Source organism: Sulfurimonas sp. NWX79 (assembly GCF_039667035.1).
In the GTDB taxonomy this organism is placed as follows: Bacteria; Campylobacterota; Campylobacteria; order Campylobacterales; family Sulfurimonadaceae; genus Sulfurimonas; species Sulfurimonas indica.
Genome location: NZ_JALCZL010000005.1, coordinates 57,215 through 106,678, shown reverse-complemented (window position 1 = coordinate 106,678; position 49,464 = coordinate 57,215). Strand labels below are relative to the sequence as shown.

Annotated in this window: 52 protein-coding genes (1 of these 52 running past the window's edge); 27 read left to right on the top strand and 25 right to left on the bottom strand. The window is 37.3% G+C overall.

Going from position 1 to position 49,464, the window contains the following annotated elements:
• The 3 genes from MNY27_RS03885 to MNY27_RS03875 form a co-directional block, all read left to right on the top strand.
• Nucleotides 1–510: surface lipoprotein assembly modifier (locus tag MNY27_RS03885; RefSeq protein ID WP_346391894.1), on the top strand; the 510-nt coding region annotated here is incomplete at its 5' end.
• Between the two features lie 58 nt (nucleotides 511–568).
• Complete coding sequence (locus MNY27_RS03880) at nucleotides 569–1,537, top strand: 6-phosphofructokinase (RefSeq protein WP_346391893.1); 969 nt, start codon at nucleotides 569–571, stop codon at nucleotides 1,535–1,537.
• Complete coding sequence (locus MNY27_RS03875) at nucleotides 1,530–1,841, top strand: NGG1p interacting factor NIF3 (RefSeq protein ID WP_152184011.1); 312 nt, start codon at nucleotides 1,530–1,532, stop codon at nucleotides 1,839–1,841. Before MNY27_RS03880 ends, MNY27_RS03875 begins: the two co-directional genes overlap by 8 nt.
• On the opposite strand, the gene MNY27_RS03870 is transcribed toward MNY27_RS03875, so the two are convergent.
• The 5 genes from MNY27_RS03870 to MNY27_RS03850 form a co-directional block, all read right to left on the bottom strand.
• Nucleotides 1,838–2,425 carry a DUF302 domain-containing protein gene (locus MNY27_RS03870; RefSeq protein WP_346391892.1) on the bottom strand — a complete coding sequence of 196 codons (588 nt, stop codon included), beginning with the start codon at nucleotides 2,423–2,425 and terminating at the stop codon, nucleotides 1,838–1,840. The genes MNY27_RS03875 and MNY27_RS03870 overlap by 4 nt on opposite strands.
• Before the next feature lie 183 nt (nucleotides 2,426–2,608).
• A complete protein-coding gene (purL, locus tag MNY27_RS03865; protein WP_346391891.1) occupies nucleotides 2,609–4,822 on the bottom strand; it encodes a phosphoribosylformylglycinamidine synthase subunit PurL in 2,214 nt (737 codons plus the stop codon).
• A 68-nt stretch (nucleotides 4,823–4,890) separates the two neighbouring features.
• Complete coding sequence (locus MNY27_RS03860; RefSeq protein WP_188109460.1) at nucleotides 4,891–5,337, bottom strand: DsrE family protein; 447 nt, start codon at nucleotides 5,335–5,337, stop codon at nucleotides 4,891–4,893.
• An 18-nt stretch (nucleotides 5,338–5,355) separates the two neighbouring features.
• The gene (greA, locus tag MNY27_RS03855) at nucleotides 5,356–5,868 is read right to left on the bottom strand and encodes a transcription elongation factor GreA (protein WP_188109463.1); all 513 of its coding nucleotides are present in this window, start codon (nucleotides 5,866–5,868) and stop codon (nucleotides 5,356–5,358) included.
• 20 nt (nucleotides 5,869–5,888) lie between these two features.
• Nucleotides 5,889–6,215, bottom strand: a complete 327-nt coding sequence (locus MNY27_RS03850; RefSeq protein WP_152184007.1) for a hypothetical protein — start codon at nucleotides 6,213–6,215, stop codon at nucleotides 5,889–5,891.
• A 148-nt stretch (nucleotides 6,216–6,363) separates the two neighbouring features.
• Here MNY27_RS03850 and MNY27_RS03845 point away from each other — a divergent pair, with 148 nt between their 5' ends.
• The 7 genes from MNY27_RS03845 (at nucleotide 6,364) to MNY27_RS03815 (ending at nucleotide 13,932) form a co-directional block, all read left to right on the top strand.
• Complete coding sequence (locus tag MNY27_RS03845; protein ID WP_152184006.1) at nucleotides 6,364–7,164, top strand: HDOD domain-containing protein; 801 nt, start codon at nucleotides 6,364–6,366, stop codon at nucleotides 7,162–7,164.
• 43 nt (nucleotides 7,165–7,207) lie between these two features.
• A complete protein-coding gene (locus tag MNY27_RS03840) occupies nucleotides 7,208–9,112 on the top strand; it encodes a ribonuclease R family protein (RefSeq protein ID WP_152184020.1) in 1,905 nt (634 codons plus the stop codon).
• Nucleotides 9,105–10,073, top strand: coding sequence for a DNA polymerase III subunit delta (gene holA / locus MNY27_RS03835; protein ID WP_152184005.1), 969 nt, complete (start codon nucleotides 9,105–9,107; stop codon nucleotides 10,071–10,073). The genes MNY27_RS03840 and holA overlap by 8 nt, the downstream gene beginning before the upstream one ends.
• 61 nt (nucleotides 10,074–10,134) lie before the next feature.
• Nucleotides 10,135–10,536, top strand: a complete 402-nt coding sequence (locus MNY27_RS03830) for a Fur family transcriptional regulator (protein WP_152184004.1) — start codon at nucleotides 10,135–10,137, stop codon at nucleotides 10,534–10,536.
• 78 nt (nucleotides 10,537–10,614) lie between these two features.
• Entirely contained in the window at nucleotides 10,615–11,541 is a 927-nt protein-coding gene (locus MNY27_RS03825) for a ribose-phosphate pyrophosphokinase (protein ID WP_152184003.1), read from the top strand.
• A gap of 13 nt (nucleotides 11,542–11,554) precedes the next feature.
• A complete protein-coding gene (gene lepA, locus MNY27_RS03820) occupies nucleotides 11,555–13,345 on the top strand; it encodes a translation elongation factor 4 (protein WP_152184002.1) in 1,791 nt (596 codons plus the stop codon).
• An 8-nt stretch (nucleotides 13,346–13,353) separates the two neighbouring features.
• Entirely contained in the window at nucleotides 13,354–13,932 is a 579-nt protein-coding gene (locus MNY27_RS03815) for a phosphoribosyltransferase family protein (protein WP_152184001.1), read from the top strand.
• A gap of 3 nt (nucleotides 13,933–13,935) precedes the next feature.
• On the opposite strand, the gene MNY27_RS03810 is transcribed toward MNY27_RS03815, so the two are convergent.
• A complete protein-coding gene (locus MNY27_RS03810) occupies nucleotides 13,936–15,957 on the bottom strand; it encodes a hypothetical protein (RefSeq protein WP_152184000.1) in 2,022 nt (673 codons plus the stop codon).
• A gap of 191 nt (nucleotides 15,958–16,148) precedes the next feature.
• Here MNY27_RS03810 and grpE point away from each other — a divergent pair, with 191 nt between their 5' ends.
• Both grpE and dnaK read left to right on the top strand, forming a co-directional pair.
• Nucleotides 16,149–16,694, top strand: a complete 546-nt coding sequence (grpE, locus tag MNY27_RS03805) for a nucleotide exchange factor GrpE (RefSeq protein ID WP_152183999.1) — start codon at nucleotides 16,149–16,151, stop codon at nucleotides 16,692–16,694.
• A 283-nt stretch (nucleotides 16,695–16,977) separates the two neighbouring features.
• Nucleotides 16,978–18,864, top strand: coding sequence for a molecular chaperone DnaK (gene dnaK / locus MNY27_RS03800; RefSeq protein WP_152183998.1), 1,887 nt, complete (start codon nucleotides 16,978–16,980; stop codon nucleotides 18,862–18,864).
• 68 nt (nucleotides 18,865–18,932) lie between these two features.
• Here the strand turns inward: dnaK and MNY27_RS03795 are convergent, their stop codons facing one another.
• Nucleotides 18,933–19,505, bottom strand: coding sequence for a nitrous oxide reductase accessory protein NosL (locus MNY27_RS03795; RefSeq protein WP_152183997.1), 573 nt, complete (start codon nucleotides 19,503–19,505; stop codon nucleotides 18,933–18,935).
• A 103-nt stretch (nucleotides 19,506–19,608) separates the two neighbouring features.
• On the opposite strand from MNY27_RS03795, the gene MNY27_RS03790 reads away from it, so the two are divergent.
• From MNY27_RS03790 to MNY27_RS03770, 5 genes are read left to right on the top strand one after another with little or no spacing between them, the layout of a single operon-like run.
• The gene (locus MNY27_RS03790; protein ID WP_152183996.1) at nucleotides 19,609–20,115 is read left to right on the top strand and encodes a protein disulfide oxidoreductase; all 507 of its coding nucleotides are present in this window, start codon (nucleotides 19,609–19,611) and stop codon (nucleotides 20,113–20,115) included.
• Between the two features lie 4 nt (nucleotides 20,116–20,119).
• Nucleotides 20,120–21,031, top strand: coding sequence for a VWA domain-containing protein (locus MNY27_RS03785; protein ID WP_152183995.1), 912 nt, complete (start codon nucleotides 20,120–20,122; stop codon nucleotides 21,029–21,031).
• Nucleotides 21,028–22,602 (top strand): VWA domain-containing protein, encoded by a 1,575-nt coding sequence (locus MNY27_RS03780; protein WP_152183994.1) that lies wholly within the window; start codon nucleotides 21,028–21,030, stop codon nucleotides 22,600–22,602. The genes MNY27_RS03785 and MNY27_RS03780 overlap by 4 nt, the downstream gene beginning before the upstream one ends.
• Nucleotides 22,583–23,728, top strand: a complete 1,146-nt coding sequence (locus MNY27_RS03775; protein ID WP_188109459.1) for a BatD family protein — start codon at nucleotides 22,583–22,585, stop codon at nucleotides 23,726–23,728. Before MNY27_RS03780 ends, MNY27_RS03775 begins: the two co-directional genes overlap by 20 nt.
• On the top strand, nucleotides 23,728–24,081 hold the full coding sequence (locus MNY27_RS03770; protein ID WP_152183992.1) for a c-type cytochrome: 354 nt from the start codon (nucleotides 23,728–23,730) through the stop codon (nucleotides 24,079–24,081). Before MNY27_RS03775 ends, MNY27_RS03770 begins: the two co-directional genes overlap by 1 nt.
• Here MNY27_RS03770 and MNY27_RS03765 read toward each other — a convergent pair.
• From MNY27_RS03765 to MNY27_RS03720, 10 genes are all read right to left on the bottom strand, one after another.
• Nucleotides 24,078–24,539 carry a hypothetical protein gene (locus MNY27_RS03765; protein ID WP_152183991.1) on the bottom strand — a complete coding sequence of 154 codons (462 nt, stop codon included), beginning with the start codon at nucleotides 24,537–24,539 and terminating at the stop codon, nucleotides 24,078–24,080. The two genes, MNY27_RS03770 and MNY27_RS03765, sit on opposite strands and share 4 nt — an antisense overlap.
• Nucleotides 24,539–25,204: a molecular chaperone TorD family protein gene (locus MNY27_RS03760; RefSeq protein ID WP_188109458.1), complete on the bottom strand. Its 666-nt coding sequence runs from the start codon at nucleotides 25,202–25,204 to the stop codon at nucleotides 24,539–24,541. Before MNY27_RS03760 ends, MNY27_RS03765 begins: the two co-directional genes overlap by 1 nt.
• Before the next feature lie 80 nt (nucleotides 25,205–25,284).
• Nucleotides 25,285–28,572: a molybdopterin-dependent oxidoreductase gene (locus tag MNY27_RS03755; RefSeq protein WP_152183990.1), complete on the bottom strand. Its 3,288-nt coding sequence runs from the start codon at nucleotides 28,570–28,572 to the stop codon at nucleotides 25,285–25,287.
• 13 nt (nucleotides 28,573–28,585) lie between these two features.
• Nucleotides 28,586–29,488: an NrfD/PsrC family molybdoenzyme membrane anchor subunit gene (gene nrfD, locus MNY27_RS03750; protein WP_152183989.1), complete on the bottom strand. Its 903-nt coding sequence runs from the start codon at nucleotides 29,486–29,488 to the stop codon at nucleotides 28,586–28,588.
• The gene (locus MNY27_RS03745) at nucleotides 29,488–30,123 is read right to left on the bottom strand and encodes a 4Fe-4S dicluster domain-containing protein (RefSeq protein WP_152183988.1); all 636 of its coding nucleotides are present in this window, start codon (nucleotides 30,121–30,123) and stop codon (nucleotides 29,488–29,490) included. Before MNY27_RS03745 ends, nrfD begins: the two co-directional genes overlap by 1 nt.
• Before the next feature lie 256 nt (nucleotides 30,124–30,379).
• The gene (gene hisD / locus MNY27_RS03740; protein ID WP_152183987.1) at nucleotides 30,380–31,669 is read right to left on the bottom strand and encodes a histidinol dehydrogenase; all 1,290 of its coding nucleotides are present in this window, start codon (nucleotides 31,667–31,669) and stop codon (nucleotides 30,380–30,382) included.
• The gene (locus MNY27_RS03735; protein ID WP_152183986.1) at nucleotides 31,669–32,100 is read right to left on the bottom strand and encodes a DUF255 domain-containing protein; all 432 of its coding nucleotides are present in this window, start codon (nucleotides 32,098–32,100) and stop codon (nucleotides 31,669–31,671) included. Before MNY27_RS03735 ends, hisD begins: the two co-directional genes overlap by 1 nt.
• Nucleotides 32,093–32,608, bottom strand: coding sequence for a shikimate kinase (locus MNY27_RS03730; RefSeq protein ID WP_152183985.1), 516 nt, complete (start codon nucleotides 32,606–32,608; stop codon nucleotides 32,093–32,095). Before MNY27_RS03730 ends, MNY27_RS03735 begins: the two co-directional genes overlap by 8 nt.
• A 10-nt stretch (nucleotides 32,609–32,618) precedes the next feature.
• Nucleotides 32,619–33,908, bottom strand: coding sequence for a hypothetical protein (locus MNY27_RS03725; RefSeq protein ID WP_152183984.1), 1,290 nt, complete (start codon nucleotides 33,906–33,908; stop codon nucleotides 32,619–32,621).
• A gap of 9 nt (nucleotides 33,909–33,917) precedes the next feature.
• Nucleotides 33,918–34,358: a hemerythrin domain-containing protein gene (locus tag MNY27_RS03720; RefSeq protein WP_152183983.1), complete on the bottom strand. Its 441-nt coding sequence runs from the start codon at nucleotides 34,356–34,358 to the stop codon at nucleotides 33,918–33,920.
• A gap of 136 nt (nucleotides 34,359–34,494) precedes the next feature.
• On the opposite strand from MNY27_RS03720, the gene MNY27_RS03715 reads away from it, so the two are divergent.
• The 8 genes from MNY27_RS03715 (at nucleotide 34,495) to crcB (ending at nucleotide 40,465) form a co-directional block, all read left to right on the top strand.
• On the top strand, nucleotides 34,495–35,337 hold the full coding sequence (locus tag MNY27_RS03715) for a DUF6166 domain-containing protein (RefSeq protein WP_152183982.1): 843 nt from the start codon (nucleotides 34,495–34,497) through the stop codon (nucleotides 35,335–35,337).
• Nucleotides 35,338–35,416: 79 nt separating this feature from the next.
• Entirely contained in the window at nucleotides 35,417–36,736 is a 1,320-nt protein-coding gene (locus MNY27_RS03710; protein WP_152183981.1) for a S41 family peptidase, read from the top strand.
• Between the two features lie 7 nt (nucleotides 36,737–36,743).
• A complete protein-coding gene (purC, locus tag MNY27_RS03705) occupies nucleotides 36,744–37,457 on the top strand; it encodes a phosphoribosylaminoimidazolesuccinocarboxamide synthase (RefSeq protein ID WP_152183980.1) in 714 nt (237 codons plus the stop codon).
• Between the two features lie 17 nt (nucleotides 37,458–37,474).
• Nucleotides 37,475–37,714: a phosphoribosylformylglycinamidine synthase subunit PurS gene (gene purS, locus MNY27_RS03700; RefSeq protein WP_188109457.1), complete on the top strand. Its 240-nt coding sequence runs from the start codon at nucleotides 37,475–37,477 to the stop codon at nucleotides 37,712–37,714.
• Nucleotides 37,714–38,388 (top strand): phosphoribosylformylglycinamidine synthase I, encoded by a 675-nt coding sequence (gene purQ / locus MNY27_RS03695; protein ID WP_152183978.1) that lies wholly within the window; start codon nucleotides 37,714–37,716, stop codon nucleotides 38,386–38,388. The genes purS and purQ overlap by 1 nt, the downstream gene beginning before the upstream one ends.
• Nucleotides 38,385–39,431 (top strand): hypothetical protein, encoded by a 1,047-nt coding sequence (locus MNY27_RS03690; protein ID WP_152183977.1) that lies wholly within the window; start codon nucleotides 38,385–38,387, stop codon nucleotides 39,429–39,431. Before purQ ends, MNY27_RS03690 begins: the two co-directional genes overlap by 4 nt.
• Entirely contained in the window at nucleotides 39,409–40,107 is a 699-nt protein-coding gene (locus MNY27_RS03685; protein ID WP_152183976.1) for a lysophospholipid acyltransferase family protein, read from the top strand. The genes MNY27_RS03690 and MNY27_RS03685 overlap by 23 nt, the downstream gene beginning before the upstream one ends.
• Nucleotides 40,076–40,465 (top strand): fluoride efflux transporter CrcB, encoded by a 390-nt coding sequence (gene crcB, locus MNY27_RS03680; RefSeq protein WP_152184018.1) that lies wholly within the window; start codon nucleotides 40,076–40,078, stop codon nucleotides 40,463–40,465. Before MNY27_RS03685 ends, crcB begins: the two co-directional genes overlap by 32 nt.
• Here crcB and MNY27_RS03675 read toward each other — a convergent pair.
• The 6 genes from MNY27_RS03675 to ovoA all read right to left on the bottom strand — a co-directional run bounded on the left by MNY27_RS03675 (nucleotide 40,455) and on the right by ovoA (nucleotide 45,848).
• A complete protein-coding gene (locus MNY27_RS03675; protein ID WP_152183975.1) occupies nucleotides 40,455–41,024 on the bottom strand; it encodes an ATP-binding cassette domain-containing protein in 570 nt (189 codons plus the stop codon). The genes crcB and MNY27_RS03675 overlap by 11 nt on opposite strands.
• Nucleotides 41,025–41,726: a dUTP diphosphatase gene (locus tag MNY27_RS03670; protein WP_152183974.1), complete on the bottom strand. Its 702-nt coding sequence runs from the start codon at nucleotides 41,724–41,726 to the stop codon at nucleotides 41,025–41,027.
• Between the two features lie 211 nt (nucleotides 41,727–41,937).
• Entirely contained in the window at nucleotides 41,938–42,363 is a 426-nt protein-coding gene (locus MNY27_RS03665; protein WP_152183972.1) for a pyridoxamine 5'-phosphate oxidase family protein, read from the bottom strand.
• Nucleotides 42,363–42,584, bottom strand: a complete 222-nt coding sequence (locus tag MNY27_RS03660; protein WP_152183971.1) for a hypothetical protein — start codon at nucleotides 42,582–42,584, stop codon at nucleotides 42,363–42,365. The genes MNY27_RS03665 and MNY27_RS03660 overlap by 1 nt, the downstream gene beginning before the upstream one ends.
• Complete coding sequence (locus MNY27_RS03655) at nucleotides 42,571–43,752, bottom strand: PatB family C-S lyase (protein ID WP_246153827.1); 1,182 nt, start codon at nucleotides 43,750–43,752, stop codon at nucleotides 42,571–42,573. Before MNY27_RS03655 ends, MNY27_RS03660 begins: the two co-directional genes overlap by 14 nt.
• Nucleotides 43,752–45,848, bottom strand: coding sequence for a 5-histidylcysteine sulfoxide synthase (gene ovoA, locus MNY27_RS03650; protein ID WP_346391890.1), 2,097 nt, complete (start codon nucleotides 45,846–45,848; stop codon nucleotides 43,752–43,754). The genes MNY27_RS03655 and ovoA overlap by 1 nt, the downstream gene beginning before the upstream one ends.
• Before the next feature lie 161 nt (nucleotides 45,849–46,009).
• Here ovoA and pgeF point away from each other — a divergent pair, with 161 nt between their 5' ends.
• Together pgeF and MNY27_RS03640 are read left to right on the top strand one after the other, a co-directional pair.
• Entirely contained in the window at nucleotides 46,010–46,735 is a 726-nt protein-coding gene (gene pgeF, locus MNY27_RS03645; RefSeq protein ID WP_152183968.1) for a peptidoglycan editing factor PgeF, read from the top strand.
• Nucleotides 46,736–46,791: 56 nt separating this feature from the next.
• The gene (locus MNY27_RS03640) at nucleotides 46,792–47,241 is read left to right on the top strand and encodes a hemerythrin domain-containing protein (RefSeq protein ID WP_152183967.1); all 450 of its coding nucleotides are present in this window, start codon (nucleotides 46,792–46,794) and stop codon (nucleotides 47,239–47,241) included.
• A 69-nt stretch (nucleotides 47,242–47,310) separates the two neighbouring features.
• On the opposite strand, the gene dxs is transcribed toward MNY27_RS03640, so the two are convergent.
• Together dxs and fliH are read right to left on the bottom strand one after the other, a co-directional pair.
• A complete protein-coding gene (gene dxs, locus MNY27_RS03635; RefSeq protein WP_152184017.1) occupies nucleotides 47,311–49,131 on the bottom strand; it encodes a 1-deoxy-D-xylulose-5-phosphate synthase in 1,821 nt (606 codons plus the stop codon).
• A 1-nt stretch (nucleotide 49,132) separates the two neighbouring features.
• Nucleotides 49,133–49,464: the final stretch of a flagellar assembly protein FliH gene (gene fliH, locus MNY27_RS03630; RefSeq protein ID WP_152183966.1), read on the bottom strand. Its footprint extends 454 nt past the window's final position; the window shows 332 of its 786 coding nt (coding positions 455–786); the start codon falls outside the window, past its right edge; its stop codon occupies nucleotides 49,133–49,135.

The following is a 49,464-nucleotide window of genomic DNA, read 5'->3' as shown; positions in this document are numbered from 1 at the left end:
ACCAATATAGGTATCGCACCACAGATCAGCTATCAATACAATGAACGAACTGCATTCTATGCATCATTGAGTCTGCATAATAGAAAATATTATAAAGCACCAGATAGGAAAAGTAATGGTTTTATGTTTACACCATCAATAAGATACTTTCTAGATCAATCAAGTTATCTCTCTTCAAGTATTTATGCTGGAGAGGAAAATTCAAGAACAGAAATTTATGGAAATCATTCTCGTGGTTTTAATATAGCTTACTATAAAGCTTTCAATAAAAATATAAATGCTTATCTCTCCTTTAATGGTAGTAATACTGATTATAAAGGCATTGAAACTGCCTATAACCAAAGTCGCAATGATATTTCAAGAACATTAAGCGGAACTCTATCATATTTTATCAAACCGATGAACAGTGCCCTCTCATTAAAGCTTTCAAGAACAAACAACAGTTCCAATATTGCTATGTATACCTATAAAAGAAATCAGATAGGACTTGATATTTCAACAAACTTTTAATAGAATAGTCCCATAAAACTGTATCATTTATGATATAAATTTTTTTGGGATTAATAAAATGAAAAAGATAGCAATTTTATGTTCAGGCGGTGATGTTTCAGGAATGAATCCTGCTTTAAAACATTTTGTTGAGTACAGTATTCAAAAAGGTTTAACCCCTTACTTTATCTACAAAGGTTTTGAGGGACTTATTGATAACAAAATCAAAGAAGCCTCCTACTGTGATGTAGCTGGTATCATTAACAAAGGCGGTACCAAGATAGGCTCATCACGCAGCCAAAGATTTATGCAACAAGAGTATAGGAAGCAAGCCAAAGCCAATCTTGAAAAACATGGAATTACTATGCTTGTTGTTCTTGGAGGAGATGGTTCATTTCGGGGTATGGAGGTTTTTTACAAAGAACATGGTGTGGCATTTTGTGGTATTCCTTCTACGATTGATAATGACATAGCCGGTACATCTTACTGTTTAGGAGTTGATACAGCTTTAAATATCATACGTAATGCTCTTGATGCCATTCGCGATACTGCTTCTTCATTCAGTCGTGCCTTTGTCATCGAGACAATGGGAAGAGAGTGTGGTTATCTAGCACTTGTATCTGCTCTGACTTCAGGTGCTGAGCTTTGTTTAATCCCAGAAGTTCCTTATGATTTGAAAAGTTATGAAAAAAACTTTAAAGAGCAGATGAAAAATGGAAGAAATTACTTTATTGCTATCGTCTCAGAAGGCATCGCACAAGAGTCAAAAGAGATTGCAGCGTGGTTTGAAAAAAGTGTTGGCATGGAGGCAAGAGTCACAGTACTTGGGCATATTCAGCGTGGTGGCAATCCGACAGTGTATGACAGACTAATGGCTTACAAATTCGTATCTCACGCAATAGATGGACTTTTACAGGATAAAGATGATGCAGTCATCTGTTTTAATGATGGGGGATTTTCATATAAAAGTATCAATAAAGTAGCTTTTGAGAAGTATGAACTCGATTATGAGCTTCTTAACTATTTAAAGGATATGCAAAATGTATAAACTCAGTTATTATGTACCCAAAGAAGCTAAAGAGAAGACAAAAAATGCTCTTTTTGAGATTGGTGCGGGGAAGTTTAACAATTATGAGAACTGCTCTTTTGAGAGTTTGGGCAGAGGACAGTTTAAACCTATTGGCGAGGCAAATCCATATATCGGTGCAAAAGACAGAATTGAATATGTTACAGAGTATAAAATAGAGATGATTTGTTCTGATACGTTGATAAAAAAAGCTGTAGAGATATTAAAAAAAGCACACCCCTATGAAGAGGTGGCTTATGAGGTAATCAAACTAGAAGATATCTAGAAATCACCTTTTGCTGCACGCTCAGGAATCCCTTCCATTGCTACTTTAACTTTCTCAGCAGCTTCTAGCATTTTTGGCGGTAATGGGTATCCACCATATATTGCAAGAGTCATATCCATACTGATAAGATAAGCATCACCATTTCCATATTGAACATACATGATTCTACATGGCATAAAACCACCATAGTATCTTGAATAGTTCAAGAATATTTTAGCTGTTGTCAGATTACATAAAGACCAAATTCTTGCTTCTTTAACTTCATCTGGTTTTGCATCTTCTTTCGTATACATTTTTACATAACCAGTAAGACGCATATTGTACTCTTCTGTAAGTGCCTCGATTGATTCTTTTACATCATCTCCACTTATACCTTCATCAACTTTCCACTCTTTCATCATAGCACGAGCAGGATCACCATACTCAACAACTTTTGTAAACATAGCATCGTATGCATCCATTGCACGATCATCTAGTTTATGCTGACCAGTTACTGCTGTCCAACCCATATGCATTGTAGAACATCCACTTGCAAAAAATGCAAAACTGACTGCTAATAATGCAGTTAATAAACTTCTTCTCATTTAATTTCCTTTATCTAAATTCTGTGAGATTATACAATGATTAATATAAAAGTAAATTGATTTTTCAAATTATATTTTTACATAGAAAATATAATTAATTATTATAAGTAAAGAGGCATTGTGCGTGAGGTGATTAGAAATCACCTTTTTTTGTGCACATTTTGAAATTCTGATTATCGTTTTTTATAGATCTTGTTCTATCACACGTTTGAATGTATTGAAGTAGTTATCTTGTAATGTTTCCATGCTCATAGTAACATTATTTATTTTCACTGTATCACCACCAACAACACCTATCTTTTCACATGCCAAACCATCCAGCATTGCTTCAAAAGCTTCAGCATTTTCAGGTTTAACTTCCACTATTGCACGGCTTTGGGATTCAGCGAAAATATCTCTCTCATCTTCTACACTCATACTCACGTCACATCCAAGTCCACTTGTGGCTGCCATCTTAGCAAGTGCGATTGCCACACCACCACTACTTGCATCTTTAGCACACTCTAGAAGATGCTTCTTATTTGCTTCAATGACCAGATCCCAAAGAGCAAGCTCTTTTGCATAATCTATCTCAGGAAGTTTTCCTGCAACAACACCACAAATCTCTTTCATATATAAAGAGCCACCAAACTCACTTTTGCTCTCTCCTACAAGATAGAGCTGATTACCTGCCTCTTGAAATGTTGACATTAGGACATTGTTTTGGTCATCATTAACCCCAACTGTTGCGATAGACGGTGTTGGGAAAACGGAAACACCGTTTGTTTCATTATAAAGTGAAACATTTCCACCGATTACCGGAGTCGTTAGCTCAGCACAGGCTTCTTTAATACCTAAACATCCCTCTGCAAACTGCCACATAACTTCAGGATTCTCAGGATTACCGTAGTTCAAACAATCTGTAATAGCCAGTGGACGTGCTCCACTCATAGCGACATTACGACCTGATTCAACAACAGCAGCAGCTCCACCGCCTTTAGGGTCGATGTAACAGTAACGTACATTACAGTCCGCTGACATTGCCAGAGCTTTTCCATTCTCTTTTACACGAATAACTGAAGCATCAAGCTCTCCGCCTTTTTTAACCGTATTTGTCTGAACCATAGAATCATACTGTGTATAGATCCATGATTTATCTACAACTTCCATAGATTTTGTCAGCTTTTCAAATGCTTCTTGGTTCTCAACTTTTGGAAAGTCATTAATAGTTGTATCTTTAATCAGATTAAGATACTCTGGTCTTTTCATTGGACGGTTCAGCTCTGGTGCCTCTTCAGAAACCGGATCAACAGGAACCTCTGCAACTTTCTCACCATGCCAGAAAAGTTCCATATTCCCTGTATCTGTCACTTCACCGATAACTGCAGCATCAAGGTCCCACTTCTCAAAAATTTTAATGATCTCTTCTTCACTTCCTTTTTTCGCACAAAGAAGCATACGCTCTTGAGACTCAGAGAGCATAAAGTCATAAGGAGTCATATTCTCTTCACGAGCAGGAACTTTATCAAGATGCATAATCATCCCGCTTCCTGAACGTCCTGCCATCTCAAATGATGAAGATGTAAGCCCAGCTGCACCCATATCTTGGATACCGATAACATAATCAGTTTTGAAAAGCTCCAAACATGCTTCTAAAAGAAGTTTTTCAGTAAAAGGATCCCCAACTTGAACAGTTGGACGAAGTGATTTTGACTCTTCTGTAAAAGAGTCTGAACTCATAACAGCCCCACCAAGACCATCACGACCGGTTTTTGCACCAACATAAAGAACCGGATTTCCTATACCTTCTGCTTTCCCATAGAATATCTCATCACTTTTTGCAAGACCGAGTGTAAATGCATTTACCAGAATGTTTCCATTATAACACTCATCAAAACTTGTCTCACCACCAATTGTTGGAACTCCCATACAGTTACCATAACCACCGATTCCTTCAGTTACACCACGAACAAGATACCTCTGATGTTTTGAAGTTTTATCGTTATTTAAAACATTACCAAAACGAAGTGCATTGAGGTTTGCTACAGGGCGTGCACCCATTGTAAAGACATCACGCATAATCCCACCAACACCAGTTGCTGCACCTTGATATGGTTCAATGAAAGATGGGTGATTGTGACTCTCCATCTTAAATACGGCTGCCATACCATCACCGATGTCAATAACACCGGCATTTTCACCCGGACCTTGAATGACCCACGGTGCTGATGTTGGGAAACCTTTTAAGTGTACTTTTGAAGATTTATATGAACAGTGCTCAGACCACATTGCGGAGAAGATTCCAAGTTCTACGAGATTTGGCTCACGACCCAAAATCTGCTTGATATGTGTATAGTCTTCCTGCGATAATTTATGATTAGCTAACTGTGTATCTATATCTGGTAATTGTTGGCTCATTTGGTGTTGTCCTAAAAATTGGTTTTTAAAAGCGGATTATATCTAAATGTGGGTAAAAATTATTTTAATTATTTAAAAGTCATCAATGCATAACCATCATTTTGGTACGCAATCGTGTCAATATAACTGTTTTTTGAAATCTTTAAAAATGGGAGTACATCCTCTTTATCAATAGAATTCGCATTTAATGACATCGCACAAACGACAAGCTCAATATTTTTTCTTTTTGAGAGTTCAATAAGATACTCTTGTGCCTGCTTCATAGCATTCACCGCTTCACCTTCTACTAACATATCATAATTCTCAGAAGCGATCAGTGCACATTTTCCATGAATGGTCAATGCAGCTTTTATGCTATCACCCTGTTCTTCTATCATATCTATCGTTTTTCCGACAAGCCACATACGACTCTTCAGATAGTTGGCATCATTTGAGCTGCAGTCAAAAACAACTTTATACTCTTTTGCTTCTGCAAAAGTAACAAATAACAGTAAAAAAAGTGTGAAAATTCTCATCCGTTTTCCTTTGATTTTTTAATGAAAAGCATAATCACTTTTCGTGCGGATATTTTGCTTTAAAGAGTAGATGTTTTTATATGCAATCGCTTCTATCTCATACTCTTTCATACCGTTAGGAAGTTTAATCTTAAAATCATCTCCAACCTCTTTTCCAAGCATCGCTTTTGCCAATGGAGAGTGTACAGAAATAAGCCCGTTTTCCGGTTCACTCTCTAAAACACCACAGATAGTAAATACCTTCTCTTCATCTGTATCGAGATCAATTAAAGTTACACTGCTTCCAAAAGAGACACGTTCATGATTGTGTAAAGAGGGATCAATTACCTGTGCATTTTGTATCATTTTATTCAAATAAAAAAGGCGCTTATCGATAAATCGGAGTTTCTCTTTTGCTGCTTGATAGTCTGCATTTTCACTTCTATCACCAAGTGCAGCTGCAACGAGCTTTTCCTGCGCCGTTTTAGGTTTTTCAACTTCTAGCAGGTATTTAAACTCTTCGACCAAAGTATCATACCCTTCAAGGCTCATAGGCTCACGCAATGTTTTTCCTAATGGTGAAAACCAATAATATAGTAAGTCTCTTTATTTGGAAGCTTTTCAATATCTACTTTATATTTTTCACTAAAATGCTCTATCTTTTCATGTGCTTCCTGTGCTAGTTCCGGTGTCGGTGAATCTACTTTGATTTTTAAATAATTTTTCGTATTTGAGAGGGCTACATAAGCGTTATTAACTTTTAAATGCTCATTTAAATCCATGATATGTTTCTCAATTTTTTCATACCCTGGTGTATTTTCCTGTATATCTTTTAACTGTTTTGTCAGTGCATCATTTGGCGTATAGCCCAATTGAGTTAAAATCGCTTCTGCTTCCATCTATCTTTTCCTTCTTGTACTTTTTTTTGTTAGTCTTAAAAATAATATCAGTTTTTTGTAAATATTCAGTATGAATTTATCTATTGATACTATAATTATAAACACAATACGATGTTTATACACATTCATTAAAAAGTGAGTAACCAATATGACAGAAGAAATACTTAAGAAAATCAAACAACTCCCACCTCTTCCAGAATCTGCAATGCAGATTGAGGCGGTTTACCAAGATCCGGATTCTACTTTTAACGACATGGTAAAAATTTTAGAAAAAGATCCTCTTCTTACAGCGGACATTCTCAAAGCGGCAAACTCTCCGCTTTATGGATTTAGCCGTGAGATCAATGCAATCTCTCAGGCAGTAGGACTTTTTGGAATGGGAACAGTTCGTGGTTTTGCGTTAGCGAGTATTGTGAAAAAAAGCTTTACACTTGACCTCTCACCATATGGTATAACAAATGAGATGTTCTCAGCACTTTCTAAAAAACAGCATGCACTGATGACTTCATGGTGTTTACGAAAAGAGAACAGACTGCTTGGTGTTCTCTCTCCTGCAGCATTTCTTGTTGAAATTGGAAAAGTATTGATCGCTCAGCAGGTTATTGCAGACAAAAAAGAAGAAGAGTTCCGTGATGCCCTCTTAGAACTGCAAGATGTTGAAGCAGCAGAGAGAGAAGTAGTAGGTGCAGATACGCCAGAAGTAAGTGCTACAATCTTTGAACAATGGAAGTTCGAAGAGGGTCTTGTTGATGTTATAAGAAACTGCCAGAACCCTGAAAAAGCGGAAGAAGAAGACAGACGTGCAGCACAAATTTTAAATGTTGTCCGTGTAGCAGTACCAATCAATGGTGTTCTAACAGAAGATAGCATCAACAAAGCAAAAGAGCTTATCGAAGAGTATGAGCTTGATATGGAAAGCTTCGATAACGCTATAGAGGCTTTTAAATAAATTGCACGAATTAAAATCTCTCCTTATTAAACTCACACACGGTGTGAGCGAGCAAGACACCTCTGAAGATGAATTATCACTTGTTAAAGAGTGGCTTGCAAAAAAATATCTCACTTTTAAAAACAATACCTATAAATTTAACTCAAAATACCGTGCCGGTGTTTTGGGACTCGTGCAAAAAGGAACAGCCTATCTTCATGTCATTGGTGATAATGTCAAAGACCTCTACATCGATGAGCTCGGCAGTGCAACAGAAGGTGACCTCATCATTGCAAAGAGAATTCTTGGTAAACGTGGAGGGGCGAGTGCCAAGATAACTGAAGTTGTCGGGCGCCAAGAGAGCTATGGAGTTGCCTACATTATAGAAAAGTATGGGCATAAATCTTTAGTTGACATTAAAACAGACCATCCTGTAGGAGCTGAGCTCACGCCAGAAGAGTTAGAAAACTATCAGCTTGGAGATGTCTTTAAAATTGACCATCAAGAGCACAGAGTAATGGAAAAGCTTGGTCATATGGATGATCCAAAAGTCGATGAAAAAATCGTTCTTGCTCAGTACAACAAACATGACGAGTTTGATGAAGAGGTCTTAAAGATAGCCCGTTCATTTCCACCTGTTGATGCAAGGAAATATCCAAAAAGAAAAGACCTGCGTGAGCTTCCTTTTTGTACTATTGACCCCGTGACTGCAAAAGATTTCGATGATGCTATCTACTGGGATGATGCAAATTCCACTCTTTATGTTGCTATCGCTGATGTGAGTGAATATGTCAAACCTTTTGGAGCACTTGACAATGAGGCAATGTACAGAGGTTTTTCTATCTATCTACCGCACCGTTCTATTCCAATGCTTCCACGTCAGCTGAGTGAGACTCTCTGTTCACTCCAACCGCATATTGACCGTCTTGCTTATGTTTTTGAGATAAAACTAGACAAAGAGACTCTTGAAGTTGTTAATTCTGATGTTTATGAAGCAATTATTCACTCAGACAGACGTTTTAACTATGAAGAGATTGATAATTTTTTTGATGGAAAACTAAAGGCAAAAACACAAGAAGAAGAGACCATCTTTGCAGCTCTAACAAAACTACGTACTATTACGGACAGACTCAAAGAAAAACGTCTTAAAATCGGTTTTGACTTTCACTCTGTTGAAATCTCCATGGAGCTCGATGAAGAGACAAATCTTTTATCTACAAAAGAGTCCGAAGAGACACCTTCTCACGCACTTATAGAAGACTGTATGCTGCTAGCGAACAAAGAAGCTGCCAAGATGTATGAGAGAGGAATCTTTAGGATTCATGAACCGCCAAGTCAAACAAAACTCCAAACACTCTATCAAGAGCTCTCTGCTATTGGGATGAACATCGAGATTAAAAGTACAGTCAAAGAAACCATTGAAACGATTCAAAAACAGGCACGTGAGATGGGCATAGAAGCAGATGTCGACACCCTTATTATACGCTCACAGATGCAGGCACGCTATGCACCGCTGAACTCTGGACACTTTGGGCTTGGATTTGAAGAATATACACACTTTACTTCACCTATTCGACGTTACTCAGACCTCATTGTACACAGACTCATTAAAGCCATCAAAAAAGGTGATACAAAAGAGGGCTCTTATGTTCTTAGAAACATCGAAACCTTGGCCATGATGGTAAGTGAAAAAGAGCGAGAGGCAAGTACCGTCGAGGTAGAATACAAAGCACGAAAATATGCACGCTGGGCAAAAAACAATCTTGGTCGCGAGTTCAAAGCCAGAGTTGTAGCTACAGACCCTGAATTCAAAGCTGATCTGCATGATGAGATAATCGGTGCACGTATCAATATTACAACAGCTAGCGATATCGTCCTCTTTGAAAATGTCATTGTGCGTATTGACAAAGTGGATATTGCCCGTGCTCGAATCTATGGTGCTGTAGTAGGAAAAGCAAGCGATGTATAAAAATGAATTTGACAACCATATTCGAAACAAGACGATTTCAAACTCTTTTGTCTTTTTCGGGGAGAGTCATTTCCTCATAGATATGTACACAAAAATGCTCAGCAATGTAGAAGATGCAAACATCTTAAACTACTACCATGATGAGTATGACTTTAACTCGGCAAAAGCGCACCTCTCACAAGGTTCACTCTTTGGTGATCGAAACATCCTCATTATAAAAAGTGAGAAAAAAGTTCCAAAAAAAGAGCTTGATACTCTTTTAGAGCTTGCAAGTAAAAATCCGGACAATATTTTTATCTACGCATACTATGGAAGCGATCACAAATCTTACAACAACGCAAAGAGCTTTGCCAAAACGAAGACGATGAGTGTTCGCTTCTTTCATCCAAAAGAGTTTGAAGCACAAAATATCCTGCTCCAAATTGCTCAGGAAAAAGAGGTGACTATTGATAAGTACACCCTCTCACATCTTCTCAAAATTCACAACGGGGATGTAGCACTTGCAGCCAATGAGATAGAAAAGTTTCGTGTTTTTGACAGAGAGATAAGTACCAAAGATGTTGATGCATTGGTTTATGGGCTCGGAGAGATTAACCTTGATGATTTTATGAAAAAACTCTTAGAGAAAAAAGATTTTAAAGAAGATCTGCAAAATATTTTAGAACATGGCGAAGATGAGATACGTATACTTACAGCACTCACATCATACCTCACGCAGCTTTATATGTTTAACATTTACATTCGAGTAAACGGAGCACCCAATGCCTTGGAAATTTTAGGCTACCCTGCTCCAAAGTTTGTCGTAGAACAAAAAGCATCATTTGCTATAAAAATCAAACTTGGCACTTTCTATAGACTCCATGAACTCCTGCTTGAAAGTGAGCTAAAGATGAAGAGCTCTCATATAGATAAGAGTGCTATACTTTTCTCAACACTTATAAAGCTGCAAAAGATACTTTAAAAATACTTAACCAATATCAATAACTATTATACTTTAAACTTTTTTTCTGTATAATGGCGCCATGAATAATTTTACAGACAGTTTAAGAGCACACCATTTAAAAGCGACTCCTCAAAGATTGGAGATTGCAAATACATTGTACAAGTATGGGCATGTAAACATAGAAGACCTCTATGAGATAATGCTCAAGAAATTTAATTCGATTTCACTTGCTACAATTTATAAAAATATAAATATCATGATAGAAAATGCCTTTATCCAAGAGGTAAAAATCCCAAATCAAAAATCCGTATATGAGCTGACAAAAGAGGCACATTCACACCTTGTATGTGACAAATGTGGTATGGTAGAAGATATTACGCTCGACCTTAGCAGTATTAGTGAGCTTGCTGCACACTCAACAAACTTTCAAATAAAAAAAGCAGACCTCGTTTTCTCCGGTCTTTGTAAAAACTGCCAGTAAGGCACTTGACTCTTCAAACTATCCTCAGCACATTTAGTGTATAATCGCGCATTAATTTACTCCTAGAAGGAAATACCAATGCGTGGTTATAAGATTTTTGCTGGCTCTGCTAGTGTTGATTTTGCAAATGAAGTTTGCTCAATTTTAGATGTTCCTTTAGCAAAAGCTGATGTTAAGAAGTTTAGTGATGGAGAGATCTCTGTTCAGATTTCTGAGAGTGTTCGTGGTCGTGATGTTTTTATCATCCAATCAACAGGTGCACCGTCAAATGACAACCTAATGGAGCTTTTAATCATGACAGATGCACTCAAGCGTTCATCTGCTCAAAGTATTACTGCTGTTGTTCCTTACTATGGTTATGCACGTCAGGACAGAAAAGCAGCTCCTCGTGTTCCAATCACTGCAAAACTCGTAGCAGATATGTTCCAAACTGCAGGTATTGATAGAGTTGTAACGATTGACCTGCATGCTGGACAGATTCAAGGTTTCTTTGATATTCCGGTTGACAATCTTTACGGTTCTATCACTTTTGAGCAATACATCAAAAGCAAAAATCTTAAAAATCCTATTATTGCATCTCCAGACATTGGCGGTGTTGCTCGTGCTCGTTACTTTGCAAAAAGAATGGGACTTGAGATGGTTATCGTTGATAAACGCCGTGAAAAAGCGAATGAGAGTGAAGTAATGAATATCATCGGTGATGTCGAAGGTAAAGATGTCATTATGATTGATGATATGGTAGATACTGCAGGTACTATGGTAAAAGCCGCGACTGCTTTAAAGAACAAAGGTGCAACATCTGTTATGGCATGTGCAACACATGGAGTACTCAGTGGAAAAGCCTATGATAATCTTGAACATGGTGAACTTGATGAACTTATCATCACAAACACACTTGAATCAAAAGCTCATAAAAAAATCAAAGTGCTTACTGTAGCACCACTCTTTGCAGAGGTAATCCGCAGAGTTTATCATAATGAGAGTGTTAATTCACTTTTTGCATAAGTAGAGGACAGAGTTGAAAAATATACGAAACTTTTCTATCATTGCCCATATTGATCATGGAAAATCTACACTAGCTGACCGTATCATCCAAGAGTGTGGTGCTGTGAGCGAGAGAGAGCTAAGCTCTCAAATGATGGATACGATGGATATCGAACAAGAGCGTGGCATCACCATCAAAGCACAATCGGTTCGACTTGATTATGTAAAAGATGGCGAGCACTACATCCTTAATCTCATTGACACTCCGGGCCATGTTGATTTCTCTTATGAGGTAAGTAAATCTTTGGCTTCATCTGATGGAGCTCTGCTCATTGTAGATGCAGCTCAAGGTGTTGAAGCTCAAACGATTGCAAATGTCTACTTGGCACTTGATAATGATCTTGAACTCATCCCGGTAATCAACAAAATAGACCTCCCGGCAGCCGAGCCGGAACGTGTGGCAGAAGAGATTGAAACTTCCATCGGCATCGATGCTACAGATGCGGTACTCGTGAGTGCAAAAACCGGTGTTGGGATTCGTGAGCTCATTGATGCTATCGTAGAGAGAGTTCCTGAGCCACAGGGTGATCCTGAGGGACCGACAAAGGCCATCATTTATGATTCATGGTTTGATCAGTATCTTGGAGCACTGGCACTTGTTCGTGTATTTGACGGTGAGATCAAGAAAAATCAAGTGATTAAACTAATGAGCAATGGTGAAGAGCATCAGGTCCTTGACTTGATGTACCCGCACCCTATCAAGAAGATAAAAACTCCTGCGATAAAAAGTGGAGAGATAGGCATCGTTGTTTTAGGTCTTAAAGAGGTGAGTGTTGTCAGTGTCGGTGATACGATTACCGATGCGAAAAATCCTTGCACCGAGCCTGTCGGTGAGTATGAACCTGCAAAACCATTTGTTTTTGCAGGACTCTACCCGATAGATACAGACAAGTTTGAAGACCTGCGTGATGCACTTGATAAACTCAAGCTTAATGACTCTGCACTTTCATATGAGCCGGAGACCTCTGTAGCTCTTGGCTTTGGTTTTCGTGTCGGTTTTCTTGGAATGCTGCATATGGAAGTTGTTAAAGAGCGACTTGAGCGTGAGTTTGGACTTGACCTCATCGCTACTGCACCATCAGTTGTTTATCATGTATATCTTACAGATGGCACAAAGGTTGAAGTACAAAACCCTAGTGAACTTCCGGAAGTGCAAAAGATAGATAGAATCGAAGAGCCTTATGTAAAAGCAACGGTCATCACTCCTAGTGAATACCTTGGAAATATTATGAACCTGCTTGTCTCAAAACGTGGTATTCAAAGCAAGATGACCTACTTAAATGAAGAGCGTGTTATGCTTGAGTATGAACTTCCTATGAATGAGATAGTAGTAGACTTTTATGATAAACTCAAATCTATCTCTAAAGGCTACGCTTCTTTTGACTATGAGCCAAGTGAGTTTAAAGAGGGTGACCTTGTAAAACTTGATGTAAGAGTTGCAGGTGAAGTCGTTGATGCACTCAGCATTATCGTACCACGAACTTCAGCAGTAAGCCGTGGTCGTGCACTTGTTAAAAATATGAAAGAGATTATTCCTCGTCAGCTCTTTGAAGTAGCTGTTCAGGCATCTCTTGGTAATCAGGTCATTGCCCGTGAGACTGTAAAATCGATGGGGAAAAATGTAACTGCAAAATGTTACGGTGGAGATATTACCCGTAAACGTAAACTCCTAGAGAAACAAAAAGCAGGTAAAAAACGTATGAAAGCTATCGGAAAGGTTCAACTTCCACAAGAGGCTTTTATGTCCGTACTCAAGATGGACTAAAAACTGTTATGAAATGTCTGTTGTGTGAGAACTACTCTCTCACGCAGCATATCTGTAAAAACTGTCAAGAGCAGTTTTTACAGCCATCACTCTACAAAAGAAAACTTAACAATGATATCGAAGTACTCTCATTTTACAGATATGAAGATATCAAATCTCTTCTTTTTACAAAACATACTGATATTGGATTTCATATCTACAAACTTTTAGCCAGACTTAGTTTTACAAAATTCGCACGAGAATTTGAGTGGAAAAGTAGAGTTACCTCCATCGCCATCGATGATAATATCAAAAGTGGCTATTCACATACTGCGATTCTCAATAAAGCCCTGACAAGTCAAAATATCAAACCACTCTTTAACAGACTACGAGCACAAAACTCCATCTCCTACTCTGGAAAATCAAAAGTATTTCGAGAGGCAAATCCTAGAGATTTTCAACTCAAAAACTTTAAAGAAAGAGAAGTGATTTTAGTTGATGACATCATTACAACAGGAGCTACCCTGCGTGAAGCTACAGATAAGCTCACGCAGGAGGGAAAAGAAGTTCTTTTTTGTCTGACCTTAACGGATGTCAGTAAAAAATAGCGCTTAGAAAAGCCCTTTTAAAAGATTTCTTACATCTTTACCTAGATGTTTCTCCAGCTCTTTTGTAACAGCTTTAGTCGCCTCTTTTTTGAGTATTTTACTCGCATCAACTTGCACTTTTGGTCGCTCTACGCTGCCGCTTAGTTTTACAACAAGAGGATTGCCGTTAGCGTTAATGTCGATAACTGACTTGATACGTTTTGTTTTTGAGTTGAGATAGGTATCTTTTGTCGTAATCGAAGATGTATTTGATTTGAGATCAAGTGATGCCAAGATATTCTCTTTATTGATATTTGCACTCACATCACCTTTAAAGATCTGTTTGTAGAGGTCAATGTGCGCATACTGTTTCGTAAGGTCAAGAGCTTGATTTCTTGTGAATGTACCGTTTGAGAGAAGTCCTTTAAATGTACCTTTTTGTGCTGAGAGATTATAGTCAAGTTTTGCATCGATATTTGATTTGAAAATCTTTGGATAGATCAGCATATCTAAGATATCAAGAGTACAGAGTTTGTTGATATCTGCATGAAAATCATCATTATGTAGTTTTGCATCCACTTTTCCGCCTGCGATGTTACTATGCATCGTAAAATCCAGATCTTTTGCTTTTTTCAACTCTCCGTTAGCGATAAAATTGCCTTTGAGATGTCGCTCAGTTACAAAGTAGAGCTTCTCAAGATTATGTACCTTTACTTTATAATCACTTTTGAGTGCAGCATCTTTCATATCAAAGTGTGCTTTTTTTACATACAGGTCTGCAAGCGTTGAGAAGATATCTACTTTTGTATCTATGTTGTCCTTATTAAGTGTTGTTGTCGTTGTTGCATGAAAAGTAGTCTTTGGCATTGGTGATTTAAACTTATATGCCTTTGTGAAATATCTACTGTCAAGCAGACCATTTTTTATACGGCTCTTGACTGTCCCTTGTAGGTTTTTCACATCTGCATTACTAATGGCTACATCTAAATCAAACAGTGCATCTGCATAGTGTGGCTGTTTTATCATATAGAGCAGTTTTTGCAGTTTAAGGTCTTTTATATTTGCCCTTACACTCTTTGGCTGAAAATCTTTCAGCACTGCTGCAAATGTTGTTTTTGAATCTGCTATATCACTGCGCCCATCAATGAGCATTTTCTCTTTTGAACCATTCACTTTTCCACTTAGACGTAAATTTCCTCGAATATCTGCACCGGTAATGGGTTTAAGTACTGCAAGCTCCTCTACATCTACACCATATTTTATAGCAACACTCAGAGGCTCTGGTTTTACTTTTCCACTTGATGATATCTTTGCAAGATTTGATTTTAGCAGGTATCGGTAATCTACATCATCACCTTTGAGTTTTGCATCTAGATTCATTGCAAAACGCGTTTTTGGAATAGTAATGCCAAAATCTTTTTTCATAACACTTGAGTTTAAGATGCCCTCTTTTGTAAGTAGTAAGATATCACCATCGAGCTTGTGTGGTGTGATATTTTTAAAGTTCACCTTTAGATCAACTGCCCCGTCAGCATACTTTTTCTCTCCAAGCATATGAAGTAAAGATGATAAGTCCAAATTCTTGATATTGGCAATGATAGAAGTAGGATTAAAATCTCGTAACTCTATATTATAGTTAGTGTTACTTTTTGCAACATCACTTTTTCCATTAACAGTGAAAAATTTCATATCTCCTTTCACTGTGCCATCAGTAAAAAAAGAGTCATTTAATTTTTTCTTCATCAAAGCTTCCAAGCTAGAAAGCTCACGCAGTGCAACATCATAATTGATATCAAATGATTGTGAAAAAAGTGAGTAGGTACCTTTTAGTATTATCGTATTGTTAGGATTAATCTCAAGCAAGATATCAAGCTCGCTCATCCCCATTGAGAAGCGCTTTAACTTACTTGGTAGGTGTATCTGTTTTTGTATCTCTGTCTCAATCATTGGCTTGATTATGCCATTTCCCAAAGAGGTAAAAAGCAGTGTATAAACAACACCAACAAGTAATACTACAATGCCAAATAGCCATCCAATAATTTTCATAATAACTGCTCCATAATTTTATTCTCTAATGATACCTAATTATATATAACAGAGTTTTTTTAAACAAAAAATCATACTTGATATAACTTGACTCAACTTTATTAAATAATAAAATTAAACTTATACTTGACATTATTACGCTCAATATATATAATTACAGTATCTTTTTAAAAAAGGAGTTAACAATTATTATGGCGAATGAAAATAATAAAGAGAATGAAAACATAATTGAAAATGATGAAAACATCTCCGAAGCTGAGGCAGAAGCGGAAGCAGTAGAGAATGAGTTTGATCTTTTACAAAATGAACTAAAAGAATTAAAAGATAAATATGCACGTGTTCACGCAGATTTTGACAATATCAAAAAGAGATTAGAGCGTGAAAAGTATACAGCAGTTGAATATGCAAACGAAAAATTTGCAAAAGATATGATTCCAGTTGTAGATTCACTTCAAATGGCACTCAAATCTGCAGAAACAGATGCAGCACCTGAGGAGTTAATCGAAAAACTCAAAGAGGGAATCGAACTTACACTCAAGCAGTTTATGACGGCACTTGAAAAACATGGTGTAAAAATGGTAAGTCATGACGAACCATTCGATCCAAACATTCACAATGCTGTTCAAAGCGTTGACCATCCTGAAGTTGAAAGCGGACAGATCGTTGAGACTTTCCAAACTGGATACAAATATAAAGAGAGACCGTTGCGTGAGGCAATGGTAGTTGTTGCGAACTAATTCGCAGCAATGCAACCTAAGTTGCAAAAGATATTTTGAAAACTTAATACAATTACATCGTAATAAAAATAAATAAGTTTTCCGCCTCCATTGGAGGCAAAGACGCCAAGCGTCGTGGGCTTCCTGCCGAAGGCGTAAGTGCCCTCGGGGTGAAACCAAGCGCGCCCTAAAGGAAGTGCCCTTGGGGTATTAGCGTAAGAAGCGGGATTACTCCCGATTCTGTGACCAAAGGGAATGAAAAGGTTCCCTTAAATTTTATAAAATAAAATTAAAGGATAAGAAGATGAGTAAAGTAATAGGAATAGATTTAGGAACAACAAACTCTTGTGTAGCAGTGTATGAAGGTGGTGAAGCAAAAATCATCCCAAATGCAGAAGGTAAAAATACAACGCCTTCCGTCGTAGCATTTACAGATAAAGGTGAGGTTTTAGTAGGTGATCCTGCAAAACGTCAAGCGATTACAAACCCTGAAAAAACTATCTCTTCTGTTAAGAGAATTATGGGTCTTATGATGAACGAGGAGAATGCTAAACTCGCTCAAGATAAAGTAACATACAAAATCGTTGACAAAGACGGTATGGCTGCTGTTGATGTTGCAGGTAAAGTATATACACCTCAAGAGATTTCAGCAAAAATCCTTACAAAACTAAAAGAGGATGCAGAAGCGTATCTTGGAGAAAAAGTAACTGACGCTGTAATTACAGTTCCGGCATACTTCAATGACTCTCAGAGAAAAGCAACGAAAGATGCTGGTACGATTGCAGGTCTTAACGTACTAAGAATTATCAATGAGCCAACTGCATCAGCACTTGCTTACGGACTAGACAGTAAGTCTGATGAAGATGTACTTGTATATGACCTTGGTGGTGGTACATTCGATGTTACTACACTAGAGATTTCAGACGGTACATTTGAGGTACTCTCAACAGATGGTAATGCATTCTTAGGTGGTGATGACTTCGATAACAAAATCGTTGATTTCTTAAATGGTGAGTTTAAAGCAAGTCACGGAATTGATCTTAAAAATGACAAAATGGCTCTACAACGTCTAAAAGATGCAGCTGAAGCTGCGAAAAAAGAGCTCTCAAGTGCGACTGAGACTGAGATTAACCTGCCATTTATCACTATGACAGAAGCAGGACCACAACACTTAGTTATAAAACTTACTCGTGCTAAGTTCGAAGGTATGATCGAAGAGCTTGTAGATGAGACTATGGATCACATCCAAGTAGCAATGAAAGATGCAGATTTAAGCAAATCTGACATCAAAGAGATCATCATGGTTGGTGGTTCAACTCGTGTACCATTAGTACAGAAAAAAGTCTCAGACTACTTCGATGGTAAAGACCTTAACAAATCTGTAAACCCAGATGAAGTTGTAGCTGCAGGAGCTGCTATCCAAGGTGGTGTTTTACGTGGAGATGTAAAAGATGTTCTTTTACTTGATGTTACACCATTATCACTTGGTATTGAGACACTTGGTGGCGTTGCAACAAAAGTAATTGAAAAAGGTACTACGATTCCTGTGAAAAAATCGCAAATTTTCTCAACTGCAGAAGATAACCAACCAGCGGTTTCTATCAATGTAGTACAAGGTGAGCGTGAGTTCGCTAAAGACAACAAATCGTTAGGTCTCTTTGAGCTTACTGACATTCCAGCCGCACCACGTGGTGTGCCACAAATTGAGGTAACATTCGATATCGATGCAAATGGTATCTTAACGGTATCTGCAATGGATAAAGGAACTGGTAAAGAGCAAAAAATCACAATCAGCGGAAGCTCTGGACTTAGTGAAGAAGAGATCAACAGAATGGTAGCTGACGCAGAAGCTCATAAAGCTGAAGATGAAGCTAGAAAAGCATTAGTTGAGCTTAAAAACCAAGCAGATGCACTGATCGCTCAAACTGAGAAATCTATGACAGAGATGGGTGATAACCTTGATGCTGGTGAAAAAGAGAAAATTGAAGCGGCTATCAAAGATCTTCAAGAGGTTCTTAAAGATGAAAATGCAACAAAAGAGCAAATTGAAGAGAAAGTAAAAGCACTTACTGAAGCAAGTCACAAAATGGCTGAGCAGATGTATAAAAAAGAGCAAGGCGGTGAAGCAGGAGCTGCAAACCAAAATGCTAAAAAAGATGACGATGACGTTATCGATGCAGAGATAGAGTAAGCACTCTCTCTTTTTAATCACAAAGCCCTTTGGTTCTTTTGAATCAAAGGGCTTTTTTTATGTAAAGACTATTTTTGAAAGTCTTTTTTAGCTTCCTGCCACGCAGAATAAAAATCTAAAATTTTCCCACCATGTTTTTTTTGAAATGCTTTTGCAGCATCCAAAGATTTAAAAGCATACTTACTCACAGAGCTCATAGTACCCGGCACATCACTTCCCACTACATAAAAAGCTTCAGTAACCGGAATGAATTTTAATGTTGTCACATCAACAACCATAGGATTTTCAAGCTCTGCCCCCTCATTGATATGTGCTGTAAGACAATGGATTGAGCAGTATTGGATATTTTTACCCTCTAATTTGGCAGCATGACTTGTTTTATAAAACTTGGTTAAGTTCATTCCACAAACAGCACAGTGCTCTTTTTTCTCACCTTTTTGCACGAGAATAGCATCTTTTGCATCGACTGTTTGAAACATCTTTTGCATTTTTGGCTTTTTGGCATCTTTTTTCAATGCTACTTCTTGAGTTTTTTCTTGTTTTGCAGCTTCAGGTTTTTTATCGGTTTTTACATAGGGCGTAATATTTTGACAGCCGCTCATTATCAGGACTGATAATGAAAAAAGAAATATTTTTAACATCAAACATCCTTTAGGGCACATCTAAGAACTTTAGTTCTTAGATGTGCCCTTAATTTCTTATAATTTTATCAAATTATTATTACATTAGTGTTAAGCTATCTCTATGAATATAACTACAGAAAAAATCAAACATTATTTAAAAGAGATACTCTATTTTATTATTACCATTACGATTGTGGCAAATGCTATGAGTCTCTACCGTTCACAATCTCTCAGTAGTGCACCATTAGAGATGCGTTCTTTTAAACTGATTGATAATAGTACCTACTCATTAGACAGTAAAAAACCAATACTCATACATTTTTGGGCGACTTGGTGTCCAACCTGTAAACTCGAAGCTGCAAATATCAACTTTTTAAATAGGTACTATCAGATTATTACTATTGCTGTAAAATCAGGAAGTGATTATGAGATAAAAAAGTATCTTGATAAGCACGATTACCATTTTAAAGTTGTCAATGACAAAGATGGTTCACTCTCACGTAAGTTTAAAATAGCCGCTTATCCAACAACATTTATTTACGATACAAAGCAGCAACTCCGTTTTAGTGAAGTTGGTTATACATCAACATTTGGACTTTGGTTACGTCTTTTATGGGCAGGTCTCTAGTTCTATGCATAACTTTGAGTTTGAGTATCCTTATGCCTTTGTTCTGCTTTTGTTAATTATCTGTATCTACAAATGTCCGCAAAGCATCAAAGAGATAATCTTTCCACATACTGAGCTTTTTAGTAAAAAAACAGCGTTTATAAGCAGAGACAAGCTGCTCTATTCTCTCATCTTGACACTGCTCGTGACGGCCCTTGCCTCTCCTCTTAGTTACGATCAAAAAAGTTCCAACAAACGCAAAGGCCGTGACCTTGCTTTTGTACTTGATACCAGCGGTTCCATGGCAGAGAGTGGTTTTGACAAAGAGGAGAGCCAAAAAAAGAAATTTACAGTTCTAAAAGAGCTGCTCAATGAATTCATTGCAAAACGGTATGATGATAATGTCGGTGTAGCGATATTTGGTAGCTATGCCTATGCTGCAATACCACTGACTTATGATATGAACAGTATCAAGTTCCTACTGGATTTTTTTGATGTCGGTATAGCAGGTGATTCTACCGCCATCGGAGAAGGTCTTGCAAGTGGATTGAGAATCTTACAAAAAGGAGAGGCAAAAGAGAAGGTCATTATCTTAATAACAGACGGGTATCAAAACAGTGGTTCTATCTCTGTAAAAGAAGCTGTAGAGCGTGCAAAAAAAATGGGTGTGAAAATCTATGCGATAGGTATAGGAGAGAAAAACTCTTTTGATGCGAAACTGCTTTCTCTCATTGCCAACAACACAAAGGGGAAAATGTTTGCAGCTACAGATGCACAGATGCTTCGTGATATTTATAAGTCTATAGATACATTGGAACCAAGTAAAATACGTTCACAACACTACCTGCACAAGCAATTGCTCTATATCTATCCTTTGGCAGCAGCAGGAATTTTACTTGCCTTTTTACTCCTTAAATATAAAGAGGAGTTAGTATGACACTTCTCTATCCTTGGGTTTTATTTTTTCTCTTACCACTCTTTTTGCTTTATAAGAACAGTAGCACTGCTGAAGAAAGCTATAAAAAACGCCAAAAAAGACTCTTTTATCTCGCACTTTTTTTTATTCTATTAGCACTCAGCAGACCTGTTATCATCAAAGGTTTTAATGAACAAAAGTTTGATGCAGAGGATTTTATCATAGCGCTTGATGCTTCTTACTCAATGCAGGCTGATGACCTTACTCCCTCACGTTACGCAGTTGCCAAACAAAATATCCAAAAAGTCATAGAGTCTTTAAATAGAGACCGCTTTTCTCTCTTTGCTTTTACAACAAATGCGATGCTTATCTCTCCTCCAACAACGGACACAGCTATCAGTATGCAGGCACTGAACTCTCTTGAACCAAAGTATATCCTTACAAAGGGAACATCCCTTTTAGCACTTTTTGAGACCATTGCAAAGACCTCCTTTGAGAAGAAAAAGCTCCTTATATTTTCTGACGGAGGTGAAGATCATGATTTAGAATCTCTCATAAAAATCTGTAAAAAGAATACCATCATACCCTATATCGTTGCTATTGGTTCAATAAAAGGGACAGTACTGAAAAAAGATGGAAAAACCTTAAAAGACAACAATGACAATCTTGTAATATCGAGAATAAACCCTATCTTAAAACCTTTGGCACTTGAGTGTGGAGGAAAGTATTATGAACTGAGTTCGAGTGATGATATCTCACGCAGCCTCATCGCAGACATCAAAACAGATACTAAAACGAAAGAGACAAAAGTAAAAGAACTAAGCTATACAGAGCTATTTATCTACCCACTTTTTATAGCACTCATCCTCTTTTTCATGGCTGTGACAAAAATTCATCAGCTCTATCTGTTTATTCCTCTGCTCTTTATGCCACATCAGACCCATGCTTCTACACTTTTTGATTTTTATTACCTAAAAGAGGCTAAACAAAGTTTTAAGGCTGCGCAATTTGACAAAAGTGCAGATGCCTTTTTAAAAACAACACCATCTGTTGCAAGTTACTATAATGCAGCAGTAGCTTACTATAAAGCGAAAAAGTATAAAAAGGCTATAGAACTTTTTACAAAAATAGAGTCAACAAACCCTCAAATAAAACAAAAAATTTACTATAATCTAGGTAATTGTGCTGTAAAATTAAAGAAATATGACAGAGCAAAGATTTACTATCAAAAAGCACTTGGACTCGGAGAAGATAAAGATGCGAGAGCCAATCTCTTCAGACTCTATCAACTCCAACTCAAAGAGGGTGTAGATATCTCCGATATGCTCCCAAAAAATGAAGTCAAGAAAAAAACAGCTGCAAGCAAAAAAGAGAATGTAAAAAAAAAGAGATCAAAAAGTTCTTCTTCTAGCTCAAATGCAAATCAAAAGGCCTCACAGAAAAGTGCAGGCTCAGGTGCGAACAAGTCAAAGAAAAAAAAGAGTAAAGCTATGCAGAGCAGCAAAAAAACAAATAAAGAAAAATACAAAATAGGCTATAAAGTCTATGAGCTTATCAATAAAGGATACACAAATGAACAACATCCTTGGTAGGATAACCCTTTTACTGCTCGTACTAACACTGCAGAGTTTTGCATCTCCGCTTGCAGATTTCAAACTCACTGTAAACAAAAAGAATCCTTTTGAAAAAGAGGCTGTAGAGATCAGCTTTGTAGCACATCAAAAAGACAAAATAGATGTAATGTTCTTTTTTCTTACACCAAAAAAGTCAAAAGATTATAAGATAGTACTTTTACAAAAAGAGGCAGAAGAACTTGCTTACCATGAGAAAAAAACAAGGTTCAGATATCTTCTCTTTCCACTCAAAAGCGGTAAAATCACTGTGGGTTTTGACTTCATCATAAAAGTTGCAAGTGATCAGGCTGTTGCACAGGTTTATGAAGGAAGCCGTGACAATGTAAAATGGATTGAAACAGATAATACTGAAGTAAAAGTGCAACCACTTGAACTCAATGTCAAAAAACTTCAACGTGATGTTGCTTTAGTTGGTGATTTTAAACTCTCATCAAAAATCGACAAAACCTCTGTCAAAGCATATGAAAGTGTCAATATCAAATACTATCTTCAAGGTATCGGTTTTGATGAGTTTAGTATAGAGCCTATAGAGAAGATAGCAGATGTAGATATCTTTAAAGATGTCATAAAACACTACAACAAAGCAACAAAAGATGGCTATAAAATACAAAGAGAATTTAGCTATGCGCTTGTTGGTACCAAAAGTTTCACAATTGCTTCCAAAGAGATACACTGCTACTCTCCAAAGAACAATCTCTACTATTCTCTTAAAACAAAAGAGTATAAAATAACTGTAAAAGAGCTACCGAAATCTGAACTTCTCGATACAACTGATTATCCTAAAAAAGAAGACTATACAGAGGAGATAAAAACATTCTTGATCTACCTGATTATCTTCTTGGCCGGTTTTATAACAGCAAAGATAAAAATACCTCTTATGAGAAAAAACAAAGAAGAGTTTTTGGATATACAAAATGCAAAAAATGCAAAAGAGTTACTTTACATACTGATGCACTCTTACACTGCTTATAATTTGGAGAGCTATTATAATGAGCTTGAGAATATGGTTTATCATAAGAATCAAACCAAAGGTTTTTCTACTATAAAAAAAGAGATACTAACAACGATTAAAAAGAGGAAATAATGAAAGCTAGTTTACTTTTTATTCTTATATGCAACTTGCTTAATGCCTCAGTGTATGAACAAGGAAAGGACCTTTATTACCAAAACGGATGTAATAACTGTCATGGTACAGAGGCAGAAGGAAGCAGTTATTACCCTAGACTTGCAAATAAAAAAGAGGGTTATCTGATCGAAAAGCTCGAAGCATTTAAAAAAGGAGAGGCAAAATCACAAAAGGCTGAGATAATGTTCACTTTTGCAAAAGGATTAAATGAGAAAGAGATTGCTGCTATTGCAAGCTTTCTCTCTACATTTGAAAAAGATACCAGCGACAAATATGAAATCAGTGATGATATCTTAGGGAGTGTGGATTAAGTAAAGAACTCCACATACACTTTATCTAGATATTTTTTTGCTGCATCAGCTTTTTTTATCTTCGCATCAAATATCTCTTTTGTTGATGGATACTTTTCAGCGTACTCACGGTACATATCGCATTTCATATCAATATTTCTCTTAAACTCTGCAACGAGCTTCTGCATATCATCAGGTGTTCCAACCCACTGCATAAAGCGTTTAAACATACGCTCACGCACATCAAGCGAAAATGATTCATCAAGCTCTGCAGCCATCGCCTTCAGGTCCCAACGAGAAAAGTAGACACCACTTTTTACCGGTGGCATGACCTCTGTATAAATTGCTGCTAGATAATCAGGATAATCTTCATAACTCTCCTCATCTGTCACACATCCATCTATACAGCTTTCATCCTGTATACCTCTTTGCAGTGATTCAAAGTCACTTCTTAAATCATTTAAATCTTTGATATCCATTATTTAGACTCCTCTACTGCCAAGTGCTTAAAATCACTCTTTTTCAATTTGCTCAGATACTCAAAATCACTCAAAATAAACTCTAAAGCCAAATCAGCTGCATCAAAATAAAGAGCCGTACCTGCTTCACTTTTTACATTGAGTAAAAACATTGGTGCCCACTCAACAAGATGCTCTTTTAAAAAGTTATACTCTATCTCTGCTATCTCTGATGCAACTTCATAGGCACCATCTTCAAGTGCTCTGTACTCAGCTTCACAAAGTTTGAACATAAACTCTAACTCTACACCGATATGATCACCCGCCATAACACGAGCCTGATCAAGTTCAACTCTAAAATCAAAATCATTATAAAGTTTTTGAACAGGGTTTTCACCACCTGTTTCCATCATTTGGTCTTCTCTCATATAGAATGACTCATAGGGTACTAAATGAAGTAAAAAGAGATTAGTAAAATCAACATTAAGATAACGCTCTATCAAGTCTTTGTTACTCATACTTTTACGCTTATCCCACTTTTGGAAGTTTGGGAAGAACGAGAGTATATTTTCATCTTTTAGTATTAACTCTAATAACTCTTCATCAATTTCATTCATTAAAATTCTGGAAATCAGGGCATATATATTTACGCGTGCTGATTGTTCTGTCAAGATCTCTTCTTGCATAATAGGATGTACCTTTGGATAATTATTTGTTTTGTAGAAGTATATTAAAGCCACACTTGAAGTGGGCTTTAATAAGTAAATTAAGCTTTAATATGAACCTCATAAGCTTTTTTAGAGAGAGGAACCGCTGGACGTTTAATGAACCACGGACGTCTTTCTGTATCATTATGATCAAGTGGACGAGTAAGTTGATCTCTCCATGCTTGGTAAACTTTGAAGTTGTTTTCATAGTTTACATAGATATCACCAATTTTGTCACTTGGTTGTGCTTTTTCAATCACAACTTTTAAATGCCATGCATGGTTACCCGCAATTGGATCCGGATGAGAAGGAGCAACAGCATTTTGCCATGCACCACTTAGACCATCCCACCAGATGTTGTCAAGGTCTTTATTAAACTCTTTGAACTGCCATAGGTTATGACCTGCATGACGTTTTTGAATTCCCTCTGCTGGTTTTAGTGTTCCAATTTTACCGTCATTTGTCATATCATAACGAGGAGCACCAACACCCATGATTCCAAGAGCATGCTCAAAACCAGGAATATTTACAGCATCTTTAAGTTTCCAACGACCAGCGTGGTGTGAACAAGCAAGTACACCAGGACGTGTTGCTTCTGTTGGAACAGCCATACCTACAAAGTAACCAGAATCAAGACCAGATACTGTATCTGTTACATTAACACGGATAGCATCTCCACGCTTGATTCCAAGTTTCTCTGCATCTTTTGTATAGATCCAAACAGGGTTATGGTTTTGTGAAATCTCCATAAGATGTTTCGAGTTTACAGAACGTGTGTGAATGTTGTATGGTAGTCTAAATACAGTATTTAGAGCAAACTCATTGTCACCTTTCATCATTGTATGGTGCACCTGTGTTACAACATGCTCCATTTTCTTTAACTCTTTTTCATTACGTGGATATACAGGAATTGCATATTCCGGCCATTTCCACTCAGCAAACCACTCAGAGAAGAACTCAAGTTTTTTACTTCTTGTGTGGAAACCTGCTAGTATTTTATCATCTTTTACAAGACCGATAGAGTGTTCACGTCCATCATGTTCAACCCATAAAGCACCAAACTTATCTTTTTTCACTTCATGTTTAGGATATTTTTTACCATGCGCATAAACATAATTTGCATCAACTTTAAGTTCTTCCTCTTGTGGTTTGTACACATTAGTTTTCTCAGTCCATGCACCATGATCTCTCATGTAAGCATATACAGGGAACTCTTCAGTTGGATACATTTTCGTTGCAGTCTCTTTCAATCTTGGAAGAAGACTCATAGCCGCATCAAAATACTCAGGTACTGTAACAGCACGTGATGGATCTTTCTTAGAAGCCCAATATTTTCTGATACCTAAACTTCCATCAGGATCAATATGGTGAACCATAATGTTCGCCCAGAATTCTGACTCTTCCCAAATCTCACCAAGACCATACTTCATATGTGCTTCAAGTGTCGCACGTGCAGGATCTTTTGCTTTCCAACCCATTTTTTCAGCTGCAACACGAAGAACTGCCTGACGGAATTCAATACGCTGCTCTGGTTTCGATGGTGTAGACTGCTGATCATTTCTCTCACCTGCAAGACCAACCGGTAATATATAGTCACAGTACCAGTTTGTCTCAGACCAAGTTGGAGAGAGGTTAAAAGACATCTCAATTTTATCTTCACGTTTAAGTGCTTCGATCCATCTGAAACCATCTGGATTAATCCATACAGGGTTATACATACGTGGCATCCAAACTGCAAGTTTCTGAGGAACTTTTAGACCTTTTTTGATCCATTTTTGTTGCCACTCTTCATCCATTAGAAGGTGAGGCATGATATGACTCATCTCATACGATGAAATTGGATATTCTGGCGGCCATGCAATCTCATTCCAAACATCTACTTTAGGAGGTCTCTCACCTGCAACTGTAGCTTTGTCACCTTTACCACCAACAGAGATTTCATGCCAGTGGTGGAAAGAAGTACCACCGATATCACCACGAAGTGCTCCACGAAGTGCTAATGTTAAGAAACCTGCACGTGTGATCATCCAACCACCACGGTGTCCAATCGGACCTGCACGCCATAGATATGTTGCAATCTTATCACCTGCATCTATATACATTTCCCAAAGAGCATCAAGTTTATGTTCCATACCTTCAAGTTTACACTCTTTAGTTACATACTCTTTCGTATATGGAGAATAAAGCTCTTTTATCATTTCAATGAAAGATTCATAACTGTCATCTTTTGGCATTTTAGAGATATATCCATTACCAAGCATATGCTTTTCAATATACTCTCTGTTCGCCATTAGACGATCCCAGTTTACCCACTCTTTAAAGAACTCATGGTTTACTAAATCTTCACCATTTAAGTCTTGTTCATGTAATACACGGTTTGCCAAGTAAAGGTAAAGTGCAGTTTCTGTTCCTGGCCATGCAGGAATCCATAAGTCAGCCATACCTGCAGAGTTACTCATTCTAGGATCGATTACAACCATTTTTGCACCACGTTTACGTGCATCTGCAATCAGACCAGCTGACTGTTGGAAGTAGTGACCAGCATCTGCTGCGTGAGATGATTGTAAAAAGATCAATTTTGCATTTGCCCAATCCGGAGAGTTTCTATCATCATTTGCCCATTGAATAGTACCTTGACGTGCACCTGCAGAACAGATATTTGTATGTGAATCATATCCATCAAGACCCATAGTATGTGGTACACGGTGACCGAAACCATTCTCATTAGGACGACCAACGTGGTACATAATTGATTTTTTAGAGATCTCATCACCCACTTTAAGTGTGTCATGCATCTTCTTACCGATCTCTGCCATCGCTTCATCCCAAGTTGTACGGATCCACTTACCTTCACCACGTTTAGAACCTGGTGCACGCTTGAGTGGAAATGGGATACGATCTGGATCGTACATTTGAGAAAGTACTGCATAACCTTTTGCACAGTTTCTACCACGAGAACCAGTATGCAATGGGTTACCCATATACTTTCTTACAGTCATAGTCTCTTTATCTACCCATGCAGTAAGACCACAACCAGCTTCACAGTTTGAACAAACTGTTGGAACGATTGTATAATCATTTACTTGGATACCATCTGGGTTTTCAGCACTTCTTACACCATGGCGCTCAATACCACCACGTTTCCAGTCAGTTCCGTCTAACTCTTTAAAGCTATCCCACTCAGCTTGATCCGGGTAAAATGAGATCGAATCAGGTGTGTTTGTAAACTTTGAGTTTGTAACTGATTCAGCAACTGCATCAGTTGCAAATACACCCTTAGCTATCGCTACACCAGCAACACTAAATGCAGCACCTTTTAAAAATGTTCTTCTACTTTGTAAATACATTTATATTTTCTCCTTAACTAAGTGGTAATAACTGTGGAATTATTAGCCAAACATGTTTAACTACCCACAGACCTACGATTGCTAAAATAGCCGCAAGATTTAAAATAGCGCTACTTTTACTAACACGTGCAAGTGCTACAAGTAACATTGGTAAGATATATGCAACCCACTGTCCAATCCAGAACATCGTAGCATATTCACCGTCACCTTTTACATAATGTAAAATTGCTGCAACTTCTTCTGCTTTCATAGCACCAAAAATATACTCTGACATATAGATAATAAACGCCATCAAAGCAGATAAACCTAAAATAGTACCAAAGAAATCTTTTGTATCATCACTCAGTTTGCTTCCACCAAGTAAAATAATAGCTGCAGAACCTGAAAGAGTCGCTGCTAAAATCATCTGCGCCGCTTCTGTTGGCATTTGCCATAGCTCACGAGCAGTAGCCTCAGCCATGATTCCTGCAGTATAAAGTGTTACAGGGATTGCTAAAATTGTTGTCCAAAAAAGCAGTTTGTCATAAGTAACAGTGTCTTTTTTGAAAAGCATAACAACAATCATTAAAGATTCTAAAGCAACAAATATTGAAGCCATCCATGCACCTACTGTAATAGCAGAAGTCCAGTGAGGATAGAAGAATATATGCCACATTCTAAATGGTTGGTGTAAGTCTGCAAGTGTAAATAAAAGGAAAATGTTCATCATAATGAATGAAACAATCATTGCAGAAAGTCTTAAACCCTTCATCTCTTCAGGATTACGTCTTAGTAACAAGAAAAGCATAAATACTAAACCAGTACCGATACTCTTCGCCCACATATTCATTGTAACATACCAACCCCAAAATACGTCTGGTATCGCCACATCTAAAGTAACCACTGCATTTGTTGCAGCTAAAGTTTCATGTACCATTAGTGATGCCCTCCTAGTGGAAGTTTTGTTATATTGTTAAATAAGTTATAACCTTCTTCTCTTTCTGATGCAAGAGGGTTCAGATTAACTTGGCTTGCTCCAACATAATAGTGATGAGGATTCGTACCTTTTTCCGGTTTACGAACTTGCACATCTCTGTTATCTTGAATATATCTAGAAATATTTGAAGTTGGATCATCTAAGTCACCAAAAATATTTGCTTCAACTGGACATGCAACAACACACGCAGGCATCATAGAAGAAGCAATACGGTGTGCACAGTATGTACACTTATCAGCTGTTTGTGTTTCAGGGTCAATATAGATAGCACCATATGGACATGCCATTACACAACCAGCACAACCAATACATCTCTCTTTATCAATATTTACAATTCCATTTTCAATATAGTGAAGAGCAGATACCGGACAGATTCTCTCACATGGAGCATTCTCACAGTGATTACATCTAAGCGGTGTAAATGTTCTCTTAGTCTCTGGGTATGTACCCACGTCTACATATTTAACACGAAGTCTCCATGTACTAAGTGGAACTTCATTTTCCACTTTACATGCGATCTCACAACCTTTACATCCCATACATAGATGTAAATCAACTAGGAAACCTAATTGCATATATTCTCCTTTGGCCCATTAGGGCTTATTTAAGATTTATAACTACGACTTATTTACATTAAAAGAAGCCCTTATGCGCGACATTTCGAGCTTTTTTTACTATGTCTATATTAACGAACAAAGCTTAAAGAAGTTATAAATTCGTGATAATTTTGTAATAGAATTTTTCGGATGGGTATATTTAGAAAAGTAATATTTGAGAGGTTTATACTAGTTATAAACTTAAGTTTTGTAACTAGTATAAGAGTTTAAAAAGCTATTTTAATCGTACTCTGACAGACTGTTCATGTGCAGTAAGACCTTCTGTATTTGCAATGAGGGCACACTCTTCACCTATCTCATTGATGGCCTTTGAACTAAATGAGATAATCGAGCTTTTCTTCATAAAGTCTTCTACACTAAGCGGTGAATAGAATTTTGCAGTCCCACCTGTTGGGAGTGTATGATTTGGTCCTGCAATATAATCACCTATCGCTTCTGGAGTATTATGTCCTAAGAAAATGGCTCCAGCATGCTTAATGTATGGAAGCAGTTCAAACGGACTCTGCGTTGCAACTTCTAGGTGCTCCGGTGCTATCTCATTCATCAGTTTAACAGCTTCATCCATATCTTGTGTTACTATGATTGCTCCACGCTCCTCTATCGACTTTCTAGCTATATCCTCACGTGGAAGTTTTTGCAGCCAGTTTTCAATCTCCACTTGAACTGCATCAGCCAATGTCTGTGATGGAGTAATTAAAATCGAACTTGCCATCTCATCATGCTCCGCCTGAGAGAGCATATCAATTGCCATATGATTCGGGTTTGCGCTCTCATCTGCTAAGATCCCTATCTCACTTGGACCTGCAATCATATCGATATTTACATCCCCAAAAACCATCTTCTTCGCAGTTGCTACAAAGATATTTCCAGGACCGGTAATGACATCAACTTTAGGAATACTCTCTGTTCCGTATGCCATGGCAGCGATTGCTGATGCACCACCTACTTTATAGACCTGCTCAACTCCACAGAGGTGGCATGCTGCTAAAAGAAGCTCATTAGGTTCATTATCCGGTGTCGGTGTACATACAACGATATTTTCCACACCTGCAACCTGCGCAGGGATAACATTCATCAAAAGCGATGATGGATATGCAGCTTTTCCACCAGGGATGTAAAGTCCTGCAGAATCAACCGGAGTTACTTTTTGTCCAAGGATTGTTCCATTTGCTTCAGTGTCAAACCATGATTGTGGTTTTTGTTTTTCATGATAGACTTTGATTCTGTCATAGGCAAGATGCAACGATGCTTTTAATTTTTCATCCAAGTTATCATATGCTTTGCTCATAGATTCCTGAGAAATTTTCAAATCTTCATCACTTTGCGGAGTCCAGTTATCAAACTTTGCTATGTGAGAGAAAAGTGCTCTGTTCTTATCTTTTTTTATCTCATCGATAATACCGCCGACTATTCCTGAAACATGGGCGATGTCCATTTTCCCACGTCCAAGAAGTTCTTCAAACTTTTTATCAAAATCATTATCTGTTGATTTTACAAATATCATTATTTTTGTACTCTCTTTTTATTTTTATCAAACTCTTCTTTTACAATATAGAGTGCTTCTAAAAAAGCATCTTTTTTGATGTATCCAAGCAGTGGCTGATACATCGGTGTTCCATCAGAGTAAAGAAACCAGATTCCCGGTAACCCCGGTGTGCTTTGACGAATATCCATTGGGATATAATCTCCCTCATTTGTCCACGAACGGATTGCTATAAAGTTTTTATTTAACTCTTTGACGACTTTCGCATCTTTAAGTGTTGTATTATCCAATAAGATACAATATTTACATGTATCACGTGAGATAATAAACAAAACCGGTCTGTTTTGCTTTACTGCAGCTGCGATACCACTTTGATAATCTTTGGACCAATCTACTTCTGCTCCAAAAAGAGTAGCACTGAGAAGTACGCCTAATATAATCTTTTTAAACATCTTTTTTTACCTTTTTTAAAAGTTCTTTTGAGCACTCTTTTGCACTCTTGTCTGTCACATCTATAACTATGTCTGCTAGTTTTAAATATTCTGGTCGTCTCTGTTCATACAGCTTTTGTGCAGCCTTAAGATCAGAAAGCAGTGGTCTTTTTTTCAGTTTTTTAGCTGCATTTGGATGTTCTTTTATTCTTTTGATGATAGCATCAAATGGAGAATCTAGAAGTACAATTGTACCTATTTTTTTTAAATTTTCTTGTTTATAGAATCCACCACCCGTTGAAATGAGCGTATTTTTCACACTTGACTCCAACCATTTCGCTATATTGTTCTCTAACTTTCGGAAATATTTTTCACCTTCCTCTTCAAAAATGGTTTTTATTTTTCTGTTTTCCATGCTCTCTATCAAATCATCTGTGTCAATTGCAATATAATCAGAATGTTTGACAACCTCACGGGCAACACTTCCTTTACCAACTCCCATAAATCCAATCAGTACTATATTTTTCATCTTTCTCACTTTATGTCATGCTAAAAGCACTCATATCAAAATCTGGTTTTTTCTTTCTTGTTGCACGATATATCCAAACCGGTGCTAAGATATTATACTCTAGTATTGCCATACTCACGATAAAAGAGAGTGATGACGGCATAAGAAATCCTGGCATATAAAAAGAGAAGACAAAACCTACAAGAGAGAGTATAAAGAGAACAAACTGCAGACGTGAGAGATTTTTGTTTATCATCTCATTCATTGTCGGAATCGTCATATATCCAAGAGCATTCAGATGGAACCAGACCAAAAACGGCACAATCTTATAGAGCATCCCAAGCATAATGGAGAGAATAAACCCGCCACCGATAAGAATCCCTACCATTACAATATACTCATGTTTGAAAAACTCGTCATATATCCAGAGAAACGAACCAAGTGTCAAAAAGAGACTCGCAGCTCTCCAGTACCATACCGTTACATCTGAGACCGGTCTCTTTCTTTTGTTGAACTTTATCCACACCGTTGTTGCAAATGCCCAAAAAAATGTAGCTATCCAGAGTTTTGCATACAGAGCGTACTCTTCTGCGAAAATACTCAGCACCATCCATATCAAAAGCCCCGTAGAGATAAGTAAAACGACTCTTCTTTTACAAAACTGCTTAAAACGCGGAGCTACATAAAACATCGGCAGTACTTGAAAGGCCACACCGATTATTAAAATACCGGCAAAACCAAAAACAGCCCAGACACTGTGGATATTTGCCACGATATAATGCAACTCTGTCACATCGTTCTCACCATATCCATAAAGTAGATAAACACCCATCAGAACAATCATAAACGCAAATATAAGACTGACCAGCATCCCTTTGATACTTGCAGTAAAATGCTGGACACCTTTGATGGCATAAAGCATACTCCCAATGATCACAAGAAATCCACTCCCAAGAAGAAGAGATGCAAGCCACAATAAAAGCGTGTTACTCATCTCTAAACCAAATGCCATACTGAAAAGTCCCAACAGTAATGCTGCATGTGAAAAGGTAGCAACTGTTTTTACTTTTGGGATATTGGCACTTGCAAGGACCGGTAGCATCTGCGTGAGTGCCCCTAGCATAATGGAACCAAAAACACCTATAGTTATAAGATGCGCAACTACAATAGCATCAATAGAGTAACGGCTCATTAAGGTAGCAGAATCACTAAAAAGTAGTAAAACACCTGCTAAGATACCAAAAATAGGTGCCGTTATAAAAAAACGAAGTGGTGCTAAAATGGGAGGTGCTTGATCTATAGATAAGCCATTAAAATCCAAAGCTTTTCCCTACTCTACGATAAGAGAGTCCATCATCTCTACGATACGATCAGCTTCTGCACTTAAATGCTGTTGCGCCATTGTATAGAGCATCTGCTCCTCTTTCATATTATGTTGTTGCAGTAAAATCATCAACGTTTCAGAGAGACCAAAAAATTTATCTTTGTCATCATTCTCAATTGCTTCAAGCAGTTGACTCATAAGATTTCTCATTTGGGAATGTTCTTGACGCATCATCTCTGTTGGTCCCATTGTCATACCCGTTTTTGTTTCAAACTCCGGAAACATAACACGCTCTTCCATCTGAAAGTGTCTTTCCATATCGGCAACAAACTCCTGCGTGAGTTCTTTGGCATCTAGAAGAGAATTATGTGCTTGTTCTTCCATCTTTGCAAAAACATCATCACATCGTCTGTGGTCATTTGTCAAATACTCTTTTATACTACTCAAAATTACATCCTAAAATAAAAAATTTTCAGCATTATATTACAATAAAGTAAAAGCATTATTGAGAATAGTCATTTCATAGCTGTTAATGTAGAAATGTTACAATTTTATAATATAAACGACTGAAATGGAGTTAGCCATGGCTGAAAATCTCAAAGGAAAATATTTTGTTGGTTCACGCGGTTTTTATGGCACCAACTCAGTAAAATATCAAAATATAGAAATCGAAGTTACAAAATATAATCACGATTATGCAAACCCGGTTACCAGTTTTGACTGGGGAAACACAAAAAAGGGTGCAAACCTCTTAGCTTCAGCCATTTTAAACACTATAGCCTCTCCTACAGTTGCCAGAGTTTATGCAAATAAGTACACCCAAAATGTTATCCAAAACCTCAGAGAAGATGAGTGGAAGATGGAAGCAATCGAGGTAGCACGATGGATAAACAACAATACTGACTATACAATAGAACTCGATGAAGAGAGTGAAAAAAAAGCCGAAGAGGAAGAGGCAAAACGAAAACAAGAAGAGATAGAGAAAGAAAAAAGAAGAATCAAACGAGAAGAAGAGTTCCAAAAACAGATACAAGAGAAGCTCAAAAAACGTTCAAAAAATGAAGCGCAGAAAAAACAAAACGTAGAAATCGCAATCAACAATGTTGTTGACACTCTTTGTGGTGAACTTGAGATAAAACGCGAAACTTTGGCAAAGATTTTGGATGTTCCTATGGATACTATAAACAACTGGCGTTTAGAAAATGAAATGCCAAAACTCGCACGCAAAGCTATAGAGTTTTATAAAGCCGGTGTTACTTTTAAAGAGAAAAACTCTAAACTAAAAATCGAATTAAAAAAATTTCAAGAGCAACTCCTGCAAAAACAGACAGAAATCGATTTGGCAGAAGCTAAACTGAACCGTTACAGAAAATTTATCAATGCTTTAGACATACCTGCTCTCTATAAAAAATTCAAAGAGCTCTAAAATATATAGAAGCATTTAATAACAAAAGGTATAATTCTTTCTTTAAATATACAATCATTTCAATATACAGGTTTACTCCATGAAAAACAAAAAATTCATTACGTTGGGATTCGTCTCAGTAGCATTATCTCTGAGTTTTATTCTAAGCTCTACACTCTTTGCAAAAGAGACAACAGCGAAAAAAGAGAGTACTGAAGCTTCAAGACTTGAAGCACTTTCAAAATTCACAAAGGTAATTAGCATTGTCGAAGAGTATGATGTTGATCAGATAACCATCGAAGAACTGATAGACAAAGCACTCAAAGGTTTGATGGAAAATCTTGATGCACATTCTAACTATCTTACACAAAAAGATTATAAACGTCTACAGGTACAGACAAACGGAGAGTTTGGCGGCCTTGGTATTACCGTAGGTATGAAAGATGGAGCACTTACTGTCATCTCACCTATTGATGATACTCCTGCAGACAAAGCGGGACTCAAATCAGGCGATATTATCTTAAAAATTGATAATAAATCAACACTTGGCATGACAATTGACGAGGCTGTTTCACTGATGCGTGGAAAAGTCGGAGACCCGATTGATTTGACTATTGTACGTGAGGGTGAAAGCAAACCGCTCTCGATTCACATCGTTCGTGATATCATCAAAATAGAGTCTGTACATGCCAAAATGATTGGTAAAGATATTCTCTACATTCGTGTTTCGAGCTTTGATAAAAAAGTAGTAGATGATGTAACAAAAGCTGTCAAGAAGAAAAAATCTGTAACAAAAGGTATTATCTTAGACCTTAGAAACAATCCGGGTGGTCTACTTGATCAGGCAGTAGGACTTGTTGATCTTTTTGTAGACAGTGGTGTAATCGTTTCACAAAAAGGAAGAAGAAAAATCGAGACGAAAGAGTACTCTGCGCATATAGGCAACACTATCACAGATGTTCCTGTTGTTGTTCTTATCAACGGAGGAAGTGCAAGTGCGAGCGAAATCGTAAGTGGAGCTCTTCAAGACCACAAACGCGCAGTACTCATTGGAGAGAAGACTTTTGGAAAAGGAAGTGTTCAGGTTGTTCTGCCAATTACAGAAACAGAAGCAATTAAACTGACGATTGCACGTTATTACCTGCCAAGTGGAAGAACAATTCAGGCACTTGGTGTAACACCGGATATTGAAGTACTTCCAGGTGAACTAAAAACATTTAAAAATGAGTTTGCTATTAAAGAAGCTGACCTTAAAAAGCACCTTGAAAAAGAACTTGAAAAAGTTGATGGAAAAAAATCGCAGACTAAAGAAGATAAAAAAGATAAAAAAGATATAATTACGCCAAAAATGTTGGAAAAAGATTTGCAACTGAAAGAGGGTGCTGATATCATCAAAGCACTTATCATTACAAAAGGATAGAAAATCAATGGAAAAAAGAGAGTTACTCTACGAAGGTAAGGCAAAAAAGATTTGGTCAACGGATGATGAAAACTTAGTAATCTCAGAGTTTAAAGATGATTTAACTGCATTTAACGGTGAGAAGAAATCTTCTGAAGCAGGAAAAGGTGCACTAAACAATAAAATCTCTACAGAGCTGTTTAAACTACTGGATGAAAATGGTATTCCTACACACTTTGTAGAGATGCTTGATGACAATCATATGCTCCATAAAAAAGCAGACGTTATTCTTATTGAAGTAATTGTGAGAAATATCGCTACAGGTTCACTATCTCGCAACTTAGGTATCGAAGATGGAAAAGTGCTTCCATTCACACTTGTTGAGTTTGACTATAAAAATGATGACTTGGGCGACCCAAAACTCAACGACCAGCATGCACTTATCTTAGGTCTTGTTGATTTTCAAGATGAGTTAGACAAACTTCGCAGAATGGCTCGCCAGATAAATGACATCTTAAAACCTTACTTTGCAGAAAAGGGTTTAAACCTTGTTGACTTTAAACTTGAGTTTGGAAAAGATAAAGAGGGAAATATCATCCTTATCGATGAAATCTCTCCTGACAACTGTCGTTTTTGGGATATTGAAAGTGGAGAGAAGATGGATAAAGACAGATTCCGTCAAGGACTTGGTGGACTCAAAGTGGCTTATGAACAAGTTTTAGAACGTATTTTAAACAAATAGATAAAGGACAAATTATAATGAAAGCTATCGTAAATGTATTTTTAAAAGCGGGTGTTTTGGATTCGCAAGGAAAAGCCGTTCATCATGCTCTTGATTCTCTTCATTTTGACGGGGTAAAAGATGTTCGTGTTGGTAAGCAGATTGTACTACAGCTTGATGAGAATGACAAAGAAAAAGCAATGGCTGATGTAACAAAAATGTGTGAAGAGCTTTTAGCAAACACGGTTATTGAAGATTACAATATAGAGCTAGTATAATGAAAGTCTCAATTCTTCAATTTCCAGGTACAAACTGTGAGTTTGACACGCAGTATGCATTTGAAAAGCTTGGATGTAATACTGAAATAGTATGGCATAAAGCAGAGTCACTTCCGTCTGATACCGATCTTTTAGTCGTAGCGGGAGGATTTTCTTACGGAGACTACCTTAGAAGCGGTGCTATTGCAAAATTCTCACCTGTTATGAAAGCAGTAGCAGAGTATGCAAAGAGTGGTGGAAAGGTTCTAGGAATCTGTAACGGTTTTCAGGTTTTAACGGAAGCAAGACTCTTACCGGGTGCGCTCAAACGCAACGAAGGACTTCACTTTATCTCAAAACACCATCACCTTCGTGTAGAAAACAATGACAATATCTTTTTGAAAAAATTAAACAATGGTGATGTTGTCAATATCCCGATAGCCCATCATGATGGTAACTATTACATTAACGAAGAGGGGCTCAAAGAGCTTGAGGCAAATGGTCAGATTCTTCTTCGCTATACAGATGAAGACGGGAACATCAAAAACCCTAATGGTTCTGTAGAGTCAATTGCAGGTGTTTGTAACAAAGAAAAAAACGTATTTGGACTTATGCCACACCCTGAGCGTGCGATGGAAGCTGTTTTAGGTAGTGCTGATGGTATTGCGATGCTAAAAGGATTTTTAGAGTCGTGATAAAACTACTTTTTCTTACTTTTATTTTTATAACATCGCTTTTTGCGAATAAGGTACTCTATGTCAACTATGACGAGGTACCAAAAAGAGTAATTAAAGGTGAGATATTTACAGTAACATTAAAAACACTCTCCACAGTAAGAGATTTTGATGATGTCGAATATGACTTTTCCAATCATTCTGGTTTAAAAATCTTAGATACAACTCCAAGTAGAGAGCATAAAGGAAAGTTCTTTTATGATACTTTTCATATGCTTGTTACTGCTGATAGAGCAAAACTTCCTGATGTCAATACAACACTCATTGCTGCACAGGAGTATAACTCCACCCTTGTCAATGGTCCAGAGCTCAATGTTATTACACTCAATCCTAAAAAAGACTTCTCAAACATCATCGCGAACTCATTTGAATTACAAGAGTATAAAACAACAAGCTATGATACAAATCATAATATTGTTGTTTTTGTAGCTACAGCAACAAATGCAGATATAGAAGCGATGCATTTTGAGAATGTTTACAAACAGGGAATGGAATCCGTTGAAAACTCTTATGAAACTTCAAGAATAACCTATTATGTTGTCATAGATAAACACTTGGAATACTTTACATTTTCATATTTTAATCTTTTAAAGAACAGTTATGAATTAGTAAGTGTACCTATTATTGTTGATGATGACAGTGTAGCGACACAGAGTGATTTAAAACCACGTGATCAGTCTCATGATACTATAAAAATGTATATTGCCCTTACGATATCAATCATTGGACTTATTATCATTTTCTTTAAACAGAAGTATATCTACTTGATTTTTATCGTCTTGCCACTTGGATATACGCTCTATTTGAGTATGCCACAAAAAGAGGTTTGTATAAAAAAAGGCTCAAATATATACCTTTTACCGGTTGAAAATGGCACAATATTCGAGACAACGCCTCGAGAGTATCATCTACCAAAAGAAGGAAGTGTAACAAACTTCACAAAAGTAAAACTTCAAAATGACAAGATAGGATGGGTAAAGAATGAAGATACTTGCTCATATTAACTGGTTTTTTGCCACTGTTAATATCTTCTTATCATTGATATTGATGATAATTCTCTATCCTATTCTTCCTCGTCCCTATGCACGAAAAATTGCTGCGTGGTATGTGCGTTTAACAACCTTTTTCTCTACAAATGTCAAAGGAAAAGAGGACCCTGCAACACAGATGTTTCTTATCAACCATCAAAGTGATTTGGACATTGGTGTTATGGAGACAGTATCAAAAAAAGATTTGGCATGGGTAGCGAAAAAGGAGCTCTTTGATGTTCCTTTTTTTGGACTTGCCATGAGTATGCCCGAAGATATTCCCATAGAGAGACAAAGTAAGACCTCACTTGTAAAACTTTTAAAAAATGCAAAGGACAGACTCAATAAGGGTCGTGTTATTACTATGTTCCCTGAGGGTACGCGTTCACGTGATGGCAGAATGCTTCCTTTTAAAAGTGGTGCAAAGGTTGTTGCAGACAAGTTTCAACTGCGCGTCCAGCCTGTTGTTTTGATACAAACAGCAAAATATTATGACATTAAACGATTTTATTACTCTCCGGGTACTATTACAGTGATATTTATGGAGAGTTTTATCGCAGATAAAGATGATCCTAATTGGCTAAATGAGTTAAGAAAAAAAATGCAAAAGGTTTACGATGATGAGTTGGCAAACGATTCTAGCCATCGGTAGTGGCGGTTTTATAGGAGCAGTATCTCGGGCTTATCTCAACGGACTTATCTCTCACAGAGTCCCTCATGAGCTGCCATTTGGAACATTGGGCGTCAACTTAATCGGTAGCTTTATTATGGGCTGTTTGGTTGCCTACTTTATGTACTCAACCCTCTTCTCTGTCCATATGAAATCTTTTTTATCCACAGGAATCCTTGGAGCACTGACGACCTATTCTACGTTTGCTATTGAGAGTTTTTTACTCTTTGAAGGTGGCAGTATCGGACTTGCCCTTCTCAATATGTCTCTGAATGTTTTTGGTACGGTTATCATGGCTGGGGGTGGTTACTACCTGGTTAACACTCTCTTTAGATCCTGATAACCTCATCAGCACACCACTCTGCCAAGTCCATATCATGGGTGATGAGTAGCATCCCCATATTCTCCAAATGTCCCATTAACATCTTCATAACATCCAACTGAGTCACATTGTCAAGTGCGGAAGTCGGTTCATCAAGTAAAAGCAGTTCTGGTTTCATTAACATTGCACGCAGAATTGAAGCACGTTGCAGCTGTCCTCCAGAGAGTTCATGTGGAAGCTTATGAAGTAGATCTTCTTCAAGGTCTATGTTTTGAAGATAGATTTTAAGTTCATCCAAAGAAGCAACATCTGATATTTGATTAATAAGTGTATAGCTTGGATGAAAAGAGCTGTAAGGGTCTTGAAAAACCTCTGAAGCACGCATAGCTTTTATACTGCCATGCTGTGGTTTGAGATTACCAAGAATAAGCTCAAAAATTGTACTCTTCCCTGCTCCACTCTCTCCAACTATCGCTTTTAACTCCCTTTTTTTTAATGATAAGGAGAGATCTTTAAAAAGCACTTTTTCTTTTGAATAGCCAAAAGTAAGATCTTTTATCTTTAAAACTTCTTGCAACTACTCACTCTTTTTTGTCAATGCCAGATACTGTTTTGTAAGTTCATGATAGAGTTTTTCGGGTGTAAGTTCTCCACCTTCTTCCCAGATACGTTTCATAACGACATTATCCTCTTCTCCGTCCCATACTTTGATGTACGAACCATCTTTATACCCATGGTCTTGACGGAATTGATTTAAAATGTTTTTACCGACATAAAGGCGATAGAGTGTATCAAGATTAAGCCCACTCATCACAACAAGGTCAAAAAACTCTGAAACAAGCCCTTCTAAATCAAGCTTCTCTTTTGCAAGAGCAATACGCATGATATTTTCTACTTTTTCTATCACACTGTTTTGATCTGCAAACTCTGTAGCAAGTGTCTCAATTTGAGCAAATGATGCCAATTCTGAAATGTCATTTGCCACATCTTCAACAACACCACGAAGTGTTTGTGAATAGTTTTCAATAGCCAAACTCATAATAAAGTGCCATACATCAACAACTTCTATCTGCAGATTATTCCAATCAGGCTCAACTTCTATGTTTTTCCAATGCTTCCATGGGAATGAGTCTATCATCTCCGCACACTCCATATAGATACAGCGTCTCCAATTGATGACTTTTTTATTTTTTGTTATACCCTTTACCCACTCTTCGCCATTTGTTGCATCATTGAGTTGATTTTGCAGTTGTAACATAAGTAAAACTTTACTATTCATTCTTTGCTACCTTTTCTTCTTATATATTTGTATTTTATCTAAATATGATAAACTTCAGCTATGAAAAAACGAATTAACTGTAGACGTTGTGAGTATTACTATGTCACTTGGGAGCCCAGACAGCCTCATGGTTGCAAGGCATATGGATTTAAATCCACGCAGATTCCCTCAATGGTAGTTTTTAAAAGCAGTGGGATAGAGTGCTCTTTATTTAAACAGAAGCACTCTTGTAAATAAGCTTTTTTCCAAATCCAAGCCGATTGTCTGTCAGTTTAAAAAAATCTACCTTGATTTGCCATAACTTAGGAGCCAGTGCCAAAGCATATGGAAATGTTTTAAAATAGAGCGCTTTTAGTTTTGCATCTTCCAAAACAGTGAAAACTCCACGAAACTGCAAGCCTTGGATCTTGCCAACCTCTTTGGTCTCAAGCAAAATATTTCCGGCTACTTTTGAATTTTGATGAATGTGCTCTATGTGGAGTGTATCTTCACTACTTGCCACTATAAAAGAGTTGCTTTTGGCATCGAAAGCGTAAAAAAGAGAACAGGCACTCACCTCATTCTCCACTGCCGTTGCAAGTGTGAGGACATGATGTTCTTCTATGAAAGCGGTGATTTTTTCTAAATTTTCATTCATCAGAGTTTAAAGAGAAAGTTTTCCAAATCTTCGGCATCTTTGATATTACGTTTTTCTAACATCATCGATGCAATATCATCTTCTACAAATATATCAAACATATCAATAGGTGAGTTCATATTGTAAAAGCTCTTCATAAACTCCAGAAGTATCTCAAAGTTATCTTTGCGTACACTGTACTTTTTATGCTCTTTATACTCATCCCAGTTAATCTTTATCATATCTCTCTAAAGCCTTTTGTAATCTTGTAATTATCTCTTGCATTGTATCAGATGGTACGGCAAAATTCAAGCGCATAAAACCACTTCCCTCACGTCCAAAACCAAGACCCGCATTTAAACCTAACTTAGCCTCTTGTATAAACCACTCACGTAGCTCTTTGTCTCGAAGCCACATACCATGACAATCTAGCCAGGCAAGATAAGTACCTTCAATAGGAGTGATTTTTATCAGACCTTCATACTGTTGTAACATTTTCTCTAACTCTTGATAATTTCTATAGAGATGACCTTTTAGCTCACGCAGCCACTCCTTACCTTCTGTGTAAGCAGATTCAAAAGCGACATGACTCAGCACTGATCCTTGTGCAAAATGTACCTTTTCATAGGCTTTATAAAACTGCTCACGCAACGTTTTATTCGGTACAGCTACACTACTCATCGCAAAACCTGCCATATTAAATGTTTTACCGACACCGATGGCGGTCAAGGAGATATCTCTAGCATGAGCGTTCAATGAAGCAAAAGGTATATGCCTGTTTGGCGTATATACCAAATCACAATGAATCTCATCAGCAAAAACCACTACACCATTCTCATAACATATTTGAGCTATCTCTTCTAACTCTTCACGCCTCCAAACACGCCCAACTGGATTATGCGGGGAACAAAGCAGCAGCAGTTTTGTATCTTTGGTGATTTTACTTTTGAGATCTTCAAAATCAAAACCATATGCCCCATCCTCACGCAGAGCAAGTGGGTTTTTCACTAACTTTCGACCAAGTTTTTGCACTGTATGAAAAAAAGGCGGATAGACAGGTGTTTGCACAATGACTCCCTCACCCTCTTGTGTAAAAGCTTCTATTGCCACTGCCATGGAAGCAACAACAGAGTGCGAGTAAAACATATCTTCTAAAGAGAATGCAACATTATGCTGCTCTTTCATCCATGCGATTTGTGCCAAATATACAGACTCAGGTACCTCTTCATAACCGACTATCGGATGTTCAAGCCGCTTTTTTACTGCATCGAGAACAAACGGTGGTGTATTTATATCCATATCTGCCACCCATGCAGGCAGCAGATCTTCTGTGCCAAAAAGCTCTTTTCGCAAAGTATATTTTTCTGCATTCATATGCTCACGTGAGGCTGCAGCACTAAAATCAAACACTATCTTTTTCTCCAGACACTCAGCTCTGAGAGTGTATGCTGATACTTTCTTGCTGTCTCTTTGATAACAAACTCCACATCTTCTCTATGAACAAACTCGAAATGTTTTTCAAGTATCTCTTTGAGACGCTCAAAAGTTCGGATTTCTTGACCATTTTCATCATAATAGCCACCAACCCAGAGCTCTTTTGGAGTTGACTCTTCCTGCCATGTATATGGAGAAGTAAGAACCAAGATACCTGCATCATTTATACGTTCGTGTATAGTTTCTAAAAAAAGATATGGATTATAGAGTCTGTCAATGAGATTTGTTGCCATAACCAGATCATAGCCTTTGAAATTCGGTTTTAAGTTACAGGCATCACCCTGCCAAAACTGCACTTTTTCTTTTATGTCTTCATACCCAAGTTCATGTAGTGTAACTTTTTTCTCCTCTGTTATAACACCCTCTTCTTTGACATGAAAAGCAACATAACCTTCATTCTTCAACTTTGAGCCAACACCGACAAAGCGTACGGAGAAGTCAATACCTTCCACTTTGTCAAACTCTTTGGCAAGCTGAAATGTGGCACGTCCCGTTGCACAACCTAAATCAAGTGCTTTTGTTTTGTTTGTTACAAATGAGCTAGCAGTTCGAACACACTTAATGGCAAAGTTCTCCACACCAAAATACTCATCACCATACTGAAATTCACAATATTGAGAAACCAGAGCATCACTCTCATAAATATCTTCACTGGAATCTTCATTTTTTGAGAGAACATAGCGAAAACCTGCATTTTGAAAGAAGTGACGACGGAATGCATAACGAGAGTGCTGCATAATAAGATTACCGTTACTTGCCCATGAAGCTCCTAAGATAAGTGCATGTTTATCATCAAAAGTCGGTGTTGAGAAGTCATCATAAGCAGGATGCACTTCAAAACCCTTAAATCCGCGAATCGGTGTCCTGCTCCACTGCCAAACATTACCGATGACATCATAAATACCGTTAAATCCAAACTCATCCACAGGGCATGATGAAGCATAATGGTAGAAGTTGATATTTGCACGGCTCTCATGTAATTCTGGAATATCTCGCAAACCAGACTGTTTATAGATAGCACCGTACTCTGCTTCACTTGGCAGTCTATACTCCTTACCCTCTTTTGCGCTCTTGTAACGACAATATGCTTCAGCTTCAAGAGTATTGACATCAACAGGCCAGTTTAATGGCATATCTATGATTTTATAGAGTGCTCGATATTTGAAACCATTCCCATCTTTTACCCAAAAATGTGGATACTTAGCTCCGCTTCTCTCTAAAAATTCCAAGCCCTCTTCATCCCAAAACTCTTGTCTCTCATAACCACCATCTTTGACAAACTCCATAAACTCACCATTACTGACAAGATACTTCGAAGCTTGAAAATCTGCTATCGTCTCTCTGTACTCTCCATACTCATTATCCCAGCCATAAAGATGATGCTCTTTACTTTTCCCAAGAAGAATTTCTCCACCTTTAACTGCTATCATCTCATTCTCAGAAGCTCTACCTGCGTGAGAACAAAGTACAAAATCATCTACTACTTTTACATCTTCTATAGGCATTTGGCGATGCAGTACAAGAGAAGTCTCAATGTGAATACGTTCATGCTCGATACCCATCAAAATTATCCACATAGCTGAATCATCCCGTATAGGTAGAGAGAACTCCAATGTATCGATAAGACCATTGACAAGCTCACGCACTCTGTTTCTGTAACTGCGTACCTCATCAACAGCAGGCCACGTATAACGCGACTCCTCTATATCATCCCAGTCCATCTCATCAACGCCTACGGCAAAAACCGACTCAAAATGAGGATTGATTCTCTCTTGTATGATTTTCATATTGATTAGCTTGTTGATAAAGAAAGTAGCCGTATGACCAAAATAAAATATCATAGGATGGCGTGTGGGCTCACTTTTTTTATAAAAGACGCTATCCTCACGCAGAAGTTCAAAGACCTTTTCGAACAAATCAAAAGTATTGTTAAAATAAGTTTTTATCTCTGCTCTTTTTTCTTCAACACTTTTACCATCTAGTGTAATTGGATACATACTTATTCTACTCACACAACACGCTCCATCTCTAATTTTACAGTATATCGTCCTGACGAAAGTCTTTTTATAAATATTACGCAGAGGCTCAGACCATCAGGAGGATTTGTCCTCGGAGTAATGTTTATAAAAAGACGTAATACTTTTATCAGAAGTTGATATGCTATAATCATTATATGCAAATTTTTCAAAGTAAATTATTAAACAATTATCCAAATATTTTTTACACCTTTACTACTAAAGAAGATGGCAACATCGCTTTTCATGTCGGTGACAAAAAAGAGAATGTAGAAAAAAACCATGAAATCTTAGCAAAAAAGTGTAACTATAAAATAGAAACGCTTGTTCATATGAAACAGATTCACTCTAACCTTGTAAAAATTGTAGAAGAAAACGACAACTTTACAAATCCACCTACCTGTGATGCACTTATCACAAATAAAAAAAACATTCCTCTTATGGTAATGATCGCTGATTGTTCTCCCATTCTCTTTTATGATCCAAAACAAGAAGTCATCGCTGTAGCTCACGCAGGTCGGGCAGGAGCCTTCAACAACATCATTCATAATGTTATAAAGATTTTTAAAAATCACTTCAACTCTAAAGCAGATGATATTATCTGCATTATCGGTCCTGCAATATGTCAAAACTGTTATGAAGTAGGCAGTGAGATTTATGAAGAAGCAAAAAATTTAGACCTTACTTATGCCTTTGAAAAAAAGAGTGACAAATTCTATCTTAATATACGAAAAATTTTACACCAACAACTTAAAGAAACCAATATTTTAGATAAAAATATCGAAATTTCACAAATATGCTCACAATGTAATAAAAACTACTACTCATATCGCCAAAATACACATTGTGGGCGATTTTGCGGCCTTTTATACCAAAAATATTAATTTTTTAAGCTTATTTGATTTATTATTTCAACTAATAAACTTAAAGGTGAAAAGATATGTTTAACTTTCTTTCAAAAAAAGATCCAAGAGCTCTCAATTATGATAATAAACTGATAAAAAAATTTCATAAAGACCATGAAAAACTTATAAAAGCCATCACTAAAATTTCAAAAGCTCTTGAAAAAAATGAAGAGAAAAAAGCAAAAACCTTTTTAAAACAATTCAAAACTGAGATTCTTGGACATTTTATGGAAGAAGATATAAAACTTTACAGATACTTGAAAAAATATTATACAAACTCTTCTGAAACAATGGAGCTTGTACAACAGTTCGAAGGGTCAATAAAAACAATTCAAAAAGATGTCATTAAATTCCTTGATACCTATACACAAGAAAACAAACCTTTAGATAAAGCTTTTGAAACAAAGTTCTATGCTATTGTCGATGAACTTGGAACAAGGATCAAGACAGAAGAAAACAACCTTTATACACTTTATATAAAATAATACTAGCTTACGAGAAGAGTCGCATAAAGATGTGTCTCTTCAAACTCTATACGTTCTTGTCTCACTCCCTCAACTACGTTGAATTTTAGATGCTAACTGCTCAGGTAAAATTCCGAGTGACTCTTCTACAACTTTTGTATTGCCATGTGTGATAAATGCATCCTCATACTCAAAACTCTCTAGCACTACATCTTCTATCTTCTCTTTAGCCAAAAACTCCAAGAGTGCCGAACCGACACCGCCCATCTTTGATGTATCAGAAAAGACAAACCATTTTTTATGTTTTTTTGCCATCTCACGCAACATCTCTTCATCTAATGGTTTTACAAAGCGCAAATCAAGTATACTGACATCTTCATCCAAAAGTTTTGAAGTCTGATAAGCACGCCCTACTCCATTTCCATATCCGATAAAAAGTATGTCACTCTCTGCTGATTCAAGTAACTGTGATTTTGCCAATTCAAAAGGCTGTGATGCAGGAAGCGCTTCTGTATCGATAAAAGCACCTCGTGGATAACGCAAAGAACATGGATGTTCATAATTTGCTGCAAATGCCATGGCCTGATGAAAGCTCTTTTCATCACGTGGAGCGAAAAGTGTCATATTTGGGATAGTTCGTAAAAAACTAATATCAAATACACCCTGATGTGTTTCTCCATCTTCTCCAACAATTCCTGCACGGTCAAGTGCAAAAACCACAGGCAGGTCCATCAAGCAGGTATCATGAATCACCTGATCATAAGCACGTTGTAAAAAGGTTGAATAAATCGTACAAAAAGGTTTGAACCCCTCTTTTGCCAAAGCAGCCATAGAAGTCACAGCATGCTGCTCAGCAATGGCAACATCCCAAAACCTATCAGGATATTTCTCCATGAGCTCACTTAAACCAGTGCCGCTAGGCATCGCTGCTGTTGCACCTACAATCTTGTCATTGTTCTTACAAAGATGCAGGAGTGATTCTGTATAAATCTGCGTTGCACTCTTTGCCGAAGATTTTTTCGAAGAAGAACCACTACTGATGTCAAACGGTCCAACTCCGTGCCATTTCTCCTCTTTGCCTTCTGCTATCTCATAGCCCTTGCCTTTGAGCGTTTGTGCATGAATAATGACAGGTTTTTTGAGCTTTTTTGCTGTCTCAAATATCTCAATGAGCTGGGAGAGATTATGTCCGTCAACCGGACCGATATAATCTATTCCCATCTCTTCAAATAAAATTCCCGGTGTTACAAGTTTTAAAGACTCTTCCATTCTTTTAGCGATGTAGCGTGCGCCCTCGCCAAAATTATCAACAAAATTCTCTGTTGTCTTTTTAAAACGCTGATAAAATGGTGAAGCCATGGCAGATGAGAGCATACGGCTGATGGCACCTATTGGCTTTGCAATACTCATCTCATTATCATTTAAGATGATAACCATCGGATATTTTCTATCACCTAGCTCGTTGAGTGCTTCATATACCATCCCGGCAGTCATAGAACCATCCCCGATCATCACAACCGGAATACGCTCATCCTGTTCTCCTTTGAGTGCAATGGCTTTTGCAACACCTACTCCCAAAGAGATGGAGGTTGAACTGTGTCCTGCAACAAAGTAGTCATCTGCACTCTCACTCGGCTTGGTATAACCACAAATTCCACCAAATTGGCGTAAAGTATCAAATGCTTCCCATCTACCAGTTAAGAGTTTGTGCGCATACGATTGATGACTCACATCAAAGATAAAAGGATCTTTACTTGAGTCAAAAACTTTATGCATAGCGACAATCAGCTCTGTTGCACCAAGTGTTGAACTTAAATGCCCACCATTCTTACTTACTACTTCTAAAATTCTTTTTCGTATATCACTGCAGAGTGTCTCTAACTCTGCAATGCTTTTATTTTGCAAATCCATTTTACTCACTTAAGGCTGCTTTCTTTACTCTCTCAAATCTTTTTGATATCTGTGCATCTATATTTCCGGCATCACTTATCACGATAACACCACCTTCATTTACTGCACTGTCTGCTAAAACTGTTATATGGTCTAATTGACCTAAATGTTCACTGATTGCTGTATGGTTATTTGGATTTACTTTGAGTGTCACTTTCGATGCACCCTGGAGGTCATTTATCAACTCATCTGCCAAAACCTTTGCAACTTTTGATGAATTAGTATCTAATTCTATCTTAATAACTTCTTGTGCAATATCAAGTGCGGCATTTACAAGCTCATTTTTTAAGCTCT

What these genes read in the sequence shown, in the direction of transcription:
- MNY27_RS03880 (WP_346391893.1), top strand. Translation starts at nt 569, where the DNA reads ATGAAAAAGATAGCAATTTTATGTTCAGGCGGTGATGTTTCAGGAATG.
- MNY27_RS03875 (WP_152184011.1), top strand. Translation starts at nt 1,530, where the DNA reads ATGTATAAACTCAGTTATTATGTACCCAAAGAAGCTAAAGAGAAGACA.
- MNY27_RS03870 (WP_346391892.1), bottom strand. Translation starts at nt 2,425, where the DNA reads ATGAGAAGAAGTTTATTAACTGCATTATTAGCAGTCAGTTTTGCATTT.
- purL (WP_346391891.1), bottom strand. Translation starts at nt 4,822, where the DNA reads ATGAGCCAACAATTACCAGATATAGATACACAGTTAGCTAATCATAAA.
- MNY27_RS03860 (WP_188109460.1), bottom strand. Translation starts at nt 5,337, where the DNA reads ATGAGAATTTTCACACTTTTTTTACTGTTATTTGTTACTTTTGCAGAA.
- greA (WP_188109463.1), bottom strand. Translation starts at nt 5,868, where the DNA reads ATGAGCCTTGAAGGGTATGATACTTTGGTCGAAGAGTTTAAATACCTG.
- MNY27_RS03850 (WP_152184007.1), bottom strand. Translation starts at nt 6,215, where the DNA reads ATGGAAGCAGAAGCGATTTTAACTCAATTGGGCTATACGCCAAATGAT.
- MNY27_RS03845 (WP_152184006.1), top strand. Translation starts at nt 6,364, where the DNA reads ATGACAGAAGAAATACTTAAGAAAATCAAACAACTCCCACCTCTTCCA.
- holA (WP_152184005.1), top strand. Translation starts at nt 9,105, where the DNA reads ATGTATAAAAATGAATTTGACAACCATATTCGAAACAAGACGATTTCA.
- MNY27_RS03830 (WP_152184004.1), top strand. Translation starts at nt 10,135, where the DNA reads ATGAATAATTTTACAGACAGTTTAAGAGCACACCATTTAAAAGCGACT.
- MNY27_RS03825 (WP_152184003.1), top strand. Translation starts at nt 10,615, where the DNA reads ATGCGTGGTTATAAGATTTTTGCTGGCTCTGCTAGTGTTGATTTTGCA.
- MNY27_RS03815 (WP_152184001.1), top strand. Translation starts at nt 13,354, where the DNA reads ATGAAATGTCTGTTGTGTGAGAACTACTCTCTCACGCAGCATATCTGT.
- MNY27_RS03810 (WP_152184000.1), bottom strand. Translation starts at nt 15,957, where the DNA reads ATGAAAATTATTGGATGGCTATTTGGCATTGTAGTATTACTTGTTGGT.
- grpE (WP_152183999.1), top strand. Translation starts at nt 16,149, where the DNA reads ATGGCGAATGAAAATAATAAAGAGAATGAAAACATAATTGAAAATGAT.
- dnaK (WP_152183998.1), top strand. Translation starts at nt 16,978, where the DNA reads ATGAGTAAAGTAATAGGAATAGATTTAGGAACAACAAACTCTTGTGTA.
- MNY27_RS03795 (WP_152183997.1), bottom strand. Translation starts at nt 19,505, where the DNA reads ATGTTAAAAATATTTCTTTTTTCATTATCAGTCCTGATAATGAGCGGC.
- MNY27_RS03790 (WP_152183996.1), top strand. Translation starts at nt 19,609, where the DNA reads ATGAATATAACTACAGAAAAAATCAAACATTATTTAAAAGAGATACTC.
- MNY27_RS03785 (WP_152183995.1), top strand. Translation starts at nt 20,120, where the DNA reads ATGCATAACTTTGAGTTTGAGTATCCTTATGCCTTTGTTCTGCTTTTG.
- MNY27_RS03780 (WP_152183994.1), top strand. Translation starts at nt 21,028, where the DNA reads ATGACACTTCTCTATCCTTGGGTTTTATTTTTTCTCTTACCACTCTTT.
- MNY27_RS03775 (WP_188109459.1), top strand. Translation starts at nt 22,583, where the DNA reads ATGAACAACATCCTTGGTAGGATAACCCTTTTACTGCTCGTACTAACA.
- MNY27_RS03770 (WP_152183992.1), top strand. Translation starts at nt 23,728, where the DNA reads ATGAAAGCTAGTTTACTTTTTATTCTTATATGCAACTTGCTTAATGCC.
- MNY27_RS03765 (WP_152183991.1), bottom strand. Translation starts at nt 24,539, where the DNA reads ATGGATATCAAAGATTTAAATGATTTAAGAAGTGACTTTGAATCACTG.
- MNY27_RS03760 (WP_188109458.1), bottom strand. Translation starts at nt 25,204, where the DNA reads ATGCAAGAAGAGATCTTGACAGAACAATCAGCACGCGTAAATATATAT.
- MNY27_RS03755 (WP_152183990.1), bottom strand. Translation starts at nt 28,572, where the DNA reads ATGTATTTACAAAGTAGAAGAACATTTTTAAAAGGTGCTGCATTTAGT.
- nrfD (WP_152183989.1), bottom strand. Translation starts at nt 29,488, where the DNA reads ATGGTACATGAAACTTTAGCTGCAACAAATGCAGTGGTTACTTTAGAT.
- MNY27_RS03745 (WP_152183988.1), bottom strand. Translation starts at nt 30,123, where the DNA reads ATGCAATTAGGTTTCCTAGTTGATTTACATCTATGTATGGGATGTAAA.
- hisD (WP_152183987.1), bottom strand. Translation starts at nt 31,669, where the DNA reads ATGATATTTGTAAAATCAACAGATAATGATTTTGATAAAAAGTTTGAA.
- MNY27_RS03735 (WP_152183986.1), bottom strand. Translation starts at nt 32,100, where the DNA reads ATGTTTAAAAAGATTATATTAGGCGTACTTCTCAGTGCTACTCTTTTT.
- MNY27_RS03730 (WP_152183985.1), bottom strand. Translation starts at nt 32,608, where the DNA reads ATGAAAAATATAGTACTGATTGGATTTATGGGAGTTGGTAAAGGAAGT.
- MNY27_RS03715 (WP_152183982.1), top strand. Translation starts at nt 34,495, where the DNA reads ATGGCTGAAAATCTCAAAGGAAAATATTTTGTTGGTTCACGCGGTTTT.
- MNY27_RS03710 (WP_152183981.1), top strand. Translation starts at nt 35,417, where the DNA reads ATGAAAAACAAAAAATTCATTACGTTGGGATTCGTCTCAGTAGCATTA.
- purC (WP_152183980.1), top strand. Translation starts at nt 36,744, where the DNA reads ATGGAAAAAAGAGAGTTACTCTACGAAGGTAAGGCAAAAAAGATTTGG.
- purS (WP_188109457.1), top strand. Translation starts at nt 37,475, where the DNA reads ATGAAAGCTATCGTAAATGTATTTTTAAAAGCGGGTGTTTTGGATTCG.
- purQ (WP_152183978.1), top strand. Translation starts at nt 37,714, where the DNA reads ATGAAAGTCTCAATTCTTCAATTTCCAGGTACAAACTGTGAGTTTGAC.
- MNY27_RS03685 (WP_152183976.1), top strand. Translation starts at nt 39,409, where the DNA reads ATGAAGATACTTGCTCATATTAACTGGTTTTTTGCCACTGTTAATATC.
- crcB (WP_152184018.1), top strand. Translation starts at nt 40,076, where the DNA reads ATGAGTTGGCAAACGATTCTAGCCATCGGTAGTGGCGGTTTTATAGGA.
- MNY27_RS03670 (WP_152183974.1), bottom strand. Translation starts at nt 41,726, where the DNA reads ATGAATAGTAAAGTTTTACTTATGTTACAACTGCAAAATCAACTCAAT.
- MNY27_RS03665 (WP_152183972.1), bottom strand. Translation starts at nt 42,363, where the DNA reads ATGAATGAAAATTTAGAAAAAATCACCGCTTTCATAGAAGAACATCAT.
- MNY27_RS03660 (WP_152183971.1), bottom strand. Translation starts at nt 42,584, where the DNA reads ATGATAAAGATTAACTGGGATGAGTATAAAGAGCATAAAAAGTACAGT.
- pgeF (WP_152183968.1), top strand. Translation starts at nt 46,010, where the DNA reads ATGCAAATTTTTCAAAGTAAATTATTAAACAATTATCCAAATATTTTT.
- MNY27_RS03640 (WP_152183967.1), top strand. Translation starts at nt 46,792, where the DNA reads ATGTTTAACTTTCTTTCAAAAAAAGATCCAAGAGCTCTCAATTATGAT.
- dxs (WP_152184017.1), bottom strand. Translation starts at nt 49,131, where the DNA reads ATGGATTTGCAAAATAAAAGCATTGCAGAGTTAGAGACACTCTGCAGT.